The organism is Massilia rubra (assembly GCF_011682065.1).
Lineage (GTDB): Bacteria > Pseudomonadota > Gammaproteobacteria > Burkholderiales > Burkholderiaceae_D > Telluria_A > Telluria_A rubra.
The window spans coordinates 112,612-170,282 of sequence record NZ_VUYU01000010.1; the positions used below are offsets into that span (position 1 = coordinate 112,612).

The window sequence follows — 57,671 nt, forward strand, 5'->3', positions numbered from 1 at the left end:
GCCAGAAGCGCATCTGGACCCTGACCCGCACCGGGCCGGGAACGTTTACGGCGACTGCGGCGGACGTCGTCGGCAGCGCGCGCGGCACCGTGTCGGGCAATGCGCTGCGCTGGCAGTACGTGCTGGCGCTGCCGGTCGACGGCAAGGTGATTAACATGGACATGGACGACTGGATGTTCCTGATCGACGACAAGGTCATGTTGAACCGCACGGCGATGAGCAAGTTCGGCGTGAACCTGGGCAGCGTGACCTTGTCGTTCACCAAGCGCACGGGCGCGGCGCCGCAATGAACCCGCGCATCAAGCAGTGGCGCGGGCAGCGCGTGTGGATGATCGGCGCCTCGACCGGAATCGGCGAGGCGGCGGCGCACCTGCTGCTCGACCTGGGGGCGCGCGTGGCGTTTTCCGCGCGCAGCGCCGACAAGCTGGAACAGACGGTGGCGGGCGAGCCGCGCGCGCTGGCGCTGGCGCTCGACGTGACCGACCGGTCCAGCGTGGACGAGGCCTGCCAGCGCATCGTGGCCGAGTGGGGCGGCGTCGACCTGGTGCTGATCGTCGCCGGCGGCTACAACGAGATGCGGGCCGACGCGATCGACCTGGCGGCGGCCAACCGGATGATCGACCTGAATCTGCGCGGCGCCTTCAACTGCCTGGACGTGGCGCTGCCAGTCTTGCTCAGGCAGGGCGCCGGCGGGATCGGCATTGTCGCGTCGGTGGCCGGTTTCGGCGGGCTGCCCAAGGCGCTGGTGTACGGCCCGACCAAGGCGGCGCTGATCAATCTGTCGGAATCGCTGTACCTGGACTTGCGCTCGCGCGGGATCGCGGTGTACCAGATTAATCCGGGGTTTGTCGACACCCCGCTCACGGCCGGTAACGACTTCAAGATGCCGGCGTTGATGAGCGCCGCCGATGCCGCGTATGCGATGGTGGACGGGATCGAGCGTGGCCACTTTCATATCCATTTTCCGAAGCGCTTCACCAACAGCATGCGCCTGGCGCGCCTGCTGCCGTACCGCCTGTATTTCTGGCTGATCCACAAGGTGACCGGATTATGAACCGCGCGCCGGAGCTGGCACGGCTGGTGCGCTTTTACGAAGGCATCGAACGCGCGTCGCTGCGCGCCCAGATCGAGCGGATCTACGCGCCCGATGCGCAGTTCAAGGATCCGTTCAACGAGGTGTGCGGGGCCGGGCCGATCGTCGCCATCTTCGAGCATATGTTCGAGCAGGTCGCGCAGCCGCGGTTTGTGGTGACGTCAACCGTGCTGCAGGGCGACGAGGCCTTTTTGACGTGGGAGTTCCTGTTTCGGATGAAACGCTTTTCCACGGCGCCGCAATGCATTCGCGGCGCGACCCGGATCCGCTTTGATGCGAGCGGGGCAGTGATGATGCATCGGGATTATTGGGATGCCGCCGAGGAGCTTTACGAGAAGCTGCCGATACTCGGAAGCGTGATGCGCTGGCTCAAGCGGGCAGCAAATAAATAGGCTGTATGGACTGACCCACATATGCATCAATCCGGCGCAAGATTAACTAGGCTTTTATCGAAAAAGGGTATAAATTATTACAAAACTATGACAGGAGGCAGTGTGAAAAGCCCAGACAATTTCAGCTTGTTGATTTCGCCGGAGACAATTCATGTGGCAGGGTCGATGTGGATACGCAATGTCATCGGTTTGGCGTTTATCGCCACCGTGGCATGTTTCTTTACAGCACCGGTAACCGAAGCCAAGAGTGCTTATGACCGCCCGCTGCCTCTGCCAGCCGAGCTTGGTCTTGAACTGCTGCCGCAGGCGCAGTTGCTTAGTTCGCAGTAATTCCCAATTCCCCGGCCTGCCACGGTCGTCGTTACACAGATACAGCGTCGTTCCCGCGACGGCGGGAACCCAAGTTTCCAGAAGTTGCTAAGAAACTTGGGTTCCCGCCGTCGCGGGAACGACGGTTTTGCGGGTAGCGCTTCCTTGATTACTTGATCGCTTTCGCCGCCTTTGTCGCTTCCGCCGTCTTGCGTATCGTCTCCAAGGTCGCATTCGGGGTAATCAAATTCCCGTCGTAACGCAACTCGATCACCGCCGGCAAGGCATTGTCCCGGGTGTGCGCCAGCGCGCGCGCCAGGGCCGGGCCGAATTCCGCCGTGGCATTGACTACCTCGCCATGCGCGCCATACGCCTTGGCCAGTTCCGCAAAGTCCGGGTTATGCAATCCGGTGCCCGATACGCGGCCCGGATAATCCCTTTCCTGGTGCATGCGGATGGTGCCGAACATGCCATTATTGAAAACAATAATAATCACGCCGGCCTTGTATTGCACCGCGGTCGCCAGTTCTTGTCCATTCATCATGAATTCGCCATCGCCGGCAAACGTCACCACCGTGCGTGAGGGATCGACAATCTTGGCCGCGATGCCGGACGGCACGCTGTAACCCATCGCGCCATTGGTCGGCGCCAGCTGGGTGCGCATGCCGCCATACCGATAAAAGCGGTGCGCCCACGAGGCGTAATTGCCGGCGCCATTCGTGATAATCGTATCGCGCGGAACTTGCGCCATCAGTTCCTGCACCACTTGCCACAGGTCGAGCGGGGCCGCGCCATCCTTGAAAATCGGCGGCTGTTCCTGATAAGCGGCCAGCTCGGCCTTCGCCTCGGCGACCGTGCCGCGCCAGGCGGACGGGTCAACCGGCTCCATCGCGGCCAGCATGGCGCAGGCTTGCGCGGCGCCGCTGTTGATCATCAGCTCGGCCTGGTACACGCTGCCCAGTTCCTCGGCGTCCGCATGGAAATGCACCAGGCGCTGGCTTGGCACGGGCGAGGCCAGCAGGGTGTAGCCGCCGGTGGTCATTTCGCCCAGGCGCGGGCCGATGGCGATGACCAGGTCGGCGTTTTTGACGCGCGCGGCCAGCTTCGGATTGATGCCGATCCCGACATCACCTATATAGTGAGGGTGGGCGTTGTCGAGCAGGTCCTGGAAGCGGAAGGTGCAGCCGACCGGCAGCGCATTGGCTTCGGCAAACCGTTGCAGGTCGGCGCAGGCCTGGGCGTTCCAGCTGGCGCCGCCAAGCAGCACCACCGGACGTGTTGCTGCGGCCAGCATCTCGCGCAGGGTGGCGATCTGGGCGGCGGACGGCGACGCCTGCACCGGCTGGTAGCGGCGGGTGTCGGCCACGGCGGCGGTGTCGATCAGCATGTCTTCCGGCAGCGCCAGCACCACCGGGCCGGGACGGCCGCTGGTGGCGACCTGGAAGGCGCGCGCGATGTATTCGGGAATGCGGTCGGCGCGGTCGATCTGGGTGACCCACTTGGCCATCTGGCCGTACATGCGGCGGTAGTCGATCTCCTGGAACGCTTCGCGGTCGATGAAATCGTTGCCGACCTGGCCGATGAACAGGATCATCGGGGTCGAGTCCTGGTAGGCCGTGTGCACGCCGATCGAGGCATTGGTGGCGCCGGGGCCGCGCGTGACGAAGCAGATGCCGGGTTTGCCGGTCAGCTTGCCATAGGCTTCGGCCATGAACGCGGCGCCGCCTTCCTGGCGGTTGATGATGAAGCGGATATCGGAGTCGTGCAGGGCGTCGAGCACGTCGAGGTAGCTTTCGCCGGGAACCCCGAAGGCGGTGTCGACGCCGTGAATGTTGAGCGCATCGACCAGAATCTGGCCGCCACTGCGGGAAGGGTGCGTCATGGAGTCTCTGCCTGGATGGTTGAGTATGCGTCATTCTATGCGAGCCGATTCGGGCAAGCTTTTGAAATTACGACATTAAATATCACAATTTCTATCCCCGCTGGACCGCGTGCGACATTGTGCTGCCTCAAACCCACGCAATATGGCAGGGCTAAGGTGGATATTTCCTTGACCTTCACCAGCCGCTTTCCATGGAATTGCTGATCATCCTCGTCCTGATCCTGCTCAACGGCGTGTTTGCCATGTCCGAGCTGGCGCTGGTGTCGGCCAAGCGGGTGCGGCTCGAAAAAATGGCCGCCCGGGGCCGGGGCGGGGCGCGCACCGCCATGCGGCTGGCCGATGACCCGGGCGCCTTTCTTTCCACGGTCCAGGTCGGCATTACCCTGATTGCCATCTTCAACGGCGCCTTCGGCGAAGCGTCGCTGACCGAGCGCCTGGCGCCGCAACTGGCCACGCTGCCGGTGCTGGCGCCCTATGCGCGCCAGGCGGCGCTGGCGCTGGTGGTGGCCGGCATTACGCTGGCGTCGATCCTGCTCGGCGAGCTGGTGCCCAAGCGCATTGCGATGCAGTATCCGGAAGCTGTGGCGGCCATCATCGCGCCGCCGCTGCAGGCGCTTGCGCGCGCAATGGCGCCGTTGGTGCGCGTGTTGTCGGCTTTGAGCGAGCTGATCATGCGGGTGCTGGGGATGGGGCGCGCCCCCGCCAGCGCCCCCACCGCCGACGAGATCAGCGGCATGCTGCGCGAGGGCGCCGACGCGGGCGTGCTCGACAAGACCGAATCGGACATCGCCGCGCGCGCCCTGCGCCTCGACGACCAGCGCATCGATGCGCTGATGACGCCACGCGCCGCGCTGCAACTGATCGACCTCGATGGCGAGCGCGGCGCCAACCTGGCGCGCATCGCGGCCAGCCCGTTCAGCCGCTTTCCGGTGGTGCGCGGCGACGCCTCGCAGGTGCTGGGCGTGGTCGACGCGGGCGAGCTGTTCGCCCAGGCGGTCGCCCATGGCGCGCTGGACGCCATCGATATCGGCGCGGCCACGCGCGCGGCGCTGCTGGTGCCGCACACGGTCAGCGCGCGCGGCCTGCTGGAACAGTTGCGCCAACAGCAGGCCGAACTGGCGCTGGTGGTTGACGAGCATGGCGAACTGAAGGGCATGGTGACCCTGGTCGACCTGATGGTGGCCCTGATCGGCGCGCTGCCCGGCGACGAGGCGGGCGAGCCGGACGCGGTGCGACGCGAGGACGGCAGCTGGCTGCTCGATGGCGCCATGCCCCTGCCACGCCTGCGCGCGGTGCTCGACATCGCTGATGCGCTGCCCGGCGAAGCGAGCGGGGCCTACCAGACCCTGGCCGGTTTCGTGCTGGAGCAAATCGGGCATGTGCCGGCCGCGTCCGACCGTTTTGTGTGGGAGCGTTTTCGTTTCGAGGTGGTTGATATGGACAGACACCGGATCGACCGGGTGCTGGTGACGCAGCTGGAACAGGCCGGCGGCGCTGCGCCGGCCATCCCAGGCTGATTTACCGCATCGCGCCGCAGCCGGGAGCGGGCTGCGGCGCGATGCGGGACGTGCCCGGCTTACCTGACGCTGAGCTTGCCGGCGCCCGCGTTGCGCAGGACCGACTCGCGCACTTTGGACGCATCGAGCACGACCGGGGTGTACGGCAGGGTCCAGCCGACCGCGGTGCTGAACTTGCAGCTCTCGCCGCCCAGGCCCAGCGCTACGCCGTTCAGCAAGGAACCGCTGTCGACGATGGCGCCGGTTTTGCCGGACGAGCCCGATGCCTCGACCACATCGCCGCATTCCTTGGCGCCGATGATGTCGAACGCGTTGTGCTGCGACACGATCTTGGCCTTGTAGCCGACGCCGATGCTGTAGTGGTGCGGATACAGCTTGGCGTCGCGGTCGCCCTGGTAGTAATTGTTGTACACGTGAACCTTGCCGAAACGCACGCGCGGCGAGCGGCCGGTGATGTCGTGGTACAGATTGCCGTGGAAAGTGACGGTCAGGTGGCCATCGTCGGACGTGGTGCTGTCGGACGAGCCGACCAAGGTGTTTTTCTCGTGCAGCTTGAACACATTGTTCGACACGGTGACGTAGTCGGCGCCGTTCTTGATGTCGAGCGAGCCATCGTGGCACTGCTTGAGTTTGCCGTTTTCTTTCGGGAACTGGTCATCGGTGCGCGGCGCATCGGTGAAGGTGTTGTGGTCGATCCAGACGTGGGTCGCCTGGTCGACGTTCAGGCCGTCGTAGCGCGAGTTCCAGTTGCCGGTGCTGGTGTCTTTCGGATCCCACACCGGGGCGATATCGCAGGGGTTGGCGATGGTCAGGTTGCGTACGATGACGTTATCGACGCCCTTGATCATGATGCGGCCGTTGACAATGCCCGCGTCGGCGCCGACGCCGATCAGGGTGGTGTTCGATGGCAGCGAAATCAGGCTGCGCACGCCCTGGTCGGTGGCATTCTTGAACGGGCCGTCGGCGGCCATGTCGATGGTGCCGTAGATCTTGACCTGGGTCGGCTTGCCGCCCGTGTTCTTGAGCACTCCCTGCAGTTGTGAAGCCGAGCTGACCAGGAAGACCTCTTTCTGCGTCGCCGCCGCGCCGCCGCGGGTGCCGCTGCTGTAGCTGGCCCAGCCCGTTGCGGGCGCTGCTTGCGTGAGCGGATCGGTGCCGGCCGGCGGGGTGGTTGGCGGCGTTGTCGGCGGGGTGGTCGGCGGGGTGGTCGGCGGCGTCGTCGGTGGGGTGGTTGGTGGGGTGGTCGGTGGCGTGGTGGCGCCGTCCAGCGGGCCTACCGCGCATTTCTTGGCGACGCCGGGATACGGATCGCTGCCGAAGGTGGCGGCGGTGCAGGCCACTTTGCCGCTGAGCGACTTGACCACCCATTTGTTCTTGATGCCGAACGAAACCTGGCGCTTGGCGGCGCCGACGTCGCAGGTGCCGCCCTGGGCGGCGCATTTCGAAAAACTCGCCGGCCAGTCGGCGGCATTGGCGGCGGAGGTGGCGAACAAAGCGGTGCTGATCAGTGCGGCAAGAGGCAACAGTTTCATTAAAGTTTCCTTGTTAAAAATTGTCTATATTGTAATAGTTAGTATGTACGTTGGGTAACGCAACTGCGATCACTTTTTTTGCAATAATGATATCGAAATCGGTATCGATCACATGGCCGCTGGTGGAAACTTGGTGGCGTGCGCGCTGGCGCGGTACAATGGCGGGGTGAAGCAGGCCAGACAGTCGCTGGCTGGCGCGTAATGCGTCGGCGGGAGGAAGGTCCGGACTCCATAGAGCAGGGTGACGGTTAATGGCCGTCCGCTGAAAGCCGACCGGCGTAAGCCGGGGAGTATAAGGCGAGGAATAGGGCCACAGAGACGAGCGTATTAAGTTACGGTGAAACGCGGTAACCTCCACCTGGAGCAATCCCAAATAGGCACGCGTTGAGGCGGCTCGCGGAGCGTGCGGGTAGGGAGCTTGAGCGCAGGAGTAATTCTGCGCCTAGAGGAATGGCTGTCATAGCGATTGCCCGCAAGGGTCGTCGCCGTAACAAAATCCGGCCTATCGGCCTGCTTCACACTGAATAATCCGGCGCGCAAGGCGCCGCTGAAACATCCTGCCTCGCCTCCGGCGAGGACATTCCCAAGGGATCCGCATGCGGGTCGGCCCTACTACGGCCCTGGCGCCGGCGCCATGCCGGCCTGCTGAGGGACGACCTCACATTTTCATATGTTGACACTCATTAATTATTTCTATAAAAGAAATGTTTCCTCATTCTTAATGGAATTTTTTGATGATCTCCGTATTTCGCAGCAGTGATAATGCCGGTTTCCTGACCGGAAGCGCCGACAAAGACTATCTGTTCGGCATGGGTGGTGACGACCGCCTCGACGGCGGCGCCGGTAACGATACCCTCGTTGGCGGCACGGGCAACGACATGCTCAACGGCGGCGCCGGCGACGATACCTATTTTTTCGGGCGCGGCCACGGCCGCGACGAGATTAGTGCGGACTGGGGCGCCGCAAAGGAACGTAACCTGATCCGCTTCGCCGAAGGCATCAATCCGGCCGACATCGTCCTTTCCAGGGCCGGCTACGAGGACTTGACCTTGTCGATTCGCCATAGCGACGACAGCATCACCGTCAAGGGGTATTTTGGTCCGGGCGTGAACTTGTCGAGCGGCGAAGCGCGCCCCGCGCCGGTCGCGGATATCCGCTTCGCCGACGGCACCAGCTGGGACCACGCGGCCGTGTTCGGCCTGCTCAACCCGCTTCAAACCCTGTCCGCTGGCGCCGACTGGTTCGCGGGAATCAATCTGGACGGCGGCGATGGCAACGACAGCCTGACGGGTGCGCGCTCGGGCAGCCAGCTCGCCGGCGGCAACGGTAACGACCGCCTCGACGGCGGCGATGGCGACGACCTGCTGACCGGCGGCGCCGGCGACGACTGGCTGTCGGGCGCGGAGGGCGTCAACACCTACCGTTTCAATGGCGACTGGGGGCACGACACGATCGTGGCAAATAACTACGGCATGCGGGTCGATCTGATCGCGCTGCCCGATCTGCTGGCGGGCGCGCTGAGCTTCGCGCGCGCGGTTGGAGGGCAGGGCAATGACCTGCTGATCGGGGTCAAGGGCGCGACGCAAAGCATTACCGTGACCAACTACTTCAACCCGCAATCGCCCGAGATCGCCGCGCGCATGCGCATCGTGCTGGCCGACGGCGCCAACTGGAACGCCGAGCAACTGCGCCAGGAGATGACCTATGCCAACGGTCTCGCACTGAGCGGCACCGACGCCAACAACTGGCTTAAGGGCGATGCGCGCAACGACTTTCTCAGCGGCGGCAATGGCAACGACACGCTCGTGGGCGGCAATGGCAACGATGTCCTGGTCGGCGGCGCCGGCAATGACCTCTTGTTTGACGACGCAGGCGACAACCTCTTCGACGCGGGTGCGGGCGACGCCAGGTTGATTGGCGGATCGGGGGGCAACCTGTACAAGTTCGGCCGTGATGCGGGAACCTATGTGCTCGAACCCGGCGCCGGCGGTACCCATATCGTGCTGCTGGGCGCGGATGTACGGCCAGCCGATGTGAGCTTTGCGGTTAGTGGGTCCAGCCAGCTGAACATTGCCATTACCGGCACCAGCGCGCTGCTGCAACTGCCCTTCAACGCGTGGCCCGACGTCGAGCCTGGCATGCGGATGCGCGTGCAATTCCAGTTTGCCGATGGCAGCGTGTGGGGCGAGGATGACATTCTCGGCCGGCTGTACCGCGGGGATGCGCGCGATAACCTCATCAAAGGCGGCAACGGGCTCGACGTGCTGCACGGCCTGGATGGCAATGACACGCTCGAGGGCTACCGCGGCGACGACACTGTGTATGGCGGCAACGGCGATGACAGCCTGGACGGCGGCGACGGCTACGATCTCCTGGTGGGCGGGGAGGGGCGCGACGTGCTCTTGGGCGGCGAGGGCAATGACCTGCTTCAAGGCGGGGCTGGCAACGACAGGTTGTTCGGCAGCAGTGGCGACGATACCGTGCGCGGCGGCGCTGGCGACGACGAGATCTGGGAACAGGATGGCAGCAATACCTTCGTGTTTGCGCCCGGCGACGGCAACGACGTGCTGCAAATTGCGCAGGAAGAGGCCAACCAGAAAAATGTGATCGCCTTCGAGGGCGACCTCAAGCCGCAGGATGTCTGGGTCGGCCTGGTGAATGCGGGCGGGGGTGTCAATCGCAGCGAACTGATCCTGGAGTCGGGGGCGGACCGTATTACCATCCCGAATTACGTCTATCGTTACTACGGAGCTACGTCTGTGCACGAAATCCGCTTTCCCGACGGCACGGTGTGGGATAGGGACGCCATCTTCGCCCGCTCGCTGATCGGCAACGAGCGCGACAATATGCTGTTTGGCGACGTCCGCGACGATGTCCTCGAAGGTCATGGGGGCAACGATCATCTGTACGGGAAAAATGGCCATGACACCTTGTCGGGAGGCAAAGGCGACGACACGCTCGAGGGCGGCTACTATGAGGCCAATACCTATCTGCTGAACCGGGGCGACGGCGCCGACGTCATCCGGGACTGGAGCGCCGGCAGCGTGATCCGTTTCGGCGCCGGCATCGGCCGCGCCGATATCGTCGCCGCGCCAGCCAGCGGTTCCCTCATGCGCCTGAGCTACGGCGGCGACTCGGTCGTGATCAACCAGGGCTACAGTGGCGATGGGGCCAGCGTCCTCGCGCAGAGTTACCTTGAATTTGCCGATGGTACGCGCGTTCCCTTGTCGGCCTTCGACAACCATGCACCGGTCCCGGCGTATGTGCCGACGCCGCCGGCGGCTGAAGAATCGCTGCCCTTCCATATTGTGCTGCCTCGCGACATGTTCTCCGATCCGGATCAGGGCGATGCCGGCGTGATGAGCGTCAGCGGGCTGCCGGCATGGCTGAGCTTCGATCCGTTCACCCGGATGTTGAGCGGCACCCCCTCGTCCAGCGATACCGGCACGGTGCCGCTGACCGTGACCTGGACCGACAAGGGCGGCTTGCATGCCAGTCTCGTCATGGATCTGGCGGTCAAGCCGGCCGCCAGCGTGACGTTGAGCGGCGGGCCGGAGGCCGACATTCTCACCGGCAAATCGAATCACGACGACTTGCGTGGCTTCGATGGCGACGACCAGCTCAACGGCATGGGCGGCAACGATACCCTCGACGGCGGCGCCGGCAAGGACACCCTGGCTGGCGGCAGCGGCAACGACAGCTACCTGGCCGACGCGGCCGATGTCATCGTCGAAGACGCCGCCGCCGGCCTGGACCAGGTGACGTCCGCGGCCAGCCTGACCCTGGCCGAGCATGTTGAAATCCTGACCCTGTCCGGGACCGCGCCGGCCGACGGCGTCGGCAACGCGCTCGACAATCTGCTCAAGGGCAACGCCGGCGTCAATCTGCTGCAAGGCCTGGATGGCTTCGACCTGTTGCAGGGCGGCGCCGGCGACGACGGCTTGACCGATGCGCTGGGCCGCGCCAGTCTGCTCGACGGCGGGGCCGGCATCGACCGCCTGGTGGGCGGCAGCGGCAACGACATGTTCATCGGCGGCAAGGGCGCCGATGCCATCACCACCGGCACGGGCGCCGACCTGATCGTCTTTAACCGGGGCGACGGCGTCGACACCGTGCTTGGCACGACCGGCGCCGACAACACCCTGTCGCTGGGCGGCGGCATCCGCTATGCCGACCTGCTGCTGACCAAGTCCGGCAACGACCTGGTCCTGACCACCGGGGTGGCCGAGCAGATCGTCCTCAAGAGCTGGTACGCGGCACCGGGCAACGCGGGCATCTCGACCTTGCAAGTGATCACCGCCGCTTCCACGGATTACCATCCTGGCGCGCTGAGCCCGATCAACGACAACAAGGTCGAGCAGTTCGACTTTATCGGCATCGTGGCGCGCTTCGACCAGGCGCGCGCCGCCGGCGCGACCGCCTGGAGCGCGTGGACCACGCTCGAGCAATTCCAGCGCGGCGGCAGCGACACGGCGGCCATCGGCGGCGACCTGGCTTACCAGTACGGGCTCAACGGCAACCTGGCCAATATCGGCGCGGGGACGGCGCTGGCCATCGTCGGTAGCAGCGGTTTCGGCGGCGCAGCGCAGGAATTCCTGCCCGGCGCCAGCCTGAACGACGGCTCGCCGCTGCTGTTCTAAGCACGCCCGGCATGAACCGCCATTCCCGCGCATCCAGCGCGGAAGTGGCGGCTTGTCCGGCGCGCCGTTCCAACCCGGCGCCGGGGCAAGCATCGCATCTGGCCGGTGGCGGTTGGCGAAACCCGCCGTTGCGCAATCCTCTACCCATGCGCAAAAAATGGACTCTGGTTAACCAATTGTATAAAAGTAAGCGTTCTTTCGTAGGGACAGGTCAAGTACGTGTTCCTTTTCAATTTTCTTCTCAAAAACGGATATGCCCATGGTTCTGCAAACGCATTACGATCCTTCCATCGTTGTCATCGGTAGCCATATTGGGGACAAGCTCACTGGATTAAGCAATAGCGACCAGCTATATGGCAACGGTGGCGACGATACCTTGATTGGTGCCGGCGGCAACGATACGCTGCTTGGCGGCGAGGACAACGATCTTCTGCAGGGCGGCAGCGGCGACGATCGCCTCGATGGCGGCGAAGGCAATGATGTACTGCAGGGCGGCGACGGCAATGATGTGCTGCAAGGAGGCGACGGCAGCGACGACCTGCATGGCGGCAGCGGCGTCGACCTGCTCAATGGCGGACGGGGCGACGATATTCTGCGCCAGGGGTCGAACGCCGACATGGATACGTTTGTGTTCAACCAGGGCGATGGGACGGACACGATCCTCGAGGCGGGATTCAATACGATGATCGCGTTCGGCCCTGGCATTCAGGCCAGCGATATCGTGCCGGTCAATTTCGCGCCGACGATGGCGTTTGCCTATGCCAGCGTCAACGGCGCCATCGATCGCCTGGTGCTGGCCGACCACGCATGGCAGGCGGATTTTGTGGATGTCAGGTTCGCCGACCAGACAGTCAGGCCGCTCTCCGATTTCATCCGCCATGCGCCGAAGGTGGGCATTGGCATGTTCGACTTTGCGGTGCAAGAGGGCGACAGCATCGCGCTGACTATCCCCGATGATGCTTTTGTGGATGTCGATGCCGGCGATATACTGCGCTACGAGCTGCGCACGGAACAGGGCGGCGCGCTTCCCGCCTGGCTCAGCTTCGATGCCGACGCCCGCGTCATGCTGCTCAGTCCGGGGTATCGCGACGCCGGCGACCTCAGGCTGATCCTCACCGCGACCGACAGCTCGGGCCAGTCGGCCAGCACCGGTTTCACGCTGCAAGTAGGCGACCTTCCGCTCGCCCCGGTCGTCGGCACGCCCATGGCCGACCAGACGGTCGAGGAACAGCGCCCGTTCAGCCTGGTCCTGCCTTCCGATATGTTCGTCGACGAGGATGACGACGGCGCCGGCGTCATGACGGTCGGCGCGTTGCCGGCCTGGCTGGGCTTCGATGCGCTCAGCCGTACCCTGAGCGGCACCCCGGCCACTCCCGGCGCCGGCCCGCTCGCCATCGACGTTACCTGGACCGACAGCGCCGGCGCCAGCGCCAGCACCAGCTTCAATCTGAACGTGGCCGCGGCCGGCAGCATCGCCCTGCGCGGCACGGCGCAGGCCGACATCCTGCATGGCAAGTCGAATGACGACCACCTGGCCGGCCTGGGCGGCAACGACCAGCTGTACGGCCATCTGGGCAACGATGTGCTCGACGGCGGTGCCGGCAGGGACACGCTGGCCGGCGGCGCCGGCAACGATAGCTACTTTGTCGATGCCCAGGATGTCGTGACCGAAGAGGCCGATGCGGGGCTGGACCAGATCAGCAGCGCGGCCGGCCTGACCCTGCCGGCGCACGTCGAGATACTGAGCTTGACGGGCAGCGCGGCGGTAAACGGCCGTGGCAATGCGCTCGACAACCTGCTCAAGGGCAATGTCGGCGCCAACCAGCTGAATGGGCAGGACGGGGTCGACCTGCTGCAGGGTGGGGCGGGCAACGATACCCTGACCGATACGGCCGGCCATGCCAACCTGCTCGATGGCGGCGCCGGGGCCGACCGCCTGAGCGGCGGCGACGGCAACGAGCTGTTTTTTGGCGGCAAGGGCGCCGACAACATCGCCACCGGGGCGGGCGCCGACCTGATCGTGTTCAACCGCGGCAACGGCATGGACACGGTCGGATTCTCCTTGGGCACGGACAATATCGTCTCGCTTGGCGGCGGCATCGCGTATGCCGACCTGGCGCTGCGCAAGTCGGGCGCCGACCTGATCCTGTCGGCCGGCGCCGGCGACCAGATCACCTTCAAGAGCTGGTACGCGGGGCCGGACCATGCCAGCGTCGCCGTGTTGCAGATGGTCACGGCAGCATCGGCGGACTACCTCCCCGGCGCAAGCAGCCCGATCCATGATAACAAGGTGGAAACCTTCGATTTCATGGCCTTGATCGCTCGATTCGACCAGAACCGGGGCGCCTTGGGAAGCACCTGGCGCTTTGGGGCAAGCCTGGAGCAATTCTCCAACGGCGGCAGCGACACGGCGGCCATCGGCGGCGACCTGGCTTATCAGTATGCGCTCAACGGCAACCTGGCCACGGTCGGCGCGGCGGTGGCGATCGCCATTGTCGGCAGCAGCGGTTTCGGCAGCTTAATGCAGGAGTTCTTGCCCGGCGCCAGCCTGAACGACGGCTCGCCGCTGCTGTCCTGATCCACCGCTTGCCCGCGGCGCTGGCCGGCTGCGGGCTTCCTATCACACTCCATGGTCCACACCGGACAAATTACTCATCCGTTGCGCAAAAGTAAGCAGATGTAATTATTTTAAGTCTTGTTGTGTCTCGCAAACCCATGTGTATAGATGAGGTTGAACATTCACTGTCTTGTCTAAGTCTCTAATTTTTCGACATATTTTCCTTTGAAGATCCTTCAAGGTAATGCGCTAAGTCCTTGACTTCATTAACAAAATTCCCTTTTAGCACGATTGAAAGCGCTTGACCGTCCAGATGGCTTCATCTAAAGTGGGCAACTGTGTGGAAAAGTGTAGTTTTGTGGGAGAGAATTCATGCTCCTGGCGCCAAAACACCGACTTCATAATAACTTTTTCAAGTAGGTAACTCGTGTTTCAAGGCGCGTCCGCAATCAATCTCGATGCGAAAGGCAGGATGTCTATTCCTTCCAAGCATCGCGACGCACTCGCAGTCCAGTGCGAAGGCCGCCTCACGCTTACCCGCCACCCGCACGGGTGCCTGCTGTTTTTTCCGCGTCCGGTGTGGGAATCGCACCGCGAGCAGATCGCCGCCTGGCCGATGTCGGCCCGCGCGTGGCAGCGTATTTTCCTCGGCAACGCTTGCGATGTCGAGCTCGATTCTGTCGGGCGTATCCTGATCTCGCCCGAGTTGCGCAGCGCTGTCGGCCTCACCCGCGAGGTCATGCTGCTTGGCATGGGCAGTCATTTCGAAATCTGGGATGCCGCCAAACTGGCCGAAGACGAGCAAGCCGCCGTCGCCGGTGGCATGCCCGATGTGTTATCAAATTTTTCTTTCTAAGGCGCGCCGATGATGAATGTGGTGGCGGTGCCGGAATTTCAGCACCGGACGGTGTTGCTGGACGAAGCGGTTGACGCACTCGACCTGACGGGCGTGCGTGCCGATGGCACTTATATAGACGGGACCTTCGGTCGCGGTGGACATAGCCGCCTGATCCTGTCGCACCTGGGGCCGAACGGGCGCCTGTTTGCTTTCGATAAGGACTTGCAGGCGATCGCCACGGCCGGCCAGATCACTGACGCGCGCTTTGAAATCGTGCACGACAGTTTTGCCACGATGGCCCAGGCCCTGGCCGCGCGCGGCGTGGACCGGGTCGACGGCATTTTGCTCGATTTGGGCATTTCCTCGCCGCAGGTGGACGACGCCGCGCGCGGTTTCAGCTTCCGCAACGACGGCCCGCTCGACATGCGCATGGACACCACGCGCGGCGTGTCCGCCGCCGACTGGCTGGCCAGCGAGACTGAACAACAATTGGAAAGGGTCATTCGCAATTATGGGGAAGAACGGTTTGCTTTTCAGATTGCAAAGGCGATTGTTGCTCGCCGGGCAGTCGAACCAATTTCAAGCACACGACAGCTTGCCGGCATCGTGGCAAACGCGGTTAAAACCCGCGAGAAGGGCAAGGATCCGGCCACACGGACCTTTCAAGCTATCCGGATTTTCATCAATAAAGAGCTTGAGGACCTTGAAACAGGCTTGAGCGCGGCTTACGCCATGCTCGCGCCCGGCGCACGCATGGCCGTGATCAGCTTCCATTCGCTGGAAGACCGCATGGTCAAGCAGTTCCTGGCCAGCAAGGTCAAGGTCGAACAGCCCGACCGCCGCCTGCCGATCCGCGCGGTCGACCTGCCGCAGCCGCTGATGAAGCTGATCAGCAAGATGAAGCCGTCCGAGCTTGAAGTCGAAGGCAATCCGCGCTCGCGCTCGGCCGTGATGCGGGTGGCCGAACGGTTGCCCGAATCTCGTCCCAATCGGAGCGGTCCGTGAACAGCAAGATCAACGCCGTGCTTGCCGTGCTGCTGGTCGGCTGCGCACTGTCGCTGGTCAACGCCCAGTTTCAGGCGCGCAACCTGTTCATCGAGCTGGGCAAGCTCGAACACCAGGCGCGCCAGCTCGACATCGACTGGGCGCAATTGCAGCTCGACCAGTCGACCCTGGGCACCAACGCGCGCATCGAACAGATCGCGCGCAACAAGCTCGACATGACGCCGCTGACTCCGGCGCGCACGCAGTACCTGACGGAAGGGGCGCAATGAAACGCGGTAACAATGGTGCGGCAGGCGCGCGCGTAGCGGCCTCGAAAGGCGTATCGTTCTCGAAAAGCCCGGTGCTGGCGGTCAGCCTGCCCACCTGGCGTTCGCGCGTGGTGCTGTTCGTGCTGTTCGCCTCCTTCATGGTGCTGGCCGGGCGCGCCGTGTGGCTGCAAACCGTGTCCAACGAATTCCTGATCGGCCAGGGCAAGAACCGCTACGAGCGCACCATCGAACTGCCCGCCACGCGCGGGCGCATCCTCGACCGCAACGGCCAGGTGCTGGCCTCCTCGGTCCCGGTCAAGGCGGTGTGGGCGATTCCCGAAGACGTGCTCGAGTCGCCGCCGGAAAAACTGCGCGCCCTGGCCGCGCTGCTCACCATGAGTGACGCCGAGCTGCGCAAAAAACTCGATTCGGACCGCACCTTCGTCTACCTGAAGCGCCAGGTCGAGATGCCGGTGATCGAGCAGATCGCCAAACTGGGCATCAAGGGCCTGGACACGCGCAAGGAATACAAACGCTTTTATCCGCAGGGCGAAATCGCGACCCACCTGGTGGGCTTTACCAACGTCGAAGACGCCGGCCAGGAAAGCATGGAACTGGCCCAGCAAAAAAACCTGGTCGGCACCACCGGCAGCCGCCGCGTGATCAAGGATCGCCTCGGCCAGATCGTCGAAGACGTGGGCCTGTCGAAAGAGCCGCACGACGGCAAGGACCTCACCCTGTCGGTCGACAGCAAGCTGCAATACATCGCCTTCAACCAGGTCAAGGAAGCCGTGGCCAAGTTCAAGGCCAAGGCCGGCGCCGCCGTGGTGCTGGACGTGAAAACCGGCGAAGTGCTGGCGCTGGCCAACTGGCCGACGTACGATCCGAACGACCGCAAGGGCCTGACCGGGGCGCAGCTGCGCAACCGCGTCATCACCGATACTTTCGAGCCGGGTTCGACCCTCAAACCGTTCACCGTCGCGCTGGCGCTCGACAGCGGGCGCGTCACGCCCACCACCCGCATCGATACCGGGGCCGGGCGCTTCGTGATCAACGGCGCGCCGATTTCCGACACCAAGGCGCACGGCGTGATCACGGTTTCCGAGATCGTCGAAATGTCGTCCAACATCGGCACCTCCAAGCTGGCGCTGTCGATGCCGCCGCGCGAAATGTGGGAGATGTTTACCGAAGTCGGTTTCGGCCAGCAGCCCAAGTTCGGCTTTCCCGGCGCGGTGGCGGGGCGCGTGCGTCCGTACAAATCGTGGCGTCCGGTCGAACAGGCCACCATGAGCTACGGGAACGGCATTTCGGTTTCGCTGCTGCAACTGGCGCGCGGCTACATGATGTTCGCGCGCGACGGCGACACCATTCCGCTGTCGTTCCAGAAGGTCACCGAGCCGCCGGTCGGGCGCCAGATCATCAAGCCGAAAACCGCGCGCCAGATGCGCGAGATGCTCGAGCTGGTGGTGTCGGGCGCGCACGGCACCGCCAAGCAGGCGCAGGTTGCCGGCTACCGCGTGGGCGGCAAGACCGGCACCGCCTACAAGGTCGAAAACGGCAAGTACGCCATGCCGCGCAAGTACATCGGCAGTTTTGTCGGCATGGTGCCGATGTCGAACCCGCGCTTCATCATCGCCGTCATGATCGACGAACCGACCGCGATCGGCCACTTCGGCGGCATCGTGGCGGCGCCGACCTTTGCCGCGCTGGCCGCCAACTCGCTGCGCGCGCTCAATATTCCGCCCGATTCGGACGTGACCGAAATCGTCGCGCCGAACGATGGCTCCGGGGAGGTGATGTAATGACACAAATAGTGCCGTCCTTGAATCCGCAGCAGGTCTGCAGCTGGATCGCCCAGGCCGCACCCGGCGCCAGGGTGGTGTCCGACTCGCGCCGCGTCAAGCCGGGCGACGTTTTCTTCGCCTACCCGGGCGACGCCGCCGACGGCCGCGCCTACATCGCCAGGGCGATTGAGCAGGGCGCCGCCGCCATCGTCTACGACGACCGCGATTTCGCCTGGACTGACGCCTCGGGCGTGCCGCACCTGGCCGTGAGCGACCTGAAAGCGCACGCCGGTCCGATCGCGCACGCTTGCTATGGCATGCCGGACGCCGCCATGTTCACCGTCGGCGTGACCGGCACCAACGGCAAGACCTCGTGCGCGGTCTGGCTCGGCCAGGCCTTTGCGCGCCTGGGCGAGACGGCGGCCGTCATCGGCACGCTCGGCGTGGGATTGTTCAGTGGGCGCGGCGAAGTCGAGTACGACGTCACCGGCTACACGACACCCGACGCGGTGCTGCTGGCCGAAAAACTGGCCGGCGTGCGCGATGCGGGCGCCACCGCGCTGGCGATTGAGGTAAGCTCCATCGGTCTCGGGCAAGGCCGTACCCTGGGCATGCATTTTGACGTTGCGCTGTTCACCAACCTGACGCGCGACCACCTCGATTATCACGGCACCATGGAATGCTACGAAGCGGCGAAGGCCAAGCTGTTCGCGTGGCCAGGATTGAAAACAGCAGTGCTTAACCTCGACGACCCGGCAGGACAACGCCTGGTCAAGCAACTCGTATCCCAGCCCGGCGGCCCTTGCGTGACCGGCTACACCCTGCGCGACGTGGCCACCCAGCCCGACATCGCCGGCGTGACCATGCTGCGCGCCTCGCAGTTCCGCAGCCGCCACGCGGGCACCGAATTCCATCTCGATTCGCCGCTCGGCGGCGCCCAGGTCAAGACGCGCCTGGTGGGCCACTTCAACATCAGCAATGCGCTGGCGGTGCTCGGCGCACTGCTGGCCAAGGGCGTGGCCCTGCGCGCCGCGCTCGACGCCATCGAAGCGCTGACGCCGGCGCCCGGCCGCATGCAGCAGATCGGCGGCCAGGATGCGCCGATGGTGGTCATCGACTACGCCCACACCCCGGACGCGCTGGAGCAAACCCTGGGCGCGCTGCGCCAGGTCGCGCACGAACGCGGCGGCCAGTTGTGGTGCGTGTTCGGCTGCGGCGGCGACCGCGATCCGGGCAAGCGCCCGCAAATGGGGGCGATTGCGCAGATTGCCGAACATGTGCTGGTCACCAGCGACAATCCGCGCAGCGAAGATCCGGCCGCCATCATCAGCCAGATCGTGGCCGGCATGGATGCGGCCCATCCGGCCTCGCGCTTGCAGGCGATCGAAGACCGCGCCGCCGCGATCCTGTCGGCCGTCAAGCACGCGGCCAAGCCGGACGTCATCCTGCTGGCCGGTAAAGGCCATGAGCCGTACCAGGAAATCAAGGGCCGCAAGATGCCGTTTTCCGACGCCGATCACGCCGCGCTGGCGCTGGCCGCGCGCGTGACCATGATGAGGACGAACTGATGCACGGCTCGCTCGCACAACTGGTCGCGGCTATTTCCAACGCGCGCATGACGGCCGACGCCACTTTCAGCAGCGTCTCGACCGACAGCCGCAGCGCCGGCGCCGGCGCGCTGTTCGTCGCCCTGCGCGGCGAGACCTTCGACGCCCACGACTTCCTGGCCCAGGTGGCCGCCGGCGGCGCCGCGTGCGTGGTGGCGGAGCGCCTGCCGGACGGCTGGACCCTGCCCGCCATCGTGGTGCCGGATACCCTCGTCGCCCTGGGCCGCATCGCCAACCACTGGCGCGCGCAATACGCCATTCCCGTGATCGGCGTCACCGGCAGCAACGGCAAGACCACGGTCAAGGAAATGGTCGCCGCGATCCTGGCGGCCGGCCTGTCGGAACAGGCGCGCCTGGCCACGCGCGGCAACCTGAATAACGAAATCGGCGTGCCGCTCACCTTGATGCGCCTGACCGAAGCGCACAAGGCGGCCGTGATTGAACTGGGCATGAATCATCCGGGTGAGATCGCGCGCCTGACGGCGATTGCCGCGCCCACCATCGCGCTGGTTAACAACGCCCAGCGCGAGCACCAGGAATTCATGCACACGGTCGAAGCGGTGGCGCGCGAAAACGGCGCCGTCCTGGCCGGTCTGCCGCTTGACGGCGTGGCCGTGTTCCCAGGCGACGACGAATACACCGCGCTGTGGCAGGGCATGGCCGCCGGCCGCACCTGCATCACCTTCGGCTTCGACGCCGCCTGCAACGTCAGCTGCGGGCACCGCGCCACCGATTTCGGCAGCGAACTCGATGTAACGGTGCGGATCGACGGCGCGCCGACGCACAGCTTCAACGTCAAGCTGGCCGCGGCCGGTTTGCACAATGTGCGTAACGCGCTCGCGGCGATCGCCTGCACCATCGCCGCCGGCATTGCGCCGGAAGCCGTGGCGCGCGGCCTGGCCGCGTTCGAGCCGGTCAGCGGCCGCCTGCAGCGCAAGCACGCCACCTGCGGCGCCACCGTCATTGACGACAGCTACAACGCCAATCCGGATTCGGTGCGCGCCGCCATCGACGTACTGGCGCAGGCGCACGCGCCGCGCATCCTGGTACTGGGCGACATGGGCGAAGTCGGCACCCAGGGACGCGAATTTCACGAAGAAATCGGCGCCTACGCGGCCGCGCGCGGTATTGACTCGGTGCTCGTCACCGGCGAACTGACGCGCCACATGGCCGCCTCGGGCGCACAGCATTACACGCAGTTCGACGAATTATTGGCAGCACTCGATACACAATTGGGCAGCACCTCTGACGCGACTGTACTGGTGAAGGGCTCGCGTTTCATGAAAATGGAACGGGTCGTCGCTCACCTGGCCGGATCACATAACACAAGTAAGGAAGCCCACTAACATGCTGCTCTGGCTCGCACAAATGTTCCAGGACGAACTCGGTCCTCTGCGAATCTTCAACTTCATCACCTTCCGCGCGGTGTTCGCCACCATCACGGCGGTGCTGATCGGCCTGGTCGCCGGTCCGGCTGTGATCCGCAAACTGACGTCGCTCAAAGTCGGCCAGGCAGTGCGCCCGGACGGTCCGCAGACGCACCTGAAAAAACACGGCACGCCAACCATGGGCGGTGTGCTGATCCTGATCGCCATCGGCGTCTCCACCCTGCTGTGGTGCGACCTGTCGAACCGCCTGGTGTGGCCGGTGCTGGTGGTGACCCTCGGTTTTGGCGCCATCGGCTGGGCCGACGACTACCGCAAGGTGGTCTACCAGGACCCGGAAGGCATGCGCTCGGGCGAAAAGTACTTCTGGATGTCGCTGATCGGCATCGCCGCCTCGCTGTACCTGGCGTTCTCGGTATCGGCGCCGACCCCCGGCAAAGTGTGGGACCTGTTCTACGCCTGGGTGCAGTCGGGCTTTTCGCTCGACCTGCCGCCCAAGGCCGACTTGATCGTGCCGTTCGTGAAAACCGTCAGCTATCCGCTCGGCGTGTGGGGCTTCATCGCGCTGACTTACTGCGTCATCGTCGGCACCAGCAACGCGGTCAACTTCACCGACGGCCTCGATGGCCTGGCGATCATGCCGACCGTGATGGTCGGCTCGGCCCTGGGCCTGTTCGCCTACCTGACCGGCAGCGCCACGTACTCCAAATACCTGTTCATCCCGCACATTCCCGGCGCGGGCGAACTGTTGATTTTTTGCGGCGCGATGGCCGGCGCGGGCCTGGCCTTCCTTTGGTATAACGCGCATCCGGCCCAGATGTTCATGGGCGACGTCGGCGCGCTGGCGCTCGGCGGCGCGCTCGGCACCATTGCCGTCATCGTGCGCCAGGAAATCGTCCTGTTCATCATGGGCGGCGTGTTCGTGGCCGAAACGGTCTCGGTGATCATCCAGGTCAGCTGGTTCAAGTACACCAAGAAGCGTTACGGCACCGGGCGCCGCGTGTTCCTGATGGCGCCTTTGCACCATCACTTCGAACAAAAAGGCTGGAAAGAGACCCAGGTCGTCGTGCGTTTCTGGATCATCACGATGATGCTGGTGCTGGTCGGCCTGTCCACCCTGAAGCTGCGCTGATGAACCACCTCGAACTCTACGCCGGCAAACACGCCCTGGTCCTCGGACTGGGCGAGTCGGGTCTCGCCATGGCGCAGTGGCTGGCGCGCTGCGGTGCGCGCGTGCGCGTGGCCGACACGCGCGAAGCGCCGCAACGCCTGCAAGCGCTCAACGACGCGGTTCCGGCGGCCGAATTCATCGGCGGGGAGCTGCTCGAAGCGCTGCTCGAGACGATCGACTTCGTGGCCGTCAGCCCGGGTCTCGCGCCCGAACGCGAACTGGCGGCCATCGTGCCGGCGGCCGCCGCGCGCGCCATTCCGGTGTGGGGCGAGATCGAACTGTTCGCCCAGGCCCTGGCCGCGTTGAAAGACGAACGCGCGTATGCGCCGAAAGTCATCGCGATTACCGGCACCAACGGCAAGACCACCGTCACCAGCCTGACCGGTTTGCTGTGCCAGCGCGCCGGCCTGTCGACCCGCGTGGCCGGCAATATCAGCCCGGCGGCGCTCGACGTGCTGCGCGAAGTGCTGGACCAGGACTGTCTGCCGCAAGCGTGGATTCTCGAGTTGTCGAGCTTCCAGCTGCATTCGACCTTCAGCCTGAATGCCGATGCGGCCACGGTGCTGAACCTCACCCAGGACCACCTCGACTGGCACGGCAACATGGACGCCTACGGCGTTGATAAGGCGCGCATCTTCGGCCCGTCGACGGTGCGCGTGCTCAATCGCGACGACCCGCTGGTCGCGCGCATGGGCGCACAAGGCAGCGTGGTGCGCACTTTCGGCACGGGCGAGCCGCAGGAAGCCGACAGCTTCGGCCTGCACAACGAACGCGGCGTGCTGTGGCTGACCGTGGCGGTGGCCGGCGAAGAGAGCGAGAAAAAGCGCAAGAAAAACGATCCGGTCGAAGTGGTGCCGTGCACGATCAGCCGCCTGATGCCGGCCGACGCCCTGCGCATCCGCGGCCTGCACAACGCCGCCAACGCGCTGGCCGCGCTGGCCCTGTGCCGCGCCATCGGCCTGCCGTTCGCGCCGCTGTTGCACGGCCTGCGCGACTACCAGGGCGAACCGCACCGGGTCGAACTGGTGGCCGCCATCGACGCCGTCGACTACTACGACGACAGCAAGGGCACCAACGTCGGCGCCACGGTGGCCGCCCTGACTGGTTTGGGCAAGGCCTTCGGCGGCGAAGCGCAAAAGATCGTGCTGATCGCGGGCGGCGACGGCAAGGGCCAGCAGTTCGAGCCGCTGGCCGAACCGTGCTCGCGCTACGTGCGCGTGGTGCTGCTGATCGGGCGCGACGCGCCGCTGCTGCGCGCGGCCATCGAGCCGTCCGGCGTCGATGTGATCGACTGCGAAACCCTGCCGGAAGCGGTGCGGCGCGCGTCCGCACTGGCGCAGGCCGGCGATTGCGTGCTGCTCTCGCCGGCCTGCGCCAGCTTCGACATGTTCACCGGCTATGGCCACCGGGCCCAGGTGTTCGTCGACGCCGTGCGCGAACTGGCGCTCGATAAAGGACAGGATCTCTGATGGCCTTCCAGTTTCCATTCAAATTCGCCGGCCCGGCTTCGGACGCATTGTCCGGGGACCGCACACGCCCGTCGAAAATGATGGAATACGACCAGTTGCTGGTCTGGGTCACCGTGCTGCTGATGCTGTTCGGGATGGTGATGGTGTACTCGGCGTCGATCGCGTTGCCCGATTCGCCCAAGTACGCCAACTACAAAACCACGTATTTCCTGCAGCGCCAGGCGATCTTCATCATGGTTTCGATGCTGGCCGGCTTCTTTGTGTTCCGCATTCCGGTCACGGTCTGGCAGCGCTACGCATCGACCTTGTTCGTCGGCAGCCTGGCGCTGCTGGCATTGGTGCTGGTGCCGCACGTGGGCTTTTCGGTCAACGGCGCGCAGCGCTGGCTGGACCTCAAATTCTTCAAGCTGCAGCCGTCCGAAGTGATGAAAATCGCGGCCGTGCTGTACGCCGCCGACTACACGGTGCGCAAGCAGGAATACATGCACAAGCTGACCAAGGGCTTCCTGCCGATGGCCGGTGCGATCGGCCTGGTCGGCCTGCTGCTGCTGCTCGAACCCGATCTGGGCGCGTTCGGCGTGATCGTCTGCATCGCCATGGGCATCTTGTTCCTGGGCGGGATCAACGCGGTCTGGTTCGGCGGCATCGGCGCGCTGCTGGTGACCATTTTCGGCGCCATCATCTTCTTTTCGCCGTTCCGGCGCGCGCGCATGTTCGCTTACCTGAACCCCTGGGAAGAGGGCAATTCGCTCGACAAGGCCTATCAGCTGACCCATTCGCTGATCGCCTTCGGGCGCGGCGAATGGTTCGGCGTGGGCCTGGGCGCCAGCGTCGAAAAACTGCACTACCTGCCCGAAGCGCACACCGACTTCCTGATGGCGGTCATCGGCGAAGAACTGGGCCTGGCCGGCGTGGTGGTCGTCATCGCCATGTTCTACTGGCTGGTCAAGCGCGCCTTCGATATCGGGCGCCAGGCCATCGCCATCGACCAGACCTTCGCCGGCCTTGCGGCCAAGGGCATCGGCATCTGGATCGGCGTGCAGACCTTTATCAACATGGGTGTGAACCTGGGCCTGCTGCCGACCAAGGGACTGACCCTGCCGCTGATGAGTTACGGCGGCTCGGGCGTATTGATCAACTGTGTGGGATTGGCGATTTTGCTGCGTATCGATTATGAGAACCGTGTGTTGATGAGGGGTGGACGGCCATGAAGCGTTTGATGATCATGGCGGCCGGCACCGGTGGGCATATCTTCCCGGGGATCGCGATCGCGCAGACCATGCGCCAGCGCGGCTGGGAGGTGAGCTGGCTGGGAACCTCGCACGGCATGGAGCAGGAGCTCGTGCCCAAAAACGGCATCGCCATCGACAGCATCGATTTTTCGGGCATGCGCGGCAAGGGGCTGAAACACAGCGTGACCGGGGCCTTCAAGATGGCCGCCAGTTTCGTGGCCTGCCGCCGCTTCATCAGGCAGCGCAAGCCGGACGTGGTGCTCGGCATGGGCGGCTACGTGTGCGTCCCCGGCGGCATGATGGCGCGCGCCGCCGGCGTGCCGCTGGCGCTGGTCAATGCCGACGCCGCGCTGCTGTTGTCGAACAAGACGCTCGCGCCCCTGGCGAAAAAAGTGATGTTCGGCTTTCCCGCCGATTTCGGCAGCGCCGCCGCCAAGGCCATCGTCACCGGCAACCCGGTGCGCAAGGAAATCCTGGCCATGACGGCGCCGCTGCAGCGCTTCGACGGCCGCAGCGGGCCTTTGCGCGTGCTGGTCGTCGGCGGCAGCCTGGGAGCGAAGGTATTGAACGACAGCGTGCCGGCCGCACTGGCGCTGCTGCCGGAAGGCCAGCGTCCGCACGTGACGCACCAGTCGGGCAAGAAGAATATCGATGCGCTGCGCGAGGCCTATGCCAAAGCCGGCGTGACGGCCGACGTGGTCGACTTCATCGACGACATGGCCGGCGCCTATGCCGCGGCCGACGTGGTGATCTGCCGCGCCGGCGCGATCACGGTGTCGGAACTGACGGCGGCGGGCGTGGCCAGCGTGCTGGTGCCGTTCGTGGCCAGCACCACCAGCCACCAGCGCGACAACGCGCAGTGGATGGACAAGCAAAAGGCGGCAATTCATTTGCCGCAAACAGAATTGAGCGCGCAGCGCGTGGTGCAGCTGCTGCAAGGGCTGGACCGCGAGACCTGCCGCGCCATGGCGGTCGCCGCACTGGCGGTCGGCAAGCGCAACGCCAATGAAGCAATCGCGGACGTACTCGAACAACTGGCAGGAACAGCAAACAGAACATGAAACATAAAATCAAGAACATTCACTTCGTCGGCATCGGCGGCAGCGGCATGAGCGGCATCGCAGAAGTGCTGCTCAATCTCGGCTACAGCGTCTCCGGTTCGGACCTGGGCACCAACGTGGCCAGCCAGCGTTTGGCCAGCCTGGGCGCGCAGGTGATGCTCGGCCACGCGGCCGATAATATCCTCGGCGCCGACGTGGTCGTGACCTCGACCGCCGTCAAGGACGACAATCCGGAGGTGGTGGCGGCGCGCGCAGCGCAGATTCCCATTGTGCCGCGCGCGATTATGCTCGGTGAATTGATGCGCTTAAAGCGCGGCATCGCCATTGCCGGCACCCACGGCAAGACCACCACCACCAGCCTGGTAGCCTCCGTATTGGCCCAGGGCGGGCTCGATCCGACCTTTGTGATCGGTGGCCGCTTGAACAGCGCCGGCGCCAACGCCAAGCTGGGCACCGGCGAATACATCGTGGCCGAAGCCGACGAATCGGACGCCTCGTTCCTGAACCTGACGCCGATGATCGAAGTGATCACCAACATCGACGCCGATCACATGGAAACCTACGAGCACGATTTCGAAAAGCTCAAGCAGGCCTTCGTGCACTTCACCCACCGCCTGCCGTTCTACGGGCGCGTGATGCTGTGCATCGACGACCAGCACGTGCGCGACATCATCCCGTTCGTGACCAAGCCGATTACTACCTATGGCTTTTCCGAAGCGGCCCAGGTGCGCGCCATCAATGCCAGCGCCATCGGCCTGCAGATGCATTTCACGGTGGTCCAGGAAGGCTATCCGGATACACAGTTCATCCTCAACCAGCCCGGCATGCATAATGTGCAGAATGCCTGTTCGGCCATTGCCATCGCGCGCGAAATCGGTATCGACGACAGCGCGACCCAGCAGGGCCTGGCCGAGTTCCACGGCGTGGGCCGGCGCTTCACGCGTTACGGCGACATTGCCATTCCGGGCGGCGGCAGCTTTGCGCTGGTGGACGACTTCGGCCACCACCCGGTCGAGACGGAAGTGACCCTGGCGGCGGCGCGCGGGGCATACCCGGGCCGGCGCCTGGTGCTGGCCTTCCAGCCGCACCGCTATTCGCGCACGCGCGACCTGTTCGAAGATTTTGTGAAGGTGCTGGCCACGCCCGACGTGCTGCTGCTGTCCGAAGTCTACGCCGCCGGCGAGGCGCATGTGGTGGCCGCCGACGGCCGCGCGCTGGCGCACGCGCTGCGCGTGGGCGGGAAAATCGAGCCGATTTTTGTCGAGGCGATTGCCGACATGCCGGCTGCAATCATGAATGTGGTGCGCGACGGTGACGTTGTGATTACCATGGGCGCCGGCTCGATCAGCGGCATTCCGAATAAACTGGTTAATCCTGTGGAGGCTTGAGCATGAGTGGTTTTAATTCCGGCGACGCCGCCGCACTGGGCAAGGTCGGCGTGCTGTTCGGCGGCCGTTCGGCCGAACGCGATGTGTCGATCATGTCGGGCAAGGGCGTGCACGCGGCGCTGCAAAGCAAGGGCATCGACGCCCATTTGTTCGACACCGGCGAGCGTAGCATCGCCGACCTTGCGGCCGAAGAATTCGACCGCGTGTTCATCGCGCTGCACGGCCGCTTCGGCGAAGACGGCAGCCTGCAGGGCGCGCTCGAGCAGCTCGGTATTCCGTACACCGGCAGCGGCGTGATGGCGTGCGCGATCGGCATGGACAAGATATACACCAAGATGATCTGGCTGATGCGCGGCCTGCCGACGCCGCGCTACGCGTCGCTCGACGCCAGCACCGACCTGGCGCAGGTGGTGGCCCAGCTTGGCCTGCCGCTGATCGTCAAGCCGCCGCACGAAGGTTCGAGCATGGGCATCACCAAGGTGCGCGCCGAGGGCGACCTGAAGGCGGCCTACGAGGTGGCGGCCGGTTTCGACGAGGTGGTGCTGGCCGAGGAATTCGTCACCGGGCGCGAGCTGACGGTGGCGGTGCTCGGTCGCGGCGCGCATGCGCGCGCGCTGCCGATCGTCGAAATCGTGGCGCCGGACGGTAATTACGATTACCAGAACAAGTACTTCACCGACGATACCAAGTATTTTTGCCCGGCCGTGCTGGACGAAGCGACCAGCGCGGAAGTGTCGCGACTGGCGGTGGAAGCCTACCGCGCCATCGATTGCGAAGGCTGGGGCAGGGTCGATGTGCTGCTGCGCGCCAGCGACAACAAGCCGTTCCTGATCGAGGTCAATACCTCGCCGGGCATGACCAGTCACTCGCTGGTGCCGATGGCGGCGCGCGCGCTGGGCATCAGCTATGAAGACCTGTGTGTCGAGATTGTTCGTTCGGCACGCTTGAAAATGGCCCAGGGCCAGGGTTAATACAGTAATGTGGCATGACGTACGCTCTTTGAACGCAACCGCGAGCGGCTTGATGGCCGCCGTGGTGATCGCTTGCCTGGCGTCGGGTGTGTGGTGGCTGTCGCAGCTGCCCATGTTCACCCTGCGCACGGTGCGGGTCGACAGCGTGCACGCGACCGGGCTGCAGCACGTGAACAAGCTTACTTTGCGCGCCGGCGTGGTGGGCCGCATCAAGGGGAATTTTTTCACGACCAACCTGGAACAGGTACGCACCGCCTTCGAAGCGGTGCCCTGGGTCAGGCGGGCCACGGTGCGGCGCGAGTGGCCGGACCAGCTGATCGTGGAAGTCGAGGAGCACGAAGCGCTCGGCACCTGGGGCGAGGATGGGCGCCTGTTATCGGTCAAGGGCGATGTATTTACCGCCAACCTGGCCGAGGCGGACGAGGACCATCCGCTGCCGGCTCTGGACGGGCCGGAAGGCAGCGAGAAGGAAGTGCTGGCGCGGTTCATCGAATTACGCGCGATGTTTGCGCCGATCGCGCTGGTGCCGGAAAAGCTGGACCTGTCGAACCGTTACGCATGGACCGTGAAACTCGATAACGGCATGAGCGTGGCGCTGGGACGGGAGCAGGACAAGACGACATTCAAGCAGCGGGTGCAACGGCTGGTGGGGATTTATCCGCAACTGGCCAACCGCCTGCAGGATGGCATCGATACGATCGACATGCGCTATCAGAACGGCCTGGCGCTATCCGCCGCCGCCCTGGTACTGCCCGACGATCCGCACAAGCCTGTGAAGGCGGTGGCAAAAAAAGCAGTAAAACCGAACAGCAGATCAACCAGCAGCAAAATCAAGCAAAGACAGTAGGCGACAGCACATGACAAAAGACGCGAAAAACCTGATCGTCGGCCTCGATATCGGTACCTCGAAAGTGGTGGCCGTGGTGGCCGAGGTGATGTCCGACGGGCGCCACGAGGTGATCGGACTGGGTCAGCACGAGTCGCGCGGACTGAAAAAAGGGGTGGTCGTCAATATCGAGGCGACCGTCGAATCGATCCAGCGCGCGCTCGAAGAAGCCGAGCTGATGGCCGACTGCAAGATCCGCAATGTCTACGCGGGCATCGCCGGCAGCCATATCCGCTCGTTCAATTCGAGCGGCATGGTCGCGATCAAGGACAAGGAAGTGACCGCCACCGACGTGGCGCGCGTGATCGAAACGGCCAAGGCGGTCAACATCCCGACCGACCAGCAGTTGCTGCACACGGTGCCGCAGGAATTCATCGTCGACAGCCAGGAAGACGTGCGCGAACCGATCGGCATGAGCGGCATTCGCCTGGAAGTGCGGGTGCATATTGTCACCGGTGCGGTGTCGGCGGTACAAAACATTGTAAAGTGCGTTCGCCGCTGCGGCCTTGAAGTATCGGACCTGATCTTGCAGCCGATGGCCTCGGCCGATGCGGTGCTCACGCTCGACGAAAAGGAACTGGGCGTGGTGCTGATCGACATTGGCGGCGGCACCACCGACATTGCGGTGTTTTCCGACGGCGCGATCCGGCATACGGCGGTCATTCCGATCGCCGGCGACCAGATCACCAACGACATCGCGATGGCGCTGCGCACGCCCACTTCCGAAGCTGAAGAGATCAAGATCCGCTACGGCGTGGCCAAGCAGGTGCTGGCCGATCCGCACGAATCGCTCGAAGTGCCGGGGCTGGGCGACCGTGGTCCGCGCAACCTGTCGCGCCAGGCGCTGGCGGCGGTGATCGAGCCGAGGGTCGAAGAATTGTTCGCGATGGTGCACCAGGTGGTGCGCGAGTCGGGTTACGAAGGAGTTCTGTCGTCGGGCATCGTGCTCACCGGCGGCACCGCGATCATGCCCGGCATGGTGGAGATGGCGGAAGATATTTTCCTCAAGCCGGCGCGCCTTGGCACGCCGGATTATCGCGGCCAGCTGGCCGACGTGGTGCGCAGCCCGCGCTATGCGACCGTGCTCGGGCTGCTGCTCGAAGCGAAGAAGCAGTATCTGCGCGGGCATATCGTGACGCGCCAGGATGGCTCCGTCAAAGCGGTCTGGCAGCGCATGAAGGAATGGTTTTTAGGGAATTTTTAGGTCGGCACGAATTGAAATACAACGTACACGGGTTCTTGTTATTTAACGGTTAACGCAGTTTTCAATCTCCAGGTTTCATACCACTATGAGTCCTGGCGCTTGGAAACCGCACTTTGATTAGGAGTTCATCATGGAGTTTGATATGGTCGATAACGCAGCACTAGGAACCGTCATCAAGGTCGTCGGCGTCGGCGGAGCAGGTGGCAATGCGGTTCAGCACATGATCAACAAGGGCGTGTCTGGCGTTGAGTTCATCGCGGCCAATACCGATTCGCAGGCGCTGGCCAAGTCCAGCGCGCACAACATCATCCAGATCGGCGAGTCGGGCCTGGGCGCCGGCATGAAGCCGACCGTCGGCCGCCAGCTGGCCGAAGAATCGCGCGCGCGCATCGAAGACGCGCTGCGCGGCGCGCACATGGTTTTCATCGCGGCCGGCATGGGCGGCGGCACCGGTACCGGCGCGGCGCCAATCGTGGCCGAAATCGCCAAGTCGCTCGGCGCGCTGACGGTGGCCGTGGTCTCCAAGCCGTTTTCGTACGAAGGCCAGAAGTGCATGGACGTGGCCGAGAGCGGGCTGGAAGAGCTGTCGCTGCACGTCGACTCCCTGATCATCATCCTCAATGAAAAACTGGAAGAGATCTACGAAGACGAATCGATGATCGAGTGGATGCGCCACGCCGACGATGTGCTCAACAACGCGGTAGCCGGTATCGCCGAGATCATCAACGTGCCGGGTCACATCAACGTCGACTTCAACGACGTCAAGACCATCATGGGCGAGCAGGGCAAGGCCATGATGGGCACCGCCACCGCCAGCGGCGTCGATCGCGCCCGCATCGCGGCCGAGCAGGCAGTCGCTTCGCCGCTGCTCGACGGGATCGACCTGTCGGGTGCGCGCGGGGTGCTGGTCAACGTCACCGCCAGCCGTGGCCTCAAGGGTAAAGAGATCAAGGAAGTCATGGCGGCCGTGCGCGCGTTTGCAGCGCCCGATGCGTCGATTGCGCAAGGTATCGCGTACGACGACGAAATGGGCGACGACATCCGCGTGACCGTGGTGGCGACGGGCCTGGGCAAGGCCAAGAAGGCCATGCAGCTGGTGCAGCAACCGATGCTGCGCACCGGTACCCACAACGGCCCGGCCATGTCGGCCGGCGGCGTGGGCGCGACCGTGGGCGTGTCGATGGGTTCCGGCTCGGCCAGCGGCCACGCCATGGAAGGCATGAAGCAGCCCGCCGTGTGGCGCCGCGAGCAGGCCTCCGAGCAGGTCCAGGCGATGCAGCGCAATGGCGTGGAAACCTACGACATTCCGGCCTTCCTGCGCAAGCAAGCCGACTAAGCCGGCCGCAGTGCTGGGTTGAAGAAGCCGGGAACTTTCCCGGCTTTTTTTATCGGTACGACGCCGCGCACGGGGAACTGTGCCTGATCGCAGCGCCCGCTGCCTGCAAGATCGGGCAGGATCAGGCATACTAGTCGTCTTATCAACCCTACATTATGGAGCCTCGAATGACTATTAAAATCGGCGACCGCCTGCCGGAAGGCACCCTCTCTGAATTCGTCGAGACCGAAACCGAAGGCTGCTCGCTCGGCCCGAACACTTTCCAGGTGGCTGATCTGGTCAAGGGCAAGAAGATCGCCATCTTCGGCCTGCCGGGCGCCTACACCCCGACCTGCTCCGCACAGCACGTGCCGGGCTACGTCAAGCTGGCCGACGAACTCAAAGCCAAGGGCGTCGACGAAATCTGGTGCATCTCGGTCAATGACGCTTTCGTCATGGGCGCCTGGGGCCGCGACCAGAAAGCCACCGGCATCGTGCGCATGATGGCCGACGGTAACGCCGCCTACAGCAAGGCACTCGGCCTGGACGCCGACTTCTCCAAGTTCGGCATGGGCACGCGCTCGCAGCGCTACTCGCTGCTGGTCGACGACGGCGTGGTCACGCAATTGAACGTGGAGCAGGGCGGCGCTTTTGAAGTGTCGAACGCCGAAACGCTGCTCAAGCAAGTCGCTTAATCCCTACCTGTCACCTCTGTCGCACAAACGGCGCCGCGGCGCCGTTTTTTATATCGCCATGCATATTCAAACCGAAACGCCACGCCAGAGCGACGTTATCGCCATGCTCGAACGGCTGGACGCCTATTTTGCCGCTCTTTATCCGCCCGAGAGCAACCACCTGATGGACGTCGACTCGCTCTGCCAGGACGGCGTGGTGTTCCTGGTCGCGCGCGATGCCGAAGGCCGCGCGCTTGGCTGCGGCGCTTACGTCGACCGCGGTGGCTACGGCGAAGTCAAACGCATGTACGTCGAACCGGCCAGCCGGGGCCAGGGCGTGGGCGGCAAGCTGCTGGGCGAGATTGCGCGCCGCGCGGCGGCCGCCGGCCTGCCGGCGTTGATGCTCGAAGCGGGCATCAGCCAGCCGGAAGCCATCGGCCTGTATGAGCGCGACGGTTTTATCCGCTGCGCGCCGTTCGGCGACTATCAACCCGATCCGCTGAGCCTTTTCATGGTCAAGCGCCTGTGATGGCGCGCAGCGGCAATCTGCGCGCCATTTACGCGATGCTGATCGCGGTGGCCATGTTCTCGCTGATGGACACGGTGATGAAGCTGCTGTCGGCGCATTATCCGGCGCTGCAGGTGGCCGCCATGCGCGGCCTGTCGTCGCTGCCGCTGGTGCTCGCGTACGTGGGCTGGCGCGGCGCGTTCGCCAGCGCCTTGCAGGTGCGCTGGCCGCTGCACCTGCTGCGCGCGGGCCTGAGCATCACCATGCTTGGCCTGTTCGCCTTCGGCCTGCGCAATCTGTCGCTGGCCGAAGCGTATTCGATCTTCTTCATCGCGCCCGCCCTGATCACCGCCTTGTCGGTGGTGTTCTTGAAAGAGAGCGTCAACCTGGCGCGCTGGATCGCCATTGCGGTCGGCCTGGGCGGGGTGCTGGTGGTGCTGCGCCCGAGCGGGACCGGCATGCTGACCCTGGGCGGACTGGCGGTGCTGGGCGCGGCGCTGTGCTACGCGGTGTCGGCCATTACCACCCGCATCGTCGGGCGCACCGACCGCTCCGAACACATGGTGCTGTGGCTGATGGTGTTCCTGGCCATTGGCGCGACCACCCTGGCCGCGCCCAACTGGGTGGCGGTGCGCAGCGCCGATGTGTGGCTGCTGTGCGGCCTGTCGCTGACCGGCTTCCTGGGGCAACTGGCGGTGACCGAAGCGTTCAATTCCGGCGAAGCGTCGCGCGTGGCGCCGTTCGAGTATTCGGGGCTGGCCTGGGGCGTGGGGCTGGACTGGATCCTGTGGCGCACCCTGCCCGACCAGTACACCCTGATCGGCGCGGCCATCATCATCGGCAGCGGCATCTACCTGGTGCGGCACGAGCGCGCGCACGCCCAGGCCGAGCATCCGTAAGCGATCCGGAACGGCTGGCGGCACCGGCCGATCAAGTTCGCTATAATCGCCGGATGTTAAAACAAAGAACCGTCAAACAACTGGTGCGCACCGTCGGCGTGGGGCTGCACTCCGGGACCAAGGTCGAGCTGACCCTGCGCCCGGCCGAGATCGACACCGGCATCGTGTTCCGCCGCGTCGACCTGAACCCGGTGGTGGAGTTTCCGGCCAGCGCCGGCGTGGTGGGCGATACGCGCATGGCGTCGGTGCTGGTCAAGGACGACGCGCGCGTGTCCACGGTGGAGCACCTGATGTCGGCATGCGCCGGGCTCGGGATCGACAACCTGTATGTGGACGTGTCGGCCGAAGAAATTCCGATCATGGACGGCTCGGCCTCGTCGTTTGTCTTTTTGCTGCAACAGGCGGGCGTGCAGGAGCAGGGCGCGGCGAAAAAATTCATCCGCGTGCTGAAAGACGTGGAAGTGCGCCAGGGCAGCGGCGCCAACGAAAAATGGGCGCGCCTGACGCCATACGATGGCTTCAAGCTCGATTTTTTCATCGAATTCAATCACCCGGCGGTCGACGGCACGACCCAGCGCGCCTTCGTCGACTTTGGCGATGTGTCGTATGTACACGACGTGGCGCGCGCGCGCACCTTCGGTTTCATGCAGGACGTGGAAAGCCTGCGCGGCATGGGCCTGGCGCGCGGCGGCTCGTTAGAGAACGCGATTGTGATGGACGAGTACCGCATCCTCAATTCGGATGGCCTGCGCTACGACGACGAATTCGTGCGCCACAAGATACTCGACGCGATCGGCGACTTGTACCTGGTCGGGCACCCGCTGCTGGCGGGGTACGAGGCGCACAAGTCGGGCCATGCGCTCAACAATCTGCTGCTGCTGGAACTGCTCAAGCATCCGGACGCGTACGAGATCGTGGCGTTCGAAAAACCTGGCAGCGCCCCGGCCTCGTACGTGCGCCAGATGGCGCGCGAGTGGGCGCTTACCTAGCCTAAACCGTCGTCCCAGCGCGGATTCCGATCAGCGCTGGCGCGCCGCCATCGCCTTGACGGCGGCGATCAGGGTGGCGTTGGCCTTGGTTTTCGGCAGCGCGTCACCGAGCGCTTCGAACGCCGAGCGCGCCGTGCCGGGCAGGATCAGCTGGTGCGTGTGCACCACTTGGGGAATGCTGCGCGTGACCTGCACCTTCAGTTTGATGTCGTCGATATGCCAGCCGCGCTTTTGCAGCGCCCCTTGCAGCTTGGGCAGTTGCTGTTTGAGCTTGGCGGCGACGGCCGAACTGGGCGTGGCCAGCACCAGGCGCGCGTCTTCGAACGAGAGCACGTCGCAATTGCCGAACATCGGCGGCAGCGCTTTGGCGCAGTCGCTCTGCAGGCTGGCCATGCGCATCGCCGTCGGCAGCAGGGCCGCCATCTTGTCGTTACGCTTGAGAAAATCAGTGGCGACAATCGACGTGCGGCGCGTCTTGGTTCCGTAGATATGCATAAGGCGCAACATATCACAGCGCGCGGCGTCCCGCTACCAGCGCGTCCCGGAGTCATTTTATTAACTTTGTTTTGCCCCTGCCCCTTGAGTTCCGGGCCAATATCCCCAAGTGTGGCCGTATCGCATGATAAAATCACAGTCTTTTTTGCATAGTCGGCCGTTGGGTGATATGTTTTTGCTATCATTGCGGCTTCTTTTTGCGGCGTTTTTTTCAAGAATTCAAGCATGTCATTACTGACCCAGATTTTCGGTAGCCGCAACCAGCGGCTGCTCAAGCAATATCAAAAAACCGTGCGCGAGATTAACGCGCTCGAGCCACAGATCGAAAAGCTGTCGGACGCTGAACTCCAAGCGAAGACGCCGCAGTTCAAGGAGCGCGTCGCGAAGGGCGAAACGCTCGACCAGCTGCTGCCGGAAGCGTTCGCGGTGTGCCGCGAAGCGGCCAAGCGGGTGCTCAAGATGCGCCACTTCGATGTGCAGATGATCGGCGGGATGGTCCTCCATTACGGCAAAATCGCCGAGATGGGCACCGGCGAGGGCAAGACGCTGATGGCGACCCTGCCGACCTACCTGAACGCGCTGTCCGGCAAGGGCGTGCACGTCATCACGGTCAACGATTACCTGGCCCAGCGCGATGCCGAGTGGATGGGACGCCTGTACGGCTGGCTGGGTCTCACGACCGGCATCAACCTGTCGCAGATGGATCACAGCGTCAAGCAAGCCGCTTACGCCTCCGACATCACCTATGGCACCAATAACGAATTCGGTTTCGACTACCTGCGCGACAATATGGTGTTCGAGGCCAGCGAGCGCGTTCAGCGCAGCCTCAATTTCGCGGTGGTCGATGAAGTCGATTCGATCCTGATCGATGAAGCGCGTACGCCGCTGATCATCTCGGGCCAGGCCGAAAACCACACCGAGCTGTATCACCAGATTAACTCGCTGCCGGCCATGCTGACCCTGCAGATCGGCGAAGAAACGCCGGACGGCAAGGGCGAAGTGTCGGTTCCGGGCGACTACACCAAGGACGAAAAAGCGCACACGGTGCTGCTGACCGAACGCGGTCACGAGAACGCCGAGGCGATGCTGACCAAAATGGGCCTGCTGCCGGAAGGCGCCTCGCTCTACGACGCCGCCCACATCACCCTGATCCACCACCTGTACGCGGCCCTGCGCGCGCACGCGCTGTACCACAAGGACCAGCACTACGTGGTGCAGAACGATGAAGTGGTGATCGTCGACGAATTCACCGGCCGCCTGATGACAGGTCGGCGCTGGTCGGACGGCCTGCACCAGGCGGTTGAAGCGAAGGAAGGCGTGCGGATCCAGAACGAGAACCAGACCCTCGCTTCGATCACGTTCCAGAACTACTTCCGCATGTACGCCAAGCTGTCCGGCATGACCGGTACGGCCGATACGGAAGCGTACGAATTCCAGGAAATCTACGGTCTCGAAACCGTGGTCATTCCGCCGAACCGTCCGTCGCAGCGCAAGGACCGCCAGGATCAGGTCTACAAGTCGTCGGCCGAGAAATACAACGCGATGCTGATCGATATCCGCGATTGCTACGAGCGCGGGCAGCCGGTCCTGGTGGGCACCACCTCGATCGAAAACTCCGAAATGCTGTCGGGGATCCTCGACAAGGCCAAGCTGGCGCACAACGTCCTCAATGCGAAGCAGCATGCGCGCGAGGCCGAAATCATCGCCCAGGCGGGTCGTCCGAAGATGATCACCATCGCCACCAACATGGCCGGCCGTGGTACCGACATCGTTTTGGGCGGTAACGTCGAAAAGCAGATCCAGATCATCGAAGCCAATGCCGCGCTGACGGATGCCGACAAGGCGGCCCAGGCCGAAACGCTGCGCAGCGAGTGGAAGTCGCTCAACGAGCACGTGGTCAAAGCCGGCGGCCTGCACATCATCGGCACCGAGCGTCACGAATCGCGCCGCGTCGACAACCAGTTGCGTGGTCGTTCCGGCCGCCAGGGCGATCCGGGTTCATCGCGCTTCTACCTGTCGCTCGATGATGCGCTGCTGCGCATTTTCGCGGGCGACCGCGTGCGCGCCATCATGGACCGCCTGAAGATGCCGGAAGGGGAACCGATTGAAGCGGGCATCGTCTCGCGCTCGATCGAATCGGCCCAGCGCAAGGTCGAAGCGCGCAACTTCGACATCCGCAAACAGCTGCTCGAATACGACGACGTGGCCAACGACCAGCGCAAGGTGATCTACACCCAGCGTAACGAATTGCTGGAAACGACCGACATCGCCGAACTGATTGCCTCGCTGCGCGCCGGCGTGTTCACCGATGTGGTGCATGCCTACGTGCCGGAAGAATCGGTCGAAGAGCAATGGTACATCGCCGGCCTGGAAGCGACCCTGGCCAACGAATGGCAGCTCAACGTGCCGCTGGCGCAAATGCTGGCCACCGATACCAGCATGACCGACGACGACATCCGCGAGCGCGTGCTGGCCGCGGCCGACGCCTCGTACGACAGCAAGATCGCGATTGTGGGCAAGGAGTCGTTCGGCGGCTTCGAGCGCAACGTCATGCTGCAAAGCGTGGACAGCCACTGGCGCGAGCACCTGGCGGCGCTGGACCACCTGCGCCAGGGTATCCACCTGCGCGGCTATGCGCAGAAGAACCCGAAGCAGGAGTACAAGCGCGAAGCGTTCGAGTTGTTCGGATCGATGCTCGACATGATCAAGAACGAAGTGATCCGCATGGTCATGACGGTAAGGATCCAGTCGCGCGAAGAGATCGATGCGGCCGAAGCGGCAATGCACCAGTCGCACGTCGAAAACGTCAGCTACCAGCACGCGGACTTCAATCCGGACACGGCGCCGGAAGACTTGCTGGCGCCGGTCGGCGTGGTGGGCGAAGACGAGATGCTCGGACCGAAGGTCGGCCGCAACGACCCATGCCCTTGCGGCAGCGGCAAAAAGTACAAGGCATGCCACGGCAAGCTCGCATAAAGCGCCCGGCATGACCGACAGGGGAGGCGGAACGTGATGTTCTTCCTCCCCTTTTTTTATGGCCGCGGACAGTTCGGCGCGGCCGTATCGCCATTAGGTCCCCATTATTTCAGGAGAATTCCATGACTGTTCCGGTGAACCGCACCATGCTGGCGGCGCTGACGCTGCTCGTTGGCGGGATGGCGCTCGCCGCGCCGGCGATCGAACAAATTTTGCCGCCGGCGGGCTTGTACCGGCTCGATTCGGCATCGACCAGCAGCCTGCCGGCGCCGGCGCCGGCCAACCGGGTCGATACGCGGGTCGATGGGGCCAGCGGCGACATCGTGCGGCGCGAACGGGTCGCCGGGGCTGACTCGGGCGAGAAGGTTTATGAAGGCAAGGGACCGGTAACGCATTGCATCCGGCCGCGCAGGATCTCGGATGCGCTGTATTCGTCGGCGGTGGCGCTGGCGTCCTGCCCTGACCAATCGAGCCAGGTGGGCGCGGATGGGGTGCTGGTGCATACGGCGAATTGTCCGGCGGCGGTGGTGACGCTGACCATCCGGCGCATTGACAAGGTGACGTGGGAATACGACACCGTCAGCGCCACCCGGGCCAGCGATCCGGCGGCCGACCTGGCGTGGATGCGCCCCGTGCTCGAACGCGAGGCGGCACAGGGCAAGACGCCGGAGGCACGCGCCAGGGCGGCGCAGCAGCTGCTCGATTTGCCACGCTTGCAGCGCGAGCTGGCGGAAAAGCAGGTGGCGGTCAATGTGGCGTTTTCGAAAGCGCTGCGCAATGCGAAGACGCCCGAGGAGGCCGAGGCGGTGCGCGCGGCGATGGCGCAGTCGGGCAAGTCGGTGGCGACCGATACGCGCCAGCGGGTGCGCTGGACGCGGATCGGAAATACCTGTGCGGCTGGCAGCGGCGGCTGAATCGGTGTAGCGGCGTCGCGCGGGCGCCACGTTTGCGGCATTGCGTACAGGTAAGGAAAGAAGAGTTGATGGTACGCAATAATGGCGTGGGCGCTTCCTGCAATGGTTAGGTTTCACCGCCAACCAAGAGGACGTCATGAAAGCCATTTTTGCCGCTGTCGCCGTGTTTGCAGGCTTGCTGCTTGCATCGGTGTGGACCAAGCCGTCCCATATGCCGGGTGGGTCCGGGCTGACTGTGCAGCGCTCGGACAAGCCGTGTCCGGCCAACAGTTTCTTTGCGGGGACGCATTGCGCCTGTCCTGAAGCGACCAGTTGGACCGGTGCCGAGTGCATGCAGGTGTGGTCCAATTCGGACCGCAAGTTGGCTGTCGTAGCGCCACCTAAGCCGAGCGTGGCCAAGTCACGCCAGGTGCTCACTTACTGAGCAATGAACCAGGCTGCAGGCCCCGTGAGGCGCCCCAGCCTTGTTTCGCCGGCTGCCGTCCTGCTCAGGTCTTCACTACTTTAACGAGCTCGACCCGGCGATTTTTGGCCCGACTTGCTTCGTCCGTGTTGGGCACCAGCGGCTGGTCTGCACCGTGGCCGGCAGCGGCGAGACGCGTCTTGTCGATGCCGCTGGCCAGCAGGGCTTGGACGACGGCGTCGGCACGCTGTTTCGACAACGCGCTGTTGTGCCCGGCGTCACCGACGTTGTCGGTATGGCCTTCAATCGACAGGCGAAGCGCGGGATCTGCCTTGAGGACGGTCGAAATTTCATCGACTGCCGCCTTGCCGTCCGCCTTGACGATGGCCTTGTCCGTATCGAAGTTGATATACAAGGCGATGTGGCCTTTGGCATCGAGTTCCGACTTGATTGCCGCAGCGCGCTTCAAGATCACCGGCGAGACCAGCTCCTTGGCTTGCGCAACGAAGATATTCGTACGCGATTCGTTCACCATCAGCACGATCCAGGAAATACCTTCGGTGGTGCGCAGGGCGTAGGCGTCATAGGACATTTCCCGCTCGGGGATGTGCAAATCTTTGCGTAGTTTTGGAGAATCAAATTCCTTGAGAAACGTTGGATCGTCTGGCGATACGCTGTTCACTTTGACGGCACCGAGTGCCTCGATAGCATTGGTATAACTACGGTGCGAAGCCAAGACAGTCAGATTCGCCTCCCGGTTCGAAAATAGAATTTCCGCATAACGTCCTTCCACAAAACGCACCTTGTTCTCAACAATGATGCCAACTCTGTCGAATTCCACAAGCTCCCCTCGATATTGATGTTTAGGGATTACTGCTGGATATTCAAAAAATGGGTAGGGCGGCACCGCAGCTGTGGTAAGGGGAATCTTATCCAAGATATCGCTTCTTGCGAGAGTGGGCGGCTCGGCATTTGCGGATCCCGAAATAGGAGAGTTTTCGAGGGTGGCCGGCGGACCAAGTGGAGCAGCTGACAATGTCGGCGGCGATGATGAAGTGGCAGGAAAAGGCTCCGCAGGGCTAGCGCTCACTGAAGGAAGCGTGGGCTCGGTGCGATTGGTGGGCGTTGTGCCAGTGTCGGATTGGCGTGAGCACCCAATAAACAGCGAGGAGACTACGGCTGCTGCCGGCAGTAAGAAATACGAATGGATTGCCATGATGTGCCCAGTTAGGTTGATAGGATAGTATCGACTGAAGATGCGCCAACAAAACCTGATTTAGAGCGATAGGAGAATCGATAATTCTGCCGGGCATAAGGTCGGCATGGCGCTTACGCAAAAAAATTTCGCTCCGAAGCGATAGAAAATTCGAGCAGCGGATATTTTCGACTTTTGTATTCGTCCACTTAACTGATAGAGATTCTAGCAAGAACTATTCGACTTCAGCCTTGACTTTCCTCAGAAAAACATCTGCAGAGCGATTCAGATCCATACGCTTCGCCTTTGGCAAGCTACGTCGGCAGGTTCCTGTTAGGGAGATTCAATAGCGTTTACTCATGCCGGCTTGCTAATTATACGCAACTGAGGAAATTTCAATTGGGAAATATATTTTCCAATTTGCAAACATGAATGAGGATATAGATCAAAACATTGAACTTATGATCAGCTAATCTGACTCAACGTTTTCTTCCAGGCACAATTTCATAGACGATCGTCTGGGGGTTGAATCTGGATTATATGGCAATCGCAGTTGTCACATCGACTATCAAGCATCGCAGTATTATGAGGTGAAAGGAGGTTGAGCCAGATTTGCAACACTTATGGAAAAGTTTTGGAACAATTTGATCTAGGTTAAACACGTTGCATTCAGGATTTTTCGTTTCCTATTACGTGAGTATAGTTCGTCCAGTTCGTGTGGTTTCTCTCGATTAATCTTAATGGAGTCAACATGAATAAGTTCATTACGCGTCGTCGTCAACTCGGCCAAGGCATGACTGAATACATCATTATCGTCGCGCTGATTGCTATCGCCGCCATTGGGGTATACCAGGCCTTCGGAGACGTGATCCGTGGCCAAACAGGTGTCGCCGCCTCGACCTTGGCTGGGGCAAAGAATGAAGGAGCGCGAAAGGTCGTGACTGACGGGAACACGGCAGCAAATGCTAGGGCTAAAAGCCTCCACTTGGATACCTACGAGTCGACTGCCGGCGTCAAATAATATCGGTAGTACTAGTTGATTTCTTGATCTCGGGGGAGCGTCCCCCGAGACATAATCGCCGGGGGCGGTGTGCGAAAAATCAGAAACTATCAGAACGGCCAGGCTCTTGTCCTATTCCTTGCCTTTGCTGCTGCGCTGACCGGGATCATGCTCGTGGCGTTCAATTCCGGGCAGGTGAGCAACGCAAAAATGCGCGCTATGAACGCGGCTGACGCTGCTGCCTACAGCGGTGCTGTGTGGCAGGCGCGTACTCTTAATTTTCAGGCTTACATGAACCGGGCCATGATCGTCAATGAAGTGACGATCGCCCAATCCGTGAGCCTTCGTTCATGGATTGATTATTTGGCGGAGCTTGTCAGAAATGTCAGTCATATAGCAAAACTCTACCCGCCAATTTATGCGGTAGTGCAAACGGCTGCCCGAGTATTGGAGCGTGTGAACAACCAAGTGCAAACGCATTTTCCGCCAGTTGAAGACGCGTTACGCACCCTTAGTTATTTGGAACACAATGCGCAGAAGAGTTTTAATGGCGTTGGTGTCGTAATAGCAATGGATATTGCTAATGAGATCGCAAAAAAGAATGGGGCCAGTCTGACTCTGGGCGATGTAGCCTTATTCGAAAAAAACCTTGAGTATTGGGTAAAATTCACCGAAACGTATGACAAAAATAATCGGCCTTCCATTGGCCCAAAGGACGATGGACGCAAGCGTTTGCGCGAAGTGGCGCTTAATTCACGCGACGGATTCACTCGTGCACGCGACTGGAGTCTTAATGTTTCTTTGAGTTTCCGTAAGCAGGGTGGCACAGATTTGATTGATTACGATTCCTGGAAGGCAATGGATTCTGTCGCGGTAAGCATAGGAATACCACCCATACAATTAAAGTTTCCCTTAGGCTGGGGAGGCGCACAAGCTTATTCGACGAGAATGCCTGTGAAAAAAATTGGTACGCATGGTGACATCAACGATTGGAACGCTATTGATGGCCTACTTGCACGTGACGCTGCAGAAAGTAAAATAACTGCTAATCCACTTAAATTGGGATCTAAGCTAGTTGATTTCCCTGGTTATCGAGATGTGCAGGAATTCGACGCCGGAGAGCCAAAATCTAACATGCTCCCATTCGCTGTCGAAGTGGTTATAAAAGAATCTGCGATTCCCTCGGCTAATAGTGAGTTCGGGGCGAAAGCTGCTTTGACGAATGGCGTCATGCTTGAACACGACCCCCAGTATGTCGCTAACGGAGGAGTGTTTGCGATTGCGGAAGCGTGCGTAGCGTTCCAACGTCCCTTCAATCATCCGCGTCTGGATGGCGCGACAGAATTTCCGAGCCTGTTTAATCCTTACTGGAGAGCATCACTTGCGACTGATGATTTTCGCTCTATGGCTCTTGTTAGAGTGGCAAAAGGACTGTTCCCGATGAGGGTGTCTGGTAAAGGATCATGCCGAGTATGAAAACCCCAGCCGCGTTGAAAATGGTGTCATATCTATTCCTTGGGTGCGGAGTTCTCATCGCATGTGGGGATGATAGTCCACCTGCTCACACCTCGTCGATATCTCCAACATTATCTCAAATTAGAGATAGTTATGAATTGATCACCGTACACCGGCCAACTTCAATCGAAGATTATGTCAATCTACTGAGTGTGCCATACAAAATGTGCAGAGCACTGGCTCGGGCTAAAAATCTTCCCGTGAAACCGTTTCCAGTTATTCCTGAGAACTTCGTGATGACACGCACCACCATCATCAGTGACGGTAAATCGTTCAGGACTACCGAAGAGGGTTTCGGTGTTGATATCGACGGGGTAACGCCAGAAAACGGTTGCGAAACGAAATTCGGCGGCGGTTCAAACACATGGGTAGCACACAACGGGTTTGAATATGTACTTGATGATCAGACTCAGAGCCAGGCGGAGTCAGAGCGAGCGAAGTATGAAGCTAAGCCTTATGATCCACAGAGTGCGTCAGGATATTCAATCTCCAAAAAAATAAACAATATTGCCGTCAAATGCACTGATGAGAGCGATTTAATGGTTGCGGGAAAGATTGTCGCTGAAATGTGCGTTCTCGATCCGAAACTTGGAAGAATAGCGATGTCAGACGGAAAGCCTCCTATCGTCTACTCGCGTGATCTGCCAGGAAAGTCGGTGTTTGGTAGCCCAATGATCCTTGAGCCAGTGTCTTTGAAAGTCGGCATCAAGGTAAGTCCAACAATCTTTGTCAATGCGAGCGCCAAATGATGAGATCGCGTTTTGTTCGATATCAGCACGGCCAAGCGATGGTGGAAATGGCTGTTGTGGCGACTTTCGTGGTCATGATATTTTTTGCTATCTTCTATCTCGGTAAGTTTCATGACATTCAGGCAAGCACTATTCAGGCCGCGCGCTATGCCTCATGGGAGCGAACGGTACGCCCATCCACGTTTAGTGAGAGCAAACTTCAGGAACAGACGCGTTCCCGACTGTTTAATTGGAATTCCGACGCATTCAGAAGTAATGACGGCGCCACCGACAGCGCCGCGTGGGGCGGCCAGACTGAGATATGGAAAGACCACTCGGGCAAAATACGTCTAGTTGACAATCCTAGCGACGTATCGGTCCGTACAGTGCGCGGCGACCTACCCGGTAAGGCCGCTAGCGTGACAGCGGAGGTGATGGGTATAGTAACGGGATTTCTCGCGACAATATCCGACGGCGAAAAACTCCCCGAAGGCGGCCTGTACACCAGCACCGTCAGCGTCAAACTGAGCAACGTGGCCTCACTGCCCGCACCGCTCAACGAGCTCAACCTCACACTCAACGAAACCTCATCGTTGATTACCGACAACTGGGATGCGAACAGTCCGTCCCAGGTCGCCGAACGTACCCGTGTCTTCACCGGAGCCGGGCTGTTCCATAGGATAACGCCGGTGATCAAGGCCGCCAGCTACCTTCTGGTGCCCCTCGAACCAGCCTTTCGGCATTTCGAACCAGGCAAGATCTGCCCCGACATCGTCCCCGCCGATCGTGTCACAGGCAGCAATCTGCCGGCCTACGGGGGCGCTCAATGTTTCTGACAACGATGACGGCCCGCCTCGTACTTGTCCTGATGGCGCTCGCACTCCCTGGCGTCGCCCGCGCCGGCTGGCAAGACATGCCCGACACGGTGCAGCTGCAAGCGATGGGCGACACCTTGCAGGTCAACGGCACGCCGATGCAAGTGCGCGCCTTCGCCTCGAGGCTCGCTCTCGACGCACTATTACAGGACGTCGAAACCCGCTGGCGCCGCTCGCCGGGCGAAGTCAAACGCTCAGTCAACAGCGCCTGGACCGTCCTCAATCAACCCGTCGGCGCGCAGCACCGCAGTTTTCAGGTGCGCCAGGCCAGCGCCTCGACCATCGAAGGCTTCGTCGCGCTGACATCCCCGTCGGCCACCCGCGAACCGAAGCTGGCAGTGCGCCTGCCGCCCGATATGACCGCTGTTTCCATCATCGATTCGGTCGACCAGGGCCGCGCATCCCAGCAAGTGATCGCCGTGTCGAAGCGTTCGATGACCGCCACCGCTGCCTCGCTTGAAGCATCCCTCAAAGCGTCGGGTTGGGAACGCCACCGCTTCAAGGCGGAACCCACCGGCATCGTGTTCGCCGCCAATAAGGGCAAGCAGCAGTTCGACGCAACCCTGACCGCGCAACCGAACGGTTCGATCGTGATGATGAATACCCTTCTTAACTAAGCCGCCAGGATGAACCGCATGCGCCGCCATCAATCGACTTCCACCGCAGCGCCACCGCCGGGCACACGCCAGCGCGGCCAGGCCATGATCGAATACCTGGTCGTGACCAGCACCGTGGCACTGGTCCTGTTCATCCCCACCGCCCTGACCAACGACATGTCGCTGGCCGATTACCTCGCGCGCGCTGTGCGGGCATTCTTCCGCAGCTACAGCTTCATGATGTCCGTTTCTTAACCCACTATCCGAATGCGTCCCTTGAAAATCTCTAAAAATACCCTGTTGCTGGGTGGCGCGGTTGGTCTCGGCATCGTGTGCTTTGTCGGCGCCAACTACTTCCTGCGCGCCCATCTCAGTCGCGAGGAAGCCAGGCTCGCCGGCGACTACCAGACCAAGAAAATCCTCGTGGCCAAGGCAGACATTCCGGCCGGCGCCACGCTCAGCGGCGACAATCTGGCGGTGCGCTCGGTGCCGGAGCGCTATCTGAGCAGTACCGTGCTGGCGCCCGATTCTTTCGATATGGTGCAGGGCCAGAAAATCATGGTGGCGCTCAAACCCGGTGACCCGATCGACCGCGGCGCGCTCGAGCGCGGCGACCACGCGGCCCTCTCGACCACCGTCGCCAAGGGCGAGCGCGCGATCACGTTTCCGGTCGACGAAATCAGTTCGATCTCGGGCATGCTGGTCCCGGGCGACATCATCGACTTGCTGTTCACCGGCCCCGGCACCACCACCAATTCCTACAACCAGCCACCCGAAGCCGACGGTCAGGCGCGCGCCCGGGAGCTGCTGCATGTGCGCCTGATCATGCAGGCGGTATCGGTCATGGCGACAGGTAAAACCACCCAAAAGCGTGTCGTGCGCACCGAAGGCGGCGGCGAACGCGAAGTCAACGCGGAATTTAGCACCGTCACCTTGAACGTCGGCCCGCGCGACGCCGAGCAGATCCTGCTGGCCCAGCAAATCGGCAAACTGACTGCGGTGCTGCGCAACCCGGAAGACAAGGATGTGCTCAAGCGCGTCGTGCTCGACGAGGCGACTTTCAAGCAGGTGGAAGGCGCCCCGCCCAAGCCGGACGAGGGCCGCTTTATCGAGATCATTATCGGCGGCACCGGCACCGCCGGCGGGGCGCGCGTCAAGTCGCCCGAGGGCGGCGAGGCGCTGGTCAACCTGCTCAAGGAGATCGCGCCGCGCCCGGCAACGCCGGCCGCCGCACCCGCGCCGGCGCCAGCGCCCAGCGCGGGCAATGTGCATCACCGTCTCGGCCTTGTACCGGCGCCGGCGCCGTCGCTCACTGCCGCGGTGTCCCCCATCAAACCATAAGAACGGACCAACCAAGTGATCAAAGCACTCGTCGCTACATTGAGCATCCTGGTGATGCTGGCCACGCCGGCACATGCCGCGCCACCGACGACGATCGATATGTTCGTCGGCGAAGCGCGCGTGCTCCCCTTGTCGCCGTCGCGTATCGCGATCGGCAACGGCAAGGTGATCTCCGCTTCCAGCCTGGCCAATAACCAGATGCTGGTGCTGGCCGAAGCCGGCGGCAGTACCACCTTGCACGTCTGGCTCAAGGGCGGCGGCGAGAAAATCATGACGGTGCAGGTGCGCGAGGCGAATCTGGCGGCCACGCTGGAAGATATCAACCGGCTGCTGGCCAATGTCCAGAATGTCCGCGCCCGCGTGGCCGGCGCCCGCATCGTGCTCGAGGGCGAGATGGTCAGCGATATCAACCAGGAACGGGCGCAGTCGATCCAGAAGATGTTCCCGGAGCAGGTGGTCAATTTCGTCGGCAAGGTGGGCTGGGAAAAAATGGTCTACCTCGACGTCAAGGTCCTCGAACTGACCACCAAGGGCTCGCGTGACCTCGGCATCCGCTGGGACTCGAACGTCAACGGGCCGCATGCGGGCATCATCGCCGATTTCTACAGCAACCCGACGTTTCGCTACCTTCCCCCCGCCGGCAGCAGTGGCATCGATATCGCCGACGGCGCCCTGGCCAACAAAATCTGGCCGCCGAAAGGCTTCATCAACCTCACGTCGCTGATTACCTCGCGCATCAACTTGCTGGTGCAGGATGGCGAAGCCCAGGTGCTTGCCGCCCCCAGCCTGAGCACGCGCAGCGGTTCGAAAGCGCGCTTCGTGGCCGGCGGCGAAATCCCGCTGCCCAGCGTCGATGCGCTTGGCCGCACCAGCGTCGAGATGAAGGAGTATGGCGTCATCCTCGATGTCACGCCGGTGACGGACGAATCGGGCGCCATTTACGCCAAGGTCGACGTCGAAGTGAGCAGCATCGACCGCTCGGTCACGGTGCTCGGCGTCCCTGGCCTGCTCAAACGTAAATCGACCGCCGAATTCAATTCGCGCGACGGCGAAACCGTGGTCCTCAATGGCATGTACTCGTACGAGGGCGCGCGCGACACGCAGAAGGTGCCGGGGGCAGGGCAGATTCCTTTTCTCGGTGGCCTGTTCCGCAACAAGGCGACGGTCAGCGCCACGCGTGAAGTGGCCATCATGATCACGCCGCGCTTGGTGCAGGCCACCCCCAATCCCACTGCCGGGCCGGCGGACGTGAACAAGCAGAAGTTGTATGAATTCGACAAAGCCCTGCGCGACAAGCAGCTTGGGCCGAAGCCCCCCGCACCGCTGACGATGACGGAATAATCCCATGATCACGATCGAATCCAGGCAGCCCGACGGCCAGTTCGCCGACTATCTCATCAGCAAAACCGCCGTGATCGGCGCCGAGGCAGCCTCGCCGATTCCGCTGCCCGCCGCAGCCGGAAAGGGCGCGCTGCGCCTGACCGTGGACGCGGAAGGCGGCGCCAGCGTGATCGACCTGGCCTCGCTGGCCGGGGTCTTCGTCAACGGCGAGCGGATCGTGCGCTACGGCCCATTGCGCGTGGACGACGCCATCATGGTCGGCGGCCAGCACCTGCGGGTCAAGGCGGTCGGCCTGGCGCGTGCGGCCGAACCGGTCAAGCCTTCCCTGTGCGACCCGGCCACGCCGGCCGCCGCCGCGCAGGCGCCGCTCCAGCCGGGCGAGGAGCCGCGCGGCGGCGCCCGCAGCGACGCCGCGCGCGCACTGCACCTGGCCCTGTCGCGCAATGCCGAGGTGCTGCACGCGGAGCTGATCCAGACACTCGACCTGCGCCGCCAGGATGTGACGCGCATGGGCGACACCGAGTTGCGCGGCGTGGCCGATAAGCTGATCCGCGAGTTGATGGCGAAGGTCACCCTGCCGGCCGTGACCGATCCCGATGAACTGGCCAGGTTCGTGCTCGACGAAGCGGTCGGCCTGGGCGTGCTCGAAAGCCTGCTGGCCGACGACTCGGTGACCGAGATCATGGTCAACGGCGCCCAGGATATTTTTGTCGAACGCGATGGACAGACGCGCCGCAGCGACATTGCCTTCAGCAGCGAGAAGGCGCTGATGGGCGTGATCGAGCGCATCGTCTCGCCCATCGGGCGCCGCGTCGACGAATCGTCTCCCTTGTGCGACGGGCGCCTGAAAGACGGCTCGCGGGTCAATATCGCGATCCGCCCGATCGCGCTCAAGGGGCCGGCGGTCTCGATCCGCAAGTTCGCCAAGCGCCGCCTGGGCGTGGCCGACCTGGTCAAGTTCGATTCGGTCGACGTCGCCATGGTCGCCTTCCTGCGCATTTGCGTCGAGCAGAAAAAGAACATCGTCATCTCCGGCGGCACCGGCTCGGGCAAGACCACGCTGCTCAATATTATTTCGAACCTGATTCCGCCCTACGAGCGCATCGTCACGATCGAAGACGCCGCCGAACTGAAGCTGTACCACGACAATCTGGTCACGCTCGAAGCGCGCCCGGCCAACGTCGAGGGGCGCGGCCAGATCACCATCCGCGAGCTGGTCAAGAATGCGCTGCGCATGCGGCCCGACCGCATCGTGGTCGGCGAATGCCGCGGCGGCGAGGCGCTCGACATGCTGCAGGCGATGAACACGGGCCACGATGGTTCGCTGACGACGGCCCACGCCAATTCGCCGCGCGATATGCTCTCGCGCCTCGAAGTGATGGTGATGATGGGCGGGATGGAGCTGCCGGTGATGGCGATCCGCGAACAGGTGGCGTCCGCGGTCCAGATCATCGTCCAGCAAACCCGCTTTGCCTGCGGCACGCGCAAGGTCACCAGCATCACCGAAATCACCGGCATGGAGCGCGGCGTGATCCAGATGCAGGAAATCTACCGCTTCCAGCGTCTCGGCTTTTACGATAACGGCAAGGTGCGCGGCCAGTTCGTCCCGTGCGGGAACGTGCCGACCTTTTACGAAGAACTGCGCGGCTTCGGCATCGACATCGACCTGACCACCTTTGGCGTCGACGGCGCCGTCGCGGCGGGCCAGGCCGGCCATGGATGACGCGCTGCTGCCCAGCGTGATCGCGGCCGGCATCGCCGTGGCTACGGTGCTGTTCGTGGCCGCCGTATGGATGCTGGGACGCAGCCTGGCCGCGTCTTACCAGGAAAAGGTGCTCGATACGACCAGCCTGAAGCTGTCGGACATGTTCATCTTCATGGACCCGCGCCTGCTGACCAAGCTCAGTATCATCGCCACCGTGCTGGTGCCTGTGCTGCTGCTGGTCTTGAGCCGCAATCCGCTGCTGGCCGTCGCCGGCGCCATGGCGTGCCTGGTCGGCCCCGGCCTGGTGCACAAGCGCCTCAGGGCGCGCCGCCGCAGGATGCTGATCCGCCAGTTGCCCGACACCCTGGACTCGCTGGTCGGCGCCCTGCGTTCGGGCATGAGCTTGCAGCAGGGGCTGGCGCTGCTGGCCGAGCAGTTGCCCAAGCCATCGAGCCAGGAGTTTTCGCTGCTGGTGCGCAAGCTGCGCATGGGCGTGGGCATGGACGAAGCGGTCGATGAACTGGAGTCGCGCATCGGCTCGCGCGAATACACGATGTTTGCCACCAGCATGCGCATCGCGCGCGAGGTTGGCGGCAACCTGACCGAGTCGCTCGAACGCCTGGCCGACACCATGCGCCGCAAACTGGCGATGGAAGACAAGATCGACGCCCTGACCGCGCAGGGCAAGCTGCAGGGCATCATCGTCGGCTGCCTGCCGCTGTTCCTGATGGCCGCGCTCAACGGCATGGAGCCGGAGGCCATGGCGCCGCTGTTTACGACCTGGATCGGTTATGGCGTGCTGCTGCTCATTTTCGTGCTCGAGTGCGTCGGGTTCGTCCTGATCCGCAAGATCGTCGCCATCGATGTGTAAGAGGAGCTGCGCATGATCGAAATGTACCTGCTCGCCGGCGCGTTTGCGATGGCCATGATGTTCGGCGCGGTATTCGCTTACCGGATCGTCACCGCGGTCGAAGTCGAAGACCGCACCTATGCCGACAAGCCGCCACCGGCCATGGCGCGTGTCTGGCCGCTGATTGTCCTGGTCACCCATTATCTTGGTCCCTTGCTGTCGGTCGAGTACCGCGAGAAGACCATCCGCCGGCTGCGCAAGGTGGAACTCGATTATGCGCTCTCGCCCCAGCAGTGGTTTGCGTCGAAGGTCGTGTATGCGTGCCTGATCGGCGCCATGGTCACGCTGCTGGCCTTATGGGTGGGGGCGAAGGGCCTGGTGATACCGATGGCCGGCTTCCTGTTCGGTTTCTGGTACCTCGAAATCTGGATGCGCGACCGCATCAAGCGCACCGAGATCGACGTGCTGAAAAACCTGCCGGCCTTTCTCGACATGCTGACCCTGGCCATTGAATCGGGCTGCAACCTGACCGTGGGGATGAACATCGCCGTCGAGAAAACGCCCGACAATGCCTTGCGCCGCGCCTTTGCCCGCCTGCTGCGCGAGATCCGCTCTGGACGCAACCGCATCGACGCGCTGCGCATGCTCGAGGAGCGGCTCGACAACGCCGCCGTCAGCTCCCTCATCAGCGCACTGGTCCAGGCCGAAAAGACCGGCGCCAGCCTCGGCATGGTGCTGCGCGCGCAGTCGACCCAGCGCACCAACGAGCGCTTTTCGCGCGCCGAGAAGCTGGCCATGGAAGCACCGGTCAAGATGCTCGGCCCGCTGATCCTGTGTATTTTCCCTTGCACCTTCGTCGTGATCGGTTTTCCCATCGTGGTCAAGATGCTGGGCGCAATCAACTGAGGAGGCCTTGATGCTCAAGCCAGGCAACGCCGTTGTTCGCGCAGCGCTGATGTGCTGCAGTTCCTTTCTGTTCGCTTGCGCCACGCCGGCGCCGGCGCCGCATGCTGCCGGCCCGATGAGCGAGGCACAGATGATGCAACTGGCCGCGCGGGCCGAGCAGGAAATCGGCGCCGGCCGTTTTGGCGATGCCGAGCTGCGTTACGTGCAGATCGTGCATGCCTTTCCCGCCAACGCCACAGCCTGGTTCCGGCTCGGCACCGTGTACCTGCGCACCAACCAGGTGCGCCAGGCCCAGGGCGCGTTCGAACAAGCCTTGCGGGTCGAGCCGGGCATGGCCAAGGCCCATGCCAACCTGGCGCTGGCCCACGCGATCTTGTTGCGCGGCGCGGCCGGCATCGCCGTGCGCAGCGGCGATGTCGCCGCGCCGAACCGGCAAGCGCTGCAAGCGCTGATGCGCGATGTCGATCATGCGCTTGGCCCACAGGCGCCGAGCTCACCGCAGGCCGCGCCGGAGCCGTTGCAGTGACACGGCGTGATGGCGCCGGCCGCGTGCGCGCTCAGTGCGGCGCCGCGACGATCGAGTTCTACATCATCGCGTTCTGGGTTCTGGTTCCCTTGTTCATGGCGATACTGCAACTGGGTTTGTTCATGGTGGCCAAGAACACGGCCAATGTCGCCACGCTCGCCGCCGCCCGCGCCGGAGCGGCCTCGGGGCTGGACATGGGCGAGATGCGCCGCGCTTTTGCCTTGCACATCGCGCCCTTGTACGCTACCAGCGGGTTGCGGCGTATCAGCGATGCGGGCTTCGCCGACGCGCAATCGAACTACGGGAGCGTCGGCCTGTCCGCGATTGCGCGTGCCAGGTTGGAGACCGAGGGCTTGAAAATGCACCGCATCACGGTCCTCAACCCGACCAGCAAGTCATTCGACGACTTCCAGATCACGCGTGCCTCGGACAAGGCGCAGATTATTCCCGTGGACGGCCTGTACGCCAACAATGCCATGGGCGGAAAATCGCAGCAGCAGCGTTCCGATGCACTGCTGCTCAAGATCGAAACGCGCTACTGCTACCAGATGATCATTCCGGTCATCGACAGCATGATCATCAAGGTACTAACCAGCGACTTGCGGTCCGATCATAGCGTCGATCACCTCACCTGTTATGCCATCAACGCAATCCCGATCCTGTCGCAATCGGTGGTGCGCATCACCGTGCCGCCGGAACGCGGTAAACTGGAGAAATGAGCATGGATAAGCGGTGCGTCGAGGTGCGTGGCATTCGAATCAGCGTAGCGTACTCGTTTGGCGCGCGCCTGGTCGGCTTGCTGGGACGGCGCGCGCTGGCGCCGGACGAGGGGCTGTTGCTGGCGCCGTGTTCCAACATTCATACCTTGTTCATGCGCTTCGCCATCGATGTCGTGTTTCTCGACAGTGAAGGGCTGATCCTGGCGATCCACCGCGACGTCAAGCCGTGGCGCGTGCGGGCCGCGCGGCGCGCGTACGCCTGCCTCGAACTTGCCGGTGGCGGAGCGCTGCGGGCCGGGCTGGCAGTGGACCAACGCCTGGCCAGGCTGGCAAGCCACCGTCTGGCCGTGGCGCCATGATCCGCGTATCCCTGCTGATAGCGATGCTGGCGGCGCTGCCGCCCGCGCAGGCTGAAATCCATGTTCGCGTCGATCCGGCCAGCGGTGTGACCGTATTGAGCAATGTGGCGCCCAAACCCGGGCTCACCACAACGCCGTTCTCCCCGTCAGTCCCGCTGCGCGGTGCGACAGCGGCATCGTTCCCCAGGGTCGATCCGCACACGCAACAGGAGCGCGACATCGATCGCCGCGCGATCCTGGAAAACGAATTGGTCTCGGAACAGAAGGCGTTGACGGCTGCCCGTGAACATGGCGCCGACGACGATGCGCGCCATCGTCATATCGCCAATCTGGCGGCGCTGCGACGTGAACTGCGCAGCATTCGCTAAGCGCTGGTCGCGTATGCCGCGCAAGGCGGTGGCAGACGCGGCGACCATCGTGCGATGGCCGCCGGTTGATGCCTGGCTTGGTTACCGCTCAGGTGCTGCTCAGGTGCTGCTCAGGTGCTGCTTACTTGCTGCGGCGCGCCCGCTTCTTGCCGCCAGCGGCCGGCGTCTTGCCAGCGCCGCCCGGCATGGCGATGGCCTTGCCGTTGACCGTCAGCTTGCCTGCCTTGTAGTCGAGCATCGACACCAGCACATCGCCGTCCAGGCGCGCATAGCCCGCATCGACGGCCATTGTCACGTACGTGTCGGTCATTGACTTGACGGTGGCGTCGATCGCTTCAGGCGATGGCTTGTCGGCCTGCTTTTCAGCCTGCGACAGCGTGATCTTGCGCGTCACGGCGCTCACCAGCGCGACCGGCACGCGCATTTCGAAGCGCGCATCCATTTTCTTGACCAGCGCGGTGGTCGTTTTAAAGTCGCTCTCGACCGTCTTGCCCAGGGAGAAGCGGCCTTTCAGGAGTGCGCGGTGACCCAGGTAGCCCACGCTCATCTCGGTCAACTCGATCGCCGTGCCGCGCGCGGACATGCCCTTGGCGAAGGCCTTGATCTGCGGGCCGAACTCGTCCAGCTTCGGCTCGGCGCCCGGCTTGGTTTTTTTCCTGATCTCACTGCTTAATTGCTCGAACGCTTTCAGGTCGAGCTTGCTCATGCGCAGGGACGCGCGCAAGTCCTCGATTTTTTCGTCCATGACCGTGATCAGTTCGATGCGCAAGTCGCTGGCGAGGTCGTAATCCTTGCCGTTCGGCTCAACCACGGACGAGACCGACAGCTTGTCCATTTTTATGCTGAACGGCTTGTCCTTGCCGCTCATCTCGATCGACTTGGCCTCCACGCGTGCCGCGCCAATCCAGACGTCGTCGCTGTTGCGGCTTTGCTTGCTTTCCAGGGTGATATTGTTGACGATCCCCTTGCCCGATTTACTGTCGAACATGAATACCGGCCAGCTTCCGGTGCTGGTCATGGTGCGGCCGGCCTCGTCGGTAAGCATATGGAGCTTGAGCGCGCTCCACGACCAGTTTTGCTCGTTCAGGTCGGCGTAATTGTGCGCGGGCACCGAGAAATCGAAAGCGATCATGCCGCCTGCGGCCGGCGCGCGCGTGAGCGTGTACGGACGGGCCGAACCGAAGACTTTTTTCAGCTTCTCGCCGGTCGGTGCGCTGAACTCGTACACAGCCAGCTTGTCGAAAATAGGAATCGGATTGCCCTTGGCCGTACCGAAACTCTGCTCGAGTTCGAGTGTGGCCGCTTCCATGGCGTCGGCCATGTTCGACTCGGTCTTGGCGGCGGGCGCCTTGGCGTTGTCGGTGGCATTGGCGGCCATGGCCGGGAAGGAGGCCATCAGGGCCGCGCACAGGAGAAGTTTTTTCACTGGAAATTGATTGATAAATAGATAATGTTAAACATTATCCGGCAAATGTGTTTACTTGTCATTAAGCATGTTTATCGTTGCTAAATCGCAACGGCTGGAAGGTTCCGCTTTGTCTTGCGACAGCGGGCAGGGGCGCGTTGCCGCCCCGCCCAGCCAGCGCGGCCCGGGCGTGCAAGTCGTTGCAGCCATCCCGGTGCCGCACCCCTACGAGCGCGGCGCAGTGTGCCCGGGTAGCGCCGCCTCGATCACGTGGACCGCCGCGCCGGGCGCGCGGTGCGCGGCGCAGCGCGCCTGCGTTGCCTCGCCGTCAGTGCCCCAGACGTCGAAGATCAGCTGCGCGCCGATGCGCTCGACGATGGCGTCCATGGCCTCGTAATCCTTGGCCATGCAGGCAAAGTAGGCGAACGCATTGAGGTTCCACGCGGCCGGGTACAAGTTGACCAGGTGTTCGAAGCTGGCGCGCATGGTCGGCCAGTCGGCGCGGCCGGCGTCGAACAGGCGCCCGTGATACTCGCTCTGGTCCATGAACCAGTAAATGCGCGCATACATCGACGGCTGCTCCCTGCCGGCGGCATGGCTGGCATCGTGCGCCAGGCGCGCCACGCCATCGGGCGTGCCGCCCCAGCGCGGGTGCGAGTACAGCGCGGCGGTGAAGTAGGCGGCGTGATAGTTCGGATGGCGCGCCAGCGCCTGCCGCACCTTCTTGCGATAACCCTCGGCCGACATGCCGTCCACGTAGGGCGCCACGCTGAGCATGGCGCGATGCCATTCCGGATCGTTGGCCCGCTCGGCCAGGACCCGGGTTTTTTCCAGCATGCGCATGGCCACCTCGGCGCCGTACGAGACGGCGTCGCGCTGCTGCTCCGGCAGCTTGCTGAGCAAGCCGCTGCCGCGCGCCACATGCAGCCGCCCCAGTTGCAGGTAGACGCCGAACAGGCGCGCCGGCACCGACTTCGGATAGCCGGCCTGCCAATTGCGCGCCTGCTCTTCCACCGCCTCCCAATAGTCCATGTCGGTGGTGTGGGTGCCGAAACGGCGCAGCTGGTTGTAGAAGATCGCCAGTTTCCACAGCCCGCTCGGGGTGCGCTGGCCGGCGTGGTTCAGGGTGCGATACAGCGCTTCCAGGCGCCGGAAGTCGCCCGCCACCAGATAGCGCTCGGTTTCCTGCTTGATCGCTTCGTGCGCGTGCGTTTCCGCATCCGCCGGCGGATTGTCCGTTGCGGCCGGCGCGGCGGCGTGGCTGCACAGGGCCGCCGACAGGCACGCCAGCGCGAGGAAGGCGCGGGCGCCCCGGGAAATGCGCGAAATTGTCGTCATGATGTCCCTTTCAGTGCCGGATCGCGCCTTGAAACGCATCCACGGCAGGGAAATAATGACAGCGTGCAACTCTTTACGATCTGCGAAAACGCAAGAGATGACGCCGGGCGCGGGCAGGGCGGATACGGGTAGCGCTGCGCGGCCGCGGCCGGGCGGGCGCACGCCGTCCTACAGGCGCGCTGCGGCAGGGGCCTGGTGCGCCAGGCAGCGCGCGTGCGTTGCCTGGCCACCGGCGCCCCAGAGGGCGGGGACCAGCCCGGGGCCGATGCGTTCGACGAGGGTGTCCATGGTCTTGTAATCGTTGGCCATGCAGGCAAAGTAGGCGAACCCGTTCAGGTTCCACGCGCCCGGGTACTGCGCGACCATGTGCTCGAAGCTGGCGCGCATGCTTGGCCAGTCGGCGCCGCCGGCATCGAACAGGCGTCCCTGGTACGCGCGCTGGTCCATGGCCCAGAAAATGCGCGCATACATCGAGGGCGATTCCTTGCTCCCGGCATGGCTGGCGTCATGGGCCAGGCGCGCCACGCCGTCGCGCGTGCCGCCCCAGCGTGGCTGCGAGTACAGCGCGGCGGTGAAGTAGGCTTCGTGATAGTCCGGGTGGCGCGCCAGCGCCTCCCGCACCTTTTCGCGGTAGCCGTTGGCGGACATGTTACGCATGTACGGCGCCACGTTGAGCATGGCGCGGTGCCATTCCGGATCGTTGGCTTGGACGGCGAGGCGCCGGGTATCTTCCAGCATCTGCATGGCCTTGATCGCGTAGGCATCGAGGATGCGGCGCTCCACCACCTTCAGTTTGCCGAGGGGGCGGCCGGCGCGCGTTATCTCCAGCAGTTCCAGTTTCACGTACACATCCAACAAGCGCGCCGGCACCGAGTCCGGATAGCGGGCCTGCCACTGATTGGCCTGGCCTTGCATCTCAAGCCAATCATTCATGTCCGGGACCTGGGTGCGGAAGCTGCGCAGCTGATTGTAATAGATGGCGAGCTTCCAGATTCCGCTCGGGGTGCGCTCGCCGGGTCGGTTCAGCCTGAGGTGCAGCGTTTCGAGGCGCTCGAAGTCGCCCGCCAACACATGGCGCGAGGTTTCCTGTGCGATCTCTTGTTGGGCGCGTGCTTCCGCGTCCGGGGTTACACCCTCGTTCCCGGCCGCAAAGGCGGCATGGCTGCACAGGCTCGCCGACAGGCCGGCCAGCACCAGGAGCGAGCGCATCCCCAGGAAAATACGCGCAATGATTGTCATGATGGTTCTTTCAATGGTCGATAAGGGCGCGGATCGTCTCCACGGCGGGTAAACATCACAGCGCATCACAGCGGGCCGGCCCCGCCTACGCGGCGGCGGCGCTGGGCACGAAGCAGTTTTCCGGCACTCCGTCGTCGGCCTCGGCATAGGTGAAACCGAGTCCCACCGAGAACGCCGGCAGGCCGAGCGCTTCGGCCAGGCGTTCGTGCCGTTCCACCGCCATCATGAACGACTCGTCGCGCAGCACGGCCTCGACCGCGCCGACATCGGCCACGCCGAACGCGGCGCACAGGCGCGCTGCGTCGCCGCCTTGCGGCACGC

General features: G+C 63.2%; 52 protein-coding genes and 1 other RNA gene (2 of these 53 only partly in view). 45 read left to right on the top strand and 8 right to left on the bottom strand.

Annotated features, from left to right (window positions below; genetic code table 11):
• From F0185_RS16990 to F0185_RS17005, 4 genes are all read left to right on the top strand, one after another.
• Nucleotides 1-290 carry the 3' portion of a DUF3833 domain-containing protein gene (locus F0185_RS16990; protein ID WP_167226361.1) on the top strand. The gene continues 259 nt to the left of window position 1, outside the view, so the window shows 290 of its 549 coding nt (coding positions 260-549); its start codon lies beyond the left edge, outside the window; it ends in the stop codon at nucleotides 288-290.
• Nucleotides 287-1,054, top strand: coding sequence for an SDR family NAD(P)-dependent oxidoreductase (locus tag F0185_RS16995; RefSeq protein ID WP_167226363.1), 768 nt, complete (start codon nucleotides 287-289; stop codon nucleotides 1,052-1,054). Before F0185_RS16990 ends, F0185_RS16995 begins: the two co-directional genes overlap by 4 nt.
• Entirely contained in the window at nucleotides 1,051-1,485 is a 435-nt protein-coding gene (locus F0185_RS17000) for a nuclear transport factor 2 family protein (protein WP_167226365.1), read from the top strand. The genes F0185_RS16995 and F0185_RS17000 overlap by 4 nt, the downstream gene beginning before the upstream one ends.
• A gap of 102 nt (nucleotides 1,486-1,587) precedes the next feature.
• Nucleotides 1,588-1,815 carry a hypothetical protein gene (locus F0185_RS17005; protein WP_166892889.1) on the top strand — a complete coding sequence of 76 codons (228 nt, stop codon included), beginning with the start codon at nucleotides 1,588-1,590 and terminating at the stop codon, nucleotides 1,813-1,815.
• A 148-nt stretch (nucleotides 1,816-1,963) separates the two neighbouring features.
• Here F0185_RS17005 and F0185_RS17010 read toward each other — a convergent pair whose 3' ends face one another.
• Nucleotides 1,964-3,676, bottom strand: coding sequence for a thiamine pyrophosphate-binding protein (locus F0185_RS17010; RefSeq protein WP_167226367.1), 1,713 nt, complete (start codon nucleotides 3,674-3,676; stop codon nucleotides 1,964-1,966).
• A 191-nt stretch (nucleotides 3,677-3,867) separates the two neighbouring features.
• Here F0185_RS17010 and F0185_RS17015 point away from each other — a divergent pair, with 191 nt between their 5' ends.
• Nucleotides 3,868-5,193: a hemolysin family protein gene (locus tag F0185_RS17015; protein ID WP_167226369.1), complete on the top strand. Its 1,326-nt coding sequence runs from the start codon at nucleotides 3,868-3,870 to the stop codon at nucleotides 5,191-5,193.
• 59 nt (nucleotides 5,194-5,252) lie between these two features.
• Here the strand turns inward: F0185_RS17015 and F0185_RS17020 are convergent, their stop codons facing one another.
• Nucleotides 5,253-6,725: a pectate lyase family protein gene (locus tag F0185_RS17020; protein ID WP_187362566.1), complete on the bottom strand. Its 1,473-nt coding sequence runs from the start codon at nucleotides 6,723-6,725 to the stop codon at nucleotides 5,253-5,255.
• A 168-nt stretch (nucleotides 6,726-6,893) separates the two neighbouring features.
• Between F0185_RS17020 and rnpB the strand changes: the two genes are divergently transcribed.
• From rnpB to lpxC, 22 genes are all read left to right on the top strand, one after another.
• Nucleotides 6,894-7,246, top strand: an RNA gene (gene rnpB, locus F0185_RS17030) — RNase P RNA component class A.
• A 213-nt stretch (nucleotides 7,247-7,459) separates the two neighbouring features.
• Nucleotides 7,460-11,365, top strand: coding sequence for a calcium-binding protein (locus F0185_RS34850; protein ID WP_308623673.1), 3,906 nt, complete (start codon nucleotides 7,460-7,462; stop codon nucleotides 11,363-11,365).
• 259 nt (nucleotides 11,366-11,624) lie between these two features.
• Nucleotides 11,625-13,943 (top strand): putative Ig domain-containing protein, encoded by a 2,319-nt coding sequence (locus tag F0185_RS17070; RefSeq protein ID WP_187362567.1) that lies wholly within the window; start codon nucleotides 11,625-11,627, stop codon nucleotides 13,941-13,943.
• A gap of 406 nt (nucleotides 13,944-14,349) precedes the next feature.
• Nucleotides 14,350-14,778, top strand: a complete 429-nt coding sequence (gene mraZ / locus F0185_RS17075) for a division/cell wall cluster transcriptional repressor MraZ (protein WP_166894154.1) — start codon at nucleotides 14,350-14,352, stop codon at nucleotides 14,776-14,778.
• A gap of 12 nt (nucleotides 14,779-14,790) precedes the next feature.
• A complete protein-coding gene (gene rsmH / locus F0185_RS17080; RefSeq protein WP_167226375.1) occupies nucleotides 14,791-15,765 on the top strand; it encodes a 16S rRNA (cytosine(1402)-N(4))-methyltransferase RsmH in 975 nt (324 codons plus the stop codon).
• On the top strand, nucleotides 15,762-16,034 hold the full coding sequence (ftsL, locus tag F0185_RS17085; protein WP_167226377.1) for a cell division protein FtsL: 273 nt from the start codon (nucleotides 15,762-15,764) through the stop codon (nucleotides 16,032-16,034). The genes rsmH and ftsL overlap by 4 nt, the downstream gene beginning before the upstream one ends.
• Complete coding sequence (locus F0185_RS17090) at nucleotides 16,031-17,815, top strand: peptidoglycan D,D-transpeptidase FtsI family protein (protein WP_167226379.1); 1,785 nt, start codon at nucleotides 16,031-16,033, stop codon at nucleotides 17,813-17,815. The genes ftsL and F0185_RS17090 overlap by 4 nt, the downstream gene beginning before the upstream one ends.
• Nucleotides 17,815-19,365, top strand: coding sequence for a UDP-N-acetylmuramoyl-L-alanyl-D-glutamate--2,6-diaminopimelate ligase (locus F0185_RS17095; RefSeq protein WP_167226381.1), 1,551 nt, complete (start codon nucleotides 17,815-17,817; stop codon nucleotides 19,363-19,365). Before F0185_RS17090 ends, F0185_RS17095 begins: the two co-directional genes overlap by 1 nt.
• The gene (locus tag F0185_RS17100; protein ID WP_167226383.1) at nucleotides 19,365-20,750 is read left to right on the top strand and encodes a UDP-N-acetylmuramoyl-tripeptide--D-alanyl-D-alanine ligase; all 1,386 of its coding nucleotides are present in this window, start codon (nucleotides 19,365-19,367) and stop codon (nucleotides 20,748-20,750) included. The genes F0185_RS17095 and F0185_RS17100 overlap by 1 nt, the downstream gene beginning before the upstream one ends.
• A gap of 1 nt (nucleotide 20,751) precedes the next feature.
• Entirely contained in the window at nucleotides 20,752-21,921 is a 1,170-nt protein-coding gene (gene mraY, locus F0185_RS17105) for a phospho-N-acetylmuramoyl-pentapeptide-transferase (RefSeq protein ID WP_166894164.1), read from the top strand.
• On the top strand, nucleotides 21,921-23,429 hold the full coding sequence (gene murD / locus F0185_RS17110; protein ID WP_167226385.1) for a UDP-N-acetylmuramoyl-L-alanine--D-glutamate ligase: 1,509 nt from the start codon (nucleotides 21,921-21,923) through the stop codon (nucleotides 23,427-23,429). Before mraY ends, murD begins: the two co-directional genes overlap by 1 nt.
• Nucleotides 23,429-24,640 (top strand): putative lipid II flippase FtsW, encoded by a 1,212-nt coding sequence (gene ftsW, locus F0185_RS17115; protein ID WP_167226387.1) that lies wholly within the window; start codon nucleotides 23,429-23,431, stop codon nucleotides 24,638-24,640. Before murD ends, ftsW begins: the two co-directional genes overlap by 1 nt.
• On the top strand, nucleotides 24,637-25,722 hold the full coding sequence (gene murG, locus F0185_RS17120) for an undecaprenyldiphospho-muramoylpentapeptide beta-N-acetylglucosaminyltransferase (RefSeq protein WP_167226389.1): 1,086 nt from the start codon (nucleotides 24,637-24,639) through the stop codon (nucleotides 25,720-25,722). The genes ftsW and murG overlap by 4 nt, the downstream gene beginning before the upstream one ends.
• Nucleotides 25,719-27,110, top strand: a complete 1,392-nt coding sequence (gene murC / locus F0185_RS17125) for a UDP-N-acetylmuramate--L-alanine ligase (RefSeq protein WP_167226391.1) — start codon at nucleotides 25,719-25,721, stop codon at nucleotides 27,108-27,110. Before murG ends, murC begins: the two co-directional genes overlap by 4 nt.
• A gap of 2 nt (nucleotides 27,111-27,112) precedes the next feature.
• A complete protein-coding gene (locus F0185_RS17130) occupies nucleotides 27,113-28,081 on the top strand; it encodes a D-alanine--D-alanine ligase (protein WP_167226393.1) in 969 nt (322 codons plus the stop codon).
• Nucleotides 28,082-28,088: 7 nt separating this feature from the next.
• Nucleotides 28,089-28,928 carry a cell division protein FtsQ/DivIB gene (locus F0185_RS17135; RefSeq protein WP_167226395.1) on the top strand — a complete coding sequence of 280 codons (840 nt, stop codon included), beginning with the start codon at nucleotides 28,089-28,091 and terminating at the stop codon, nucleotides 28,926-28,928.
• A 10-nt stretch (nucleotides 28,929-28,938) separates the two neighbouring features.
• Nucleotides 28,939-30,171 carry a cell division protein FtsA gene (gene ftsA / locus F0185_RS17140; protein WP_054266460.1) on the top strand — a complete coding sequence of 411 codons (1,233 nt, stop codon included), beginning with the start codon at nucleotides 28,939-28,941 and terminating at the stop codon, nucleotides 30,169-30,171.
• A 130-nt stretch (nucleotides 30,172-30,301) separates the two neighbouring features.
• Nucleotides 30,302-31,507, top strand: coding sequence for a cell division protein FtsZ (ftsZ, locus tag F0185_RS17145; RefSeq protein WP_166870608.1), 1,206 nt, complete (start codon nucleotides 30,302-30,304; stop codon nucleotides 31,505-31,507).
• A gap of 167 nt (nucleotides 31,508-31,674) precedes the next feature.
• Nucleotides 31,675-32,181, top strand: a complete 507-nt coding sequence (locus F0185_RS17150; protein WP_167226397.1) for a peroxiredoxin — start codon at nucleotides 31,675-31,677, stop codon at nucleotides 32,179-32,181.
• A gap of 58 nt (nucleotides 32,182-32,239) precedes the next feature.
• Nucleotides 32,240-32,689, top strand: coding sequence for a GNAT family N-acetyltransferase (locus F0185_RS17155; RefSeq protein WP_187362568.1), 450 nt, complete (start codon nucleotides 32,240-32,242; stop codon nucleotides 32,687-32,689).
• On the top strand, nucleotides 32,689-33,567 hold the full coding sequence (locus F0185_RS17160) for a DMT family transporter (protein WP_229477070.1): 879 nt from the start codon (nucleotides 32,689-32,691) through the stop codon (nucleotides 33,565-33,567). The genes F0185_RS17155 and F0185_RS17160 overlap by 1 nt, the downstream gene beginning before the upstream one ends.
• 53 nt (nucleotides 33,568-33,620) lie before the next feature.
• Nucleotides 33,621-34,556: a UDP-3-O-acyl-N-acetylglucosamine deacetylase gene (gene lpxC, locus F0185_RS17165; protein WP_167226399.1), complete on the top strand. Its 936-nt coding sequence runs from the start codon at nucleotides 33,621-33,623 to the stop codon at nucleotides 34,554-34,556.
• 30 nt (nucleotides 34,557-34,586) lie between these two features.
• Here the strand turns inward: lpxC and F0185_RS17170 are convergent, their stop codons facing one another.
• Nucleotides 34,587-35,051, bottom strand: a complete 465-nt coding sequence (locus F0185_RS17170; RefSeq protein WP_167226401.1) for a DciA family protein — start codon at nucleotides 35,049-35,051, stop codon at nucleotides 34,587-34,589.
• A 225-nt stretch (nucleotides 35,052-35,276) separates the two neighbouring features.
• Between F0185_RS17170 and secA the strand changes: the two genes are divergently transcribed.
• The 3 genes from secA (at nucleotide 35,277) to F0185_RS17185 (ending at nucleotide 39,365) form a co-directional block, all read left to right on the top strand.
• Entirely contained in the window at nucleotides 35,277-38,027 is a 2,751-nt protein-coding gene (gene secA, locus F0185_RS17175) for a preprotein translocase subunit SecA (RefSeq protein ID WP_167226403.1), read from the top strand.
• 122 nt (nucleotides 38,028-38,149) lie between these two features.
• A complete protein-coding gene (locus F0185_RS17180) occupies nucleotides 38,150-38,941 on the top strand; it encodes a hypothetical protein (RefSeq protein WP_167226405.1) in 792 nt (263 codons plus the stop codon).
• A gap of 136 nt (nucleotides 38,942-39,077) precedes the next feature.
• Nucleotides 39,078-39,365, top strand: coding sequence for a hypothetical protein (locus tag F0185_RS17185; protein WP_167226407.1), 288 nt, complete (start codon nucleotides 39,078-39,080; stop codon nucleotides 39,363-39,365).
• Nucleotides 39,366-39,429: 64 nt separating this feature from the next.
• Here the strand turns inward: F0185_RS17185 and F0185_RS17190 are convergent, their stop codons facing one another.
• A complete protein-coding gene (locus F0185_RS17190; RefSeq protein WP_167226409.1) occupies nucleotides 39,430-40,281 on the bottom strand; it encodes an OmpA family protein in 852 nt (283 codons plus the stop codon).
• Between the two features lie 1,009 nt (nucleotides 40,282-41,290).
• Here F0185_RS17190 and F0185_RS17195 point away from each other — a divergent pair.
• From F0185_RS17195 to F0185_RS17265, 15 genes are all read left to right on the top strand, one after another.
• Nucleotides 41,291-41,560 (top strand): hypothetical protein, encoded by a 270-nt coding sequence (locus F0185_RS17195; RefSeq protein ID WP_167226411.1) that lies wholly within the window; start codon nucleotides 41,291-41,293, stop codon nucleotides 41,558-41,560.
• Nucleotides 41,561-41,629: 69 nt separating this feature from the next.
• Nucleotides 41,630-43,015, top strand: a complete 1,386-nt coding sequence (locus F0185_RS17200) for a pilus assembly protein TadG-related protein (RefSeq protein WP_167226413.1) — start codon at nucleotides 41,630-41,632, stop codon at nucleotides 43,013-43,015.
• Entirely contained in the window at nucleotides 43,012-43,803 is a 792-nt protein-coding gene (locus tag F0185_RS17205) for a hypothetical protein (protein ID WP_167226415.1), read from the top strand. The genes F0185_RS17200 and F0185_RS17205 overlap by 4 nt, the downstream gene beginning before the upstream one ends.
• Nucleotides 43,800-44,618: a TadE family protein gene (locus F0185_RS17210; RefSeq protein ID WP_167226417.1), complete on the top strand. Its 819-nt coding sequence runs from the start codon at nucleotides 43,800-43,802 to the stop codon at nucleotides 44,616-44,618. The genes F0185_RS17205 and F0185_RS17210 overlap by 4 nt, the downstream gene beginning before the upstream one ends.
• A complete protein-coding gene (locus F0185_RS17215; RefSeq protein ID WP_167226419.1) occupies nucleotides 44,609-45,274 on the top strand; it encodes a hypothetical protein in 666 nt (221 codons plus the stop codon). The genes F0185_RS17210 and F0185_RS17215 overlap by 10 nt, the downstream gene beginning before the upstream one ends.
• A gap of 18 nt (nucleotides 45,275-45,292) precedes the next feature.
• Nucleotides 45,293-45,508, top strand: a complete 216-nt coding sequence (locus tag F0185_RS17220) for a hypothetical protein (protein ID WP_166894205.1) — start codon at nucleotides 45,293-45,295, stop codon at nucleotides 45,506-45,508.
• Nucleotides 45,509-45,529: 21 nt separating this feature from the next.
• Nucleotides 45,530-46,594 (top strand): Flp pilus assembly protein CpaB, encoded by a 1,065-nt coding sequence (cpaB, locus tag F0185_RS17225; RefSeq protein WP_167226421.1) that lies wholly within the window; start codon nucleotides 45,530-45,532, stop codon nucleotides 46,592-46,594.
• A gap of 15 nt (nucleotides 46,595-46,609) precedes the next feature.
• Nucleotides 46,610-47,935: a type II and III secretion system protein family protein gene (locus F0185_RS17230; RefSeq protein WP_167226423.1), complete on the top strand. Its 1,326-nt coding sequence runs from the start codon at nucleotides 46,610-46,612 to the stop codon at nucleotides 47,933-47,935.
• Between the two features lie 4 nt (nucleotides 47,936-47,939).
• A complete protein-coding gene (locus F0185_RS17235; RefSeq protein ID WP_167226425.1) occupies nucleotides 47,940-49,658 on the top strand; it encodes a TadA family conjugal transfer-associated ATPase in 1,719 nt (572 codons plus the stop codon).
• Complete coding sequence (locus F0185_RS17240) at nucleotides 49,651-50,511, top strand: type II secretion system F family protein (protein ID WP_167226432.1); 861 nt, start codon at nucleotides 49,651-49,653, stop codon at nucleotides 50,509-50,511. The genes F0185_RS17235 and F0185_RS17240 overlap by 8 nt, the downstream gene beginning before the upstream one ends.
• A gap of 12 nt (nucleotides 50,512-50,523) precedes the next feature.
• Complete coding sequence (locus F0185_RS17245) at nucleotides 50,524-51,396, top strand: type II secretion system F family protein (RefSeq protein WP_167226434.1); 873 nt, start codon at nucleotides 50,524-50,526, stop codon at nucleotides 51,394-51,396.
• Between the two features lie 10 nt (nucleotides 51,397-51,406).
• Nucleotides 51,407-51,922, top strand: coding sequence for a tetratricopeptide repeat protein (locus F0185_RS17250; protein WP_167226436.1), 516 nt, complete (start codon nucleotides 51,407-51,409; stop codon nucleotides 51,920-51,922).
• Complete coding sequence (locus F0185_RS17255; protein ID WP_167226438.1) at nucleotides 51,919-52,641, top strand: TadE family protein; 723 nt, start codon at nucleotides 51,919-51,921, stop codon at nucleotides 52,639-52,641. The genes F0185_RS17250 and F0185_RS17255 overlap by 4 nt, the downstream gene beginning before the upstream one ends.
• A gap of 2 nt (nucleotides 52,642-52,643) precedes the next feature.
• Nucleotides 52,644-53,000, top strand: coding sequence for a DUF192 domain-containing protein (locus F0185_RS17260; RefSeq protein WP_167226440.1), 357 nt, complete (start codon nucleotides 52,644-52,646; stop codon nucleotides 52,998-53,000).
• A complete protein-coding gene (locus tag F0185_RS17265; RefSeq protein WP_167226442.1) occupies nucleotides 52,997-53,368 on the top strand; it encodes a hypothetical protein in 372 nt (123 codons plus the stop codon). Before F0185_RS17260 ends, F0185_RS17265 begins: the two co-directional genes overlap by 4 nt.
• A gap of 121 nt (nucleotides 53,369-53,489) precedes the next feature.
• On the opposite strand, the gene F0185_RS17270 is transcribed toward F0185_RS17265, so the two are convergent.
• From F0185_RS17270 to F0185_RS17285, 4 genes are all read right to left on the bottom strand, one after another.
• Nucleotides 53,490-54,794: a DUF945 family protein gene (locus tag F0185_RS17270; protein ID WP_167226444.1), complete on the bottom strand. Its 1,305-nt coding sequence runs from the start codon at nucleotides 54,792-54,794 to the stop codon at nucleotides 53,490-53,492.
• A 204-nt stretch (nucleotides 54,795-54,998) separates the two neighbouring features.
• Nucleotides 54,999-56,111 carry a hypothetical protein gene (locus F0185_RS17275; RefSeq protein WP_167226445.1) on the bottom strand — a complete coding sequence of 371 codons (1,113 nt, stop codon included), beginning with the start codon at nucleotides 56,109-56,111 and terminating at the stop codon, nucleotides 54,999-55,001.
• A 168-nt stretch (nucleotides 56,112-56,279) separates the two neighbouring features.
• A complete protein-coding gene (locus tag F0185_RS17280) occupies nucleotides 56,280-57,350 on the bottom strand; it encodes a hypothetical protein (RefSeq protein ID WP_167226447.1) in 1,071 nt (356 codons plus the stop codon).
• A gap of 85 nt (nucleotides 57,351-57,435) precedes the next feature.
• A protein-coding gene (locus F0185_RS17285) for a hypothetical protein (RefSeq protein ID WP_167226449.1) crosses the window boundary here: on the bottom strand, nucleotides 57,436-57,671 show its 3' end. 322 nt of this gene lie beyond the right edge of the window; the window shows 236 of its 558 coding nt (coding positions 323-558); its start codon lies off the right edge, out of view; it ends in the stop codon at nucleotides 57,436-57,438.

Bases quoted from the DNA above. Each gene is read 5' to 3' on its own strand.
- rsmH (WP_167226375.1), top strand. From the start codon at position 14,791: ATGAATGTGGTGGCGGTGCCGGAATTTCAGCACCGGACGGTGTTGCTG.
- murG (WP_167226389.1), top strand. From the start codon at position 24,637: ATGAAGCGTTTGATGATCATGGCGGCCGGCACCGGTGGGCATATCTTC.
- F0185_RS17245 (WP_167226434.1), top strand. From the start codon at position 50,524: ATGATCGAAATGTACCTGCTCGCCGGCGCGTTTGCGATGGCCATGATG.
- F0185_RS17220 (WP_166894205.1), top strand. From the start codon at position 45,293: ATGCGCCGCCATCAATCGACTTCCACCGCAGCGCCACCGCCGGGCACA.
- F0185_RS17260 (WP_167226440.1), top strand. From the start codon at position 52,644: ATGGATAAGCGGTGCGTCGAGGTGCGTGGCATTCGAATCAGCGTAGCG.
- F0185_RS17090 (WP_167226379.1), top strand. From the start codon at position 16,031: ATGAAACGCGGTAACAATGGTGCGGCAGGCGCGCGCGTAGCGGCCTCG.
- F0185_RS17020 (WP_187362566.1), bottom strand. From the start codon at position 6,725: ATGAAACTGTTGCCTCTTGCCGCACTGATCAGCACCGCTTTGTTCGCC.
- F0185_RS17095 (WP_167226381.1), top strand. From the start codon at position 17,815: ATGACACAAATAGTGCCGTCCTTGAATCCGCAGCAGGTCTGCAGCTGG.
- F0185_RS17135 (WP_167226395.1), top strand. From the start codon at position 28,089: ATGTGGCATGACGTACGCTCTTTGAACGCAACCGCGAGCGGCTTGATG.
- secA (WP_167226403.1), top strand. From the start codon at position 35,277: ATGTCATTACTGACCCAGATTTTCGGTAGCCGCAACCAGCGGCTGCTC.
- mraY (WP_166894164.1), top strand. From the start codon at position 20,752: ATGCTGCTCTGGCTCGCACAAATGTTCCAGGACGAACTCGGTCCTCTG.
- F0185_RS17195 (WP_167226411.1), top strand. From the start codon at position 41,291: ATGAATAAGTTCATTACGCGTCGTCGTCAACTCGGCCAAGGCATGACT.
- murD (WP_167226385.1), top strand. From the start codon at position 21,921: ATGAACCACCTCGAACTCTACGCCGGCAAACACGCCCTGGTCCTCGGA.
- F0185_RS17185 (WP_167226407.1), top strand. From the start codon at position 39,078: ATGAAAGCCATTTTTGCCGCTGTCGCCGTGTTTGCAGGCTTGCTGCTT.
- F0185_RS17000 (WP_167226365.1), top strand. From the start codon at position 1,051: ATGAACCGCGCGCCGGAGCTGGCACGGCTGGTGCGCTTTTACGAAGGC.
- ftsA (WP_054266460.1), top strand. From the start codon at position 28,939: ATGACAAAAGACGCGAAAAACCTGATCGTCGGCCTCGATATCGGTACC.
- F0185_RS17205 (WP_167226415.1), top strand. From the start codon at position 43,012: ATGAAAACCCCAGCCGCGTTGAAAATGGTGTCATATCTATTCCTTGGG.
- F0185_RS17265 (WP_167226442.1), top strand. From the start codon at position 52,997: ATGATCCGCGTATCCCTGCTGATAGCGATGCTGGCGGCGCTGCCGCCC.
- F0185_RS17280 (WP_167226447.1), bottom strand. From the start codon at position 57,350: ATGACAATCATTGCGCGTATTTTCCTGGGGATGCGCTCGCTCCTGGTG.
- F0185_RS16995 (WP_167226363.1), top strand. From the start codon at position 287: ATGAACCCGCGCATCAAGCAGTGGCGCGGGCAGCGCGTGTGGATGATC.
- F0185_RS17240 (WP_167226432.1), top strand. From the start codon at position 49,651: ATGGATGACGCGCTGCTGCCCAGCGTGATCGCGGCCGGCATCGCCGTG.
- F0185_RS17100 (WP_167226383.1), top strand. From the start codon at position 19,365: ATGCACGGCTCGCTCGCACAACTGGTCGCGGCTATTTCCAACGCGCGC.
- F0185_RS17215 (WP_167226419.1), top strand. From the start codon at position 44,609: ATGTTTCTGACAACGATGACGGCCCGCCTCGTACTTGTCCTGATGGCG.
- F0185_RS17010 (WP_167226367.1), bottom strand. From the start codon at position 3,676: ATGACGCACCCTTCCCGCAGTGGCGGCCAGATTCTGGTCGATGCGCTC.
- ftsZ (WP_166870608.1), top strand. From the start codon at position 30,302: ATGGAGTTTGATATGGTCGATAACGCAGCACTAGGAACCGTCATCAAG.
- F0185_RS17015 (WP_167226369.1), top strand. From the start codon at position 3,868: ATGGAATTGCTGATCATCCTCGTCCTGATCCTGCTCAACGGCGTGTTT.
- lpxC (WP_167226399.1), top strand. From the start codon at position 33,621: ATGTTAAAACAAAGAACCGTCAAACAACTGGTGCGCACCGTCGGCGTG.
- F0185_RS34850 (WP_308623673.1), top strand. From the start codon at position 7,460: ATGATCTCCGTATTTCGCAGCAGTGATAATGCCGGTTTCCTGACCGGA.
- F0185_RS17070 (WP_187362567.1), top strand. From the start codon at position 11,625: ATGGTTCTGCAAACGCATTACGATCCTTCCATCGTTGTCATCGGTAGC.
- F0185_RS17155 (WP_187362568.1), top strand. From the start codon at position 32,240: ATGCATATTCAAACCGAAACGCCACGCCAGAGCGACGTTATCGCCATG.
- ftsW (WP_167226387.1), top strand. From the start codon at position 23,429: ATGGCCTTCCAGTTTCCATTCAAATTCGCCGGCCCGGCTTCGGACGCA.
- F0185_RS17250 (WP_167226436.1), top strand. From the start codon at position 51,407: ATGCTCAAGCCAGGCAACGCCGTTGTTCGCGCAGCGCTGATGTGCTGC.
- F0185_RS17180 (WP_167226405.1), top strand. From the start codon at position 38,150: ATGACTGTTCCGGTGAACCGCACCATGCTGGCGGCGCTGACGCTGCTC.
- F0185_RS17235 (WP_167226425.1), top strand. From the start codon at position 47,940: ATGATCACGATCGAATCCAGGCAGCCCGACGGCCAGTTCGCCGACTAT.
- F0185_RS17210 (WP_167226417.1), top strand. From the start codon at position 43,800: ATGATGAGATCGCGTTTTGTTCGATATCAGCACGGCCAAGCGATGGTG.
- F0185_RS17150 (WP_167226397.1), top strand. From the start codon at position 31,675: ATGACTATTAAAATCGGCGACCGCCTGCCGGAAGGCACCCTCTCTGAA.
- F0185_RS17130 (WP_167226393.1), top strand. From the start codon at position 27,113: ATGAGTGGTTTTAATTCCGGCGACGCCGCCGCACTGGGCAAGGTCGGC.
- murC (WP_167226391.1), top strand. From the start codon at position 25,719: ATGAAACATAAAATCAAGAACATTCACTTCGTCGGCATCGGCGGCAGC.
- F0185_RS17275 (WP_167226445.1), bottom strand. From the start codon at position 56,111: ATGACGACAATTTCGCGCATTTCCCGGGGCGCCCGCGCCTTCCTCGCG.
- F0185_RS17170 (WP_167226401.1), bottom strand. From the start codon at position 35,051: ATGCATATCTACGGAACCAAGACGCGCCGCACGTCGATTGTCGCCACT.
- F0185_RS17160 (WP_229477070.1), top strand. From the start codon at position 32,689: ATGGCGCGCAGCGGCAATCTGCGCGCCATTTACGCGATGCTGATCGCG.